This window comes from Mycobacterium farcinogenes (genome assembly GCF_019739075.1).
Lineage (GTDB): Bacteria > Actinomycetota > Actinomycetes > Mycobacteriales > Mycobacteriaceae > Mycobacterium > Mycobacterium senegalense.
This window is the reverse complement of sequence record NZ_CP081673.1, coordinates 5,603,675-5,658,000: the sequence shown is the minus strand read 5'-3', so window position 1 is coordinate 5,658,000 and position 54,326 is coordinate 5,603,675. Positions and strand designations below refer to the sequence as shown.

The window sequence follows — 54,326 nt, the reverse complement described above, 5'->3', positions numbered from 1 at the left end:
GCCGGCGAAGCCCGCCAAGAAGGCTCCCGCCAAAAAGGCTGCGGCGAAGAAGGCTCCGGCGAAGAAAGCTCCGGCGAAGAAGGCTGCGGCCGAGAAGACGCCCGCGACGAGAGCCGCCACGAAGCAGACGACGCAGAACAAGGCTGCTGCGAAGAAGGCGACGCCCAAGAAGACAACACCGAAGAAGGCGCCCACCAAGAAGAAAGCGGTTGCCCGGACGACGGCTCGGCGAAGGGCCCTCGCCAGCTAGGTGCCGACAGGTCCGGGCTCAGGCGTCAGCCAGGCGCTTCTTCTCGGCTTCGACATCGAAGTCCGGCGGTGGCCAGGACATGTTGAGACCTTTGAGTGCCTCGATGAGCAGTTCGGTGATGGCAAGCCGGCTGTACCACTTCTTGTCCGACGGCACGATGTGCCAGGGGGCGTAGTCGGTCGACGTCTTCTCCAGCATGGCCTGGTAGGCCTCCTGGTATTTGGGCCACAGCAGCCGCTCGTCGATGTCAGCGGGGTTGTATTTCCAGTACTTGTCGGGCCGCTCCAGGCGTTCGGCCAGGCGTTCTTTCTGCTCGGCGAGCGAGACGAACATGGCCACCTTCACCAGCGTGGTGCCGGCATCGACCAATTCGCGCTCGAAGGCGTTGATCTCGTCGTAGCGCGCACCCCAGACGTCCGGCGGCACCAGGTTGTGCACGCGCACGATCAGCACGTCCTCGTAGTGTGAGCGGTCGAACACGCCGATGTGCCCGGCCGGTGGCAGTGCGTTGCGGATCCGCCACAGGTAGTGGTGGGCGCGCTCCTCCTCGGTCGGTTTGCCGAAACTGGTGTACCGAATACCCTGCGGATTTGCTGCTCCCACCACGTGTTTGACTATCCCGCCTTTGCCCGCGGTGTCCATGCCCTGCAGGATCAGCAGCACCGAACGGTTGTCGTCACCACTCTTGCTGCGCGCGTAGAGCATTTCCTGCAGTGAGGCCAGCCGCAGGTTGCGTTCGGTTTGCAGAGTGGGCGCGTCGGCCTTGCTCCCGCGGAAGCCGGGCGTGCCGTTGGTGTCGATTCGCGCGACCTGGTCGCCCGGGCGGAAGGCCAGCTGGTCGTGTGGTTCGTGGGTCCACAGGGTAGGCAGATCTCTGTCGCTCACCCGCTCAGTCAAGCAGTTGCGGCGGCAGAACCGGTGACGGGTGCGGCAGTGAGTTGAACTTTTCCAGGGACCCGCCGACCTCGACGATGCCGCACAGCGCGTTCCAGGACAGCATGGTCAGGTAGTCGATCAGCTCGTCGGCCGTCATCCGGGGGTTCGACATCCAGGAGTGGGTGGCCAGCTGAACGCCGCCGACGGTGTGGAACGCCCACGGTTCGGCGCCCCGGGTGTCCATGCCGACCGAGGCCATCCGGCGGCGCAACATCACGGCCAGCATGCGGGCGATGATCTGCTCGGAATCGGCGACGGCCTTGCTCTTGCTGGCCGAGTTGTTGGCCATCACGAAGCGGTACGGTTCGGGCTCGGCCGCAACGGTTTCCACGTAGACCTTGATGATCTCGCGGGTCAGGTCGAATCCGTCGAGGTTCGAGGACAGGGCGGCAGCCATGTTCGGGATCAGGGTGGTTTGGGCGAACCGCATCATCACCGCGGTGGTGAGGTCGTTCTTGTCGACGAAGTAGCGGTAGAGCACGGTCTTGGATACGCCGATCTCTGCCGCGATCTCGTCCATGCTGACGTTGCTGCCCCGGCGCCGGATCGCTTCGAGGGTGCCGTCTACCAGTTCATTGCGCCGCTCCACCTTGTGCTGGTGCCAGCGCCGTTTGCGTCCATCGGTCTTCACCGCCACCGGCGGAGTCTGCTGTGCCACAGTCGCAGTAGTCCCATTCCCTAGTTCCACTCGATAGTACGGCGAATCTGCGCATACCGGTCCGTGGGTCAGGCCCTCTGTCGTGCTGATAGCGCAAGATGGAAACGTGGCACATCGATCCGACGAGGGAATCCGCGCGCATGCGGGTCCGCGGCCCAGTTTTGCCGAGACGCTGGCCGGGGCGGACAGCGCCGCGGACGCCGAACGCCTCCGGGGTTTGCGGAGGATGAAGCTCGTCGCGCTGAGCTTTCTCGTCGGCGCCACCGTGGTCTTTCTGTTCTGCACGTGGGCCCAGTCGCGGGGCGCGGCCGGCTGGGTCGGTTATGTGCGGGCCGCGGCCGAGGCCGGCATGGTCGGCGCGCTTGCCGACTGGTTTGCGGTGACGGCGCTGTTCAAGCATCCGCTCGGCCTGCCGATCCCGCACACGGCCATCATCAAGCGCAAGAAGGACCAGCTGGGCGAGGGCCTGGGCACGTTCGTCCGGGAGAACTTCATGTCTCCCGAGGTGATCGCCACAAAGCTGCACGACGCCCAGGTGGCGGGCCGGTTGGGTAAGTGGCTGAGTGACCGTCCGCATGCCGAGCGGGTGGCCGCCGAAGCGTCGACCGTGCTGCGGGTGGGCGTGGAGATGCTGCGCGACGACGACGTTCAGCACGTGTTGGACCGGATGATCGTCAAGCGCATCGCCGAACCGAAATGGGGCCCGCCGATCGGCCGGGTGCTGTCGACCCTGCTGCAGGAGGGGCGACAGGAGGCGCTGATCCAGCTGTTGTGCGACCGGGCGTTCCAGTGGTCGCTGAACTCCGGTGAGGTGATCGAGCGGGTCATCGAGCGGGATTCGCCGACCTGGTCGCCCCGCTGGGTGGACCACCTGGTCGGGGATCGGATCCACCGGGAGCTGATGGACTTCACCGACAAGGTGCGTCGCAACCCCGATCACGAGCTGCGGCGCTCGGCCACGCGGTTCCTGTTCGAGTTCGCCGACGACCTGCAGCACGACGAGGCCACGATTGCGCGGGCGGAGAACGTCAAGGACCAGATCATGGGCCGCGACGAGGTGGCCCGGGCGGCCGAGACCGCCTGGGCGGCGGCCAAGCGGATCATCCTGGAGTCGGTGGACGACCCGTCGTCGGCGTTGCGCACCCGGATCGCCGACTCGGTGATGCGCATAGGGGAGTCGTTGCGCGACGATGCCGAACTCCGCGACAAGGTCGACACTTGGATCATCCGGGGCGCGAAACACCTGGTCGCGGAGTATGGGACCGAGATCACAGCGATCATCACCGAGACCATCGAGCGCTGGGACGCGGACGAGGCGAGCCGCCGGATCGAGTTGCATGTGGGCCGTGACCTGCAGTTCATCCGGATCAACGGCACCGTGGTGGGCTCGCTGGCGGGGTTGATCATCTATTCGATAGCCCAACTACTCTTCTGACCTGCGCTAACTAGTGCTTGCAAAAGTTAGCACCCCGTCGTAGCGTGAATTTCGTCGTTAACGGATACCCGGGCTACGAGGGGAATGACATGGCGCAAGAAGAAAATCTCGCGGCTGTCGTCTCCAACGCTGCGCAGGACATCGGGAGCTTCATCCGGGCCCAGCGTGAGGCGGCACAGGTATCGGTACGGCAGTTGGCCGAGAAGGCCGGCGTCAGCAATCCCTACCTGAGTCAGATCGAACGGGGATTGCGGAAACCCTCCGCCGACGTGCTCAACCAGATCGCGAAGGCACTGCGGGTGTCTGCGGAAGTCCTCTATGTGCGTGCCGGGATCTTGGAGCCCAGCGAGCCCAGTGAGGTCCGCGACGCCATCGTCAACGACGTGGGTATCACCGAACGGCAGAAGCAGGTGCTGCTCGATATCTACACGTCGTTCCGTCAGCAGAACGAAGCCGATGCAGCCGCTGCAGGTGAGGAGTCGACAACTGACTGACATCTCACCAACTGCCTGACCACCACTCGAACCAAAGTCCAATCCTGAGAAAGGAATTCGCATGACCGAGAAGACTCAGCCCACGATCGAAGACCTCAAGGCCCCGCTGCTGGCCGCCGTCGGTGCTGCCGACCTGGCCCTGGCCACGGTCAACGAGATCGTCGCCAGCCTGCGTGAGCGTGCCGAGGGTGCCCGCACCGACGCCGAGGCCCGCGTCGAGGAAGGCCGCGCCCGCCTGACCAAGCTGCAGGAAGACCTGCCGGCCCAGTTCGACGAGCTGCGCGACAAGTTCACCTCCGAGGAGCTGCGCAAGGCCGCCGAGGGCTACGCCGACCAGGCCACCGCGACCTACAACAAGCTCGTCGAGCGCGGCGAGGCCGCGCTGGAGCGCCTGCGCAACCAGCCGGCCATCGAGGAGGCCGCCAGCCGGGTCGAGGGCTACACCGACCAGGTCACCGAGCTGACCCAGGATGCGCTGGGCACCGTCGCCTCGCAGACCCGTGCGGTCGGCGAGCGGGCCGCCAAGCTGGTGGGCGTCGAGCTGCCGAAGAAGGCCGAGAAGGCTGCCGAGCCGGCCGCCGCTCCCGCCAAGAAGGCACCCGCCAAGAAGGCTGCGCCGGCCACCGCCGCCAAGAAGACCACCCCGGCCGCCAAGAAGACCGCGGCCGCTCCGGCCAAGAAGGTCACCCAGAAGTAATTCCGGTATCGACCGGCGGGGCCGTGAGCCCCGCCGGTCGACGCTGACGATGACGCCCGCATAGGCTGGTGAGGTGCAACTTGCCAACCTTGCGGGCGTCATTATTTCCGTACTCGGCTACCTGGTCGTTCTGGTGGCGGCGTACGCCTTCATCCATGCGGCCCGGCAGCGCCCGGACGCCTACACGGCCACCGGTAAGCTCACCAAGCCCGTCTGGCTGGGCATCCTCGGTGTGAGCGCGGTGCTGACCTTGCTGGTGGGCGGAGTGTTCATCCCCGTCATCGCGGCGTGCGCCGCCGGTGTCTACCTCGTCGACGTGCGGCCCAAACTGCTCGAAATTCAGGGAAAGTCGCACTGATCCGATGCCGTCACGACCAGCCGCGTTCGGCGCGGCTTGCCTCGCGCTGGGCACGGCGCTGATCACTGCCCCCGGCGTCACCGCGGATCCCGGCGACCACACGTACGTCGATCACGTCGCATGGGCCAAGTGGGGCGACCTGTCGAGCCTGCGCGTGTACCCCACCGACACTGCCCGCGCCCTGACCCACCAGCCCGGCAGCACGGCGCAAGCGGACCAGGCCTGGGCAGAGGTCTTGACCCTGTCACCAGTGGCCGACTTGCCCGGGATGCGTGAGCAGTTCCTGTGCCACTGGACGTTCGCCGAACTCGCCGAGCCCGGCAAGAGCAGCTGGAACCTGGAGCCGTGGCGGCCCGAGGTCAGCCCCGAGGTGATGCTGGCCAGCGGATGCAATCCCGGCGGCAGCGAGGAGCCGTTCTGATGGGCGGCTACACGCGGGCCCAGGTGGCGGCACTGGTCGACCACACCCTGCTCAAACCCGAGGCCACCGGGGCCGACGTCGAGAAACTGGTGGCCGAGGCCGTCGATCTCGGCGTGTTCTCGGTGTGCGTGTCACCGTCGCTGGTGGCCACCGCCGCGGCAGCCGCCCCACAGGGCCTCGTGGTGGCTGCGGTGTCGGGCTTCCCGTCGGGCAAGCACCTGGCCGAGATCAAGGCCCGGGAGTCGCAGCTGGCCGTGACCGAAGGCGCCGCCGAGATCGACATGGTGATCGACGTCGGGCTGGCCGTGAGCGGCGATCTGACTGCCACGGCGGCCGAGGTGGCCGCCGTGCGCGCCGCCGTTCCCAGCGCCACCCTCAAGGTCATCGTGGAGTCCGCGGCGCTGTTGGAGTTCGCCGATGAGGCGCTGCTGCAGGACGTGTGCCGGGCCGCAGTCGACGCCGGAGCGGATTTCGTCAAAACCTCCACCGGCTTCCACCCCAGCGGCGGTGCCTCCACCCGGGCTGTGGAGTTGATGGCCCGTGCGGTGGGCGCCGGGGTCGGGGTGAAGGCCAGCGGCGGCATCCGTACCGCCGAGGCGGCCACGGCCATGCTCGACGCCGGAGCCACCCGGCTCGGCCTGTCGGGCACCCGGGCGGTGCTCGACGGCCTCGCCGGCTGACGCTTCGAGTTGAAGGATCAGAGCTTGCCGAAGCAGGGATCGTCGGCAGGCTTGGGCATCGACGCATTCGTGGTCGAGAACTTCGCGACGACGCCGTTCTCGGTGACCTGCACGCTGTCGGCGTGGATGCCCATCGGATAGTTCTCGGTGATCTGGGCGGTGAACTTGTCCAGGATCGGCTGCAGGGTCTCCCGCGGCCAGGACAGCCCGATCGCGCTCAGATCGATGATCTGCAGCGAGATGCCCTTGTTGACCACCGAAGGCTTGGCGGTGATGGTGCCGAGCAGGCCCTTGAGCTCGATCGTCCCGTTGGACGGGTTGGTGCGCACATCGGAGATGGCCGAGCCGATGAACGGCAGCTGCACCATGTCGGCCACGGTCTGGCGGATGCCGTCGGTGCTCCAGTCGATGTCGGCGACGAGTGAGCCCACCGTGCCGCTGGAGTCGGCCGTCTCTTTGAGCCGGACGTCCTTGATGCCGAGCTTGACCTTCATCCCCTTGGCCTCGCGGATCTGGTTGCCCGCGGTCTCGACGTTGATGTTGGTGTAATGCCCGCTCATGTGCTGCATCAAAAACGGCGGCAACGGATCGAACGAGGCCTTCGCGCCGTCGCCGACAACGCACTCCACCGTGGACGCGACGATCTGGTCGGCGCGGTTGCGGGCATAGAGCTCACCGCCGAGCACGCCGGCGGCCACCAGAGCCACCACGATCACCGCCACCAGCACCACCGACAGCGGGTCCGAGAACAGCTTCTTGACCTTCGCCAGCGGCGAGGAGTCCTGCGGCTGCGGCGCGGGTTGCTCGACCTGACCCGGCTGACCCGGCTGACCGGGGTGAACGGGCTGGTCAGGGGCCGGAGGTGGCGGAGGCAGCTCCGCTGAAGATGCTGGCGGGGACTGGTCGGTTGGGCGAGCCCAGGGATCGGTCACCCCAGCGATTGTGCCTTACCCGACTGAGCGAACTGTGAGCGGTTCTGTAGCACCGCGATGGTCTCGCGGGCCTGGTCGGCGGCATCGAGGTCGACGTCGAACACCAGCAACTGCTCATCGGCGCCGGCCGAAACCAGAACCTCGCCGGTGGGGGAGGACACCAGGCTGCCGCCGACGCCCGTCGGGCCGGCCTTGGCGATCTCATCGCCCGGGTAGGCCTGATCCACCGCGGCGACGAAGCCCGTGGTGTCCAGGGCGCGGGCCCGGGCCAGCAGGGTCCACTGGTCGAGCTTGCCGGGCCCCGATCCCCAGGAGGCGTGCACGGTGACCAGTTGGGCGCCGCGGCGGGCCAGTTCCACATACAGCTCGGGGAACCGGATGTCGTAGCAGGTGGTCAGGCCGACCGTCGCCCCTTCGACGGTGATTGTCACGGGTTCGAAACCCGGTGCCACAGTGCGCGATTCGGTGAATCCGAACGCGTCGTAGAGGTGGATCTTGTGGTAGTGCGCATCGACGCCGGGACCCGTCGCGAGCAGGGTGTTGGTCACCCGCCCGTCGGTACTGGGCACGAACATCCCGGCCACCACCACGACCCCGGCACGTGCGGCGATCTCGCGGACCGCCGTCGCCCACGGCCCGTTCAGGTCCTCGGCGACCGGGCCCAGTGCCACGCCGAACCGGCACATCGTGGCCTCGGGGAACAACACCAGCGCCGCGCCGTCGTCGGCGGCGCGGCGGGTGAACTCGTCGACCAGTGTCAGATTCGACGAGGGGTCGGTACCGGTGGCGATCTGCGCCAGGGCAATTCGCATGCAGACAGCCTAGCGGCGCCGCTGCTCCTGATCGGTGGCCGGCGCCACGGTCGCCCAGGGCACCGTCAGCACTCCGTCGCGTAGCCGGCGGCGCGGCGCGTCGACCGGAAAACCCTCTGCGCGCAGCAGTTCCACCATGGCTCGCCAGCGCACCCGGGGCCCGAACACAACGTGCCCGGCCGCGCTGGCCCAGGCCCGGTCGGCGGCGCCCAGCAGCGCGTGGATGGGCTGGCCTTCGACGTTGTGATGGATCAGCACCTTGGGCAGCCGCTCGGCCAGATCCGAGGGACGTTCGATGCTGAACGGGTCGCAGGCCAGGGTCAGGCTCACGGGACCGCTCTCGTCCAGCAACACCCAGCAGCAGCGGCGGCCCAGCTCGTCGCAGGTTCCGTCGACGATCAGACCGCCGGGCGCCAGCCGGCCCGACATCGTCGCCCAGGCCTCCGGCACCGACTCGACCGGGTACTGCCGCAACACGTTGAACGCTCGAACCAGCACCGGGCGTAGCCCGGCCAGCTCGAACCCGCCGAGTTCGAACCGCACGTCGGTGCCGCCGGCCACCGCGCGTGCGGTGGCCACCCGTTCGGGATGGATCTCCAGGCCCACGACCCGAACATCGGGGCGGATCACCCGCAGCCGCGTCGCCAACTCCAGGGTGGTCACCGGCAGTGCGCCGTACCCGAGGTCGACGACCAGCGGATCGGCCGCGGCCCGCAGCACGCTGCGCACGCGCGGCGAGTGCACCAGCCAGCGGTCGCTGCGGCGTAGCCGGTTGTACCCGGTGGTGCCCCGGGTGACCGCGCCGAGCGGCCTAGAGGTGTTCGGCAATCCAGTCAGCGGTGAACGCCTCCTCGACGGTGAACACGTCGTTGACCGTTTGCATCACCATGTCTTCGAGCTTGCCTCCGATCAGCGGCATGGCCACCTTGCAGGTGCTGTCGATCCGCAGCCGGCAGCCCGAGGGGCCACCGGTGAGCGCATAACGGCCGTCGAGCCGCCCCGGCGCATGCGAGATCGACGCCGCGTAGTGGCCGCTGGCGCCGCCACCGTCGAACGGGCCGAAACACTGCCTGCGGGTGATGGCCATGTCGAGCGGTATCACCGTCCGCAAGATCGCGGGCATCTCCGCGTGCGGCAGCACCTGCCGGAACGCGACCTCGATCCCCTCCGCGTCGGCCCTGAACTCCGTGATGTCGGATTTGCCGGGCGTGAGCTCGTCGTACCGGTCCATGAGGGTCTGCCAGTACTCGCCGCTGGCGTATACGGCGTAGAGCGTCTCGGCGGGGACGTCGAACGCCAGCGTGTACTCCAGCCGCCTGCTCACGGATAACGACGGTACCGGCTGCCCTCAGGTGTGCTCGGCGATCCACACCGAGGTGAAGCGCTGCTCGGCCTTGAGCAGATCGACCAGCTGGGTGCCGATGAAATTCTCGATCTTGCCGCCGACCAGTGGGACCCGCACCTCGACCGTGATGTGCACCGACAAGCGGGACCCGGTCTCGGTGGCGGTGAGCGTCGCGGCCCCCGACAGCGATACCGGTGCCCCGGAGATGGAGCCCTCGACCGTGCCGTGAGCCGAGCCGTCCCGGATCGGCTGCCAGTGCTCCTCGCGCCGGATTCTCAGATCGCCGCGGTGAAACTGCGACACCAGGCCGGGCAGCCGGTCTGCGCGCAGGATCTGCGTGGTGACCGCCTCGATGCCGCCGTCGCCGGTGACGTTCAGGGCGTCCAGCGAGGTGTCGTCGGCCCCGGAATCGGCCAGCCGGGCCCGCCAATACCGTTCGTCGGCGAATGCGCGATGGACCTGTTCGACGCTGCCCGGGTAGTCGCTGGCCATGTCGAATGATCGCGGCATAGCTGGTCAGGCTACCGTTACGGGCCGTGGTCAGTTCGTATGTTGCCGGTGTCGCAGTTGCCGAGGCGGTTGCGCTGGCCCCGCTGACCACACTGCGGGTCGGTCCGGTGGCACCGCGGGTGCTCACCTGTACCAGCACCGATCAGCTGATCGACGTGCTGCGCGCCGTGGCCGAGCCGATCCTGGTGCTGGCCGGTGGATCCAACGTGGTTCTGGCCGACGACTTGGCCGACACGATGCCCGACCTCACCGTGGTGCGGGTGGCCAACACGGCCGTCACCGTCGAGGGCAACCTGCTGCGGGCCGAGGCCGGCGCGGTGTTCGACGACGTCGTGGTCGCCTCGCTGCAGCACGGGTTGGGCGGGCTCGAATGTCTGTCCGGGATACCGGGATCGGTCGGGGCCACCCCGGTGCAGAACGTGGGCGCCTACGGGGCAGAGGTCGCCGACACCATCAGCCGGGTGCGGCTGCTCGACCGCCGTACCGGTGAAGTCCGTTGGGCGGCACCGGAAGAACTCAAGTTCGGCTACCGCGCCAGCATCCTCAAACACTCCGATGCGGTGATCGTGCTCGAAGTGGAGTTCGCCCTGGATGACACGGGCCGAAGCGCACCGCTGCGTTACCGCGAATTGGCCAACGTGCTGGGGGTCGAGCCGGGGGAGCGGGCCGACCCGCTGCGGGTTCGCCAGGCCGTGCTGCAGCTGCGTGCGGGCAAAGGCATGGTGCTCGACGAGCACGACCACGACACCTGGAGCGTCGGGTCGTTCTTCACCAACCCGGTGGTGTCGCAGGACGAGTTCGAGCGGGTGCAGGCCACGTTCCGGGCCGCCGCGGGACCGCAGGCTCCGCCGGTGCCGCACTACCCCGCGCCGGACGGGGTGAAGTTGGCCGCCGGCTGGCTCGTCGAGCACGCCGGTTTCGGCAAGGGTTACCCCGGGGACGGTGCCTCGGCGCGGCTTTCCACCAAGCATGCGCTGGCGTTGACCAATCGTGGCGAGGCGAACAGTGCCGATGTGATTGCCCTGGCCAGGGAGGTGCAGGCGGGTGTTTTGGACCGCTTCGGCATCGCTTTGCAGCCTGAGCCGATTCTGATTGGGTGCGATCTATCAGTACCCTAGATCCACGTGAGCCCTGCCGGTGATATGGAGGCCGACGCCCCGTTGTTCAGTCGGCGTCGTGCCTTGACGGTGTTGACCGTCGGAGTGGGAGCCGGGTTGTTGGCTGCCTGCTCGGGTGAGTCGCCCATCTCTGCACCTCAGGCCGAGGAGCCGGTAGCCCCGACGGTCACCTACGAGCCCGCTGCCGACTCCGAGGACGTATTGCCGACCGCACCGGTCGGGGTCAAGGTCGAGAACGGCTCGTTCCAGCGCGTCAGCCTGACCAACGCCAACGGCAAGGTGGTCGCCGGCAAATTCAACAGCGACCGCACCGCGTTCACTATCACCGAACCGCTGGGTTACGAATCCACCTATACGTGGGCCGGCTCGGTGGTGGGCAAGGACGGCAAGGCCCAGTCCGTGCAGGGCAAGTTCAGCACCGTCGCGCCGCAGAAACAGGTCAACGGCCAGTTCCAGCTCGCCGACGGCCAGGTCGTCGGTGTCGCGGCGCCGATCATCCTGCAGTTCGACGCCGCGATCGACGACAAGTACCGGGCGACGGTCGAAAAGGCCCTCCAGGTCACCACCACGCCGCCCGTCGAGGGCAGCTGGGCCTGGCTGCCCGACGAAGCCGGCGGCTCGCGCGTGCACTGGCGGTCCCGGGAGTACTTCCCGGCCGGAACGAAGGTCAGCGTCAAGGCGCCGCTGTACGGGGTCAGCTTCGGCGACGGCGCCTACGGTGCGGCCGATTCCACGCTCGACTTCGAGATCGGCCGGCGCCAGGTGGTCAAGGCCGAGGCGTCCAGCCACCGCATCCAGGTGCTCGACGGGTCCGGCGCGGTGATCATGGACTTCCCCTGCAGCTACGGCGAGGGCGATCTGGACCGCAACGTCACCCGCAGCGGCATCCACGTGGTCACCGAGAAGTACGAGGACTTCTGGATGACGAACCCGGCCGCGGGTTACAGCAATGTGCATGAACGCTTCGCGGTGCGGATCTCCAACAACGGCGAGTTCATCCACTGCAACCCGAACAGCATCAACTCGCAGGGCAATACGAACGTCACCAACGGCTGCATCAACCTGAACCTGGAGAACTCGCAGCAGTACTTCAACAGCGCGATGTACGGCGACCCGGTCGAGGTGACCGGTACCCGCATCGAGCTGTCCTACGCCGACGGCGACATCTGGGACTGGGCCGTGGACTGGAACGAGTGGAAGTCCATGTCGGCGCTGTCCTCGCAGGACTCTCCGTCGAACCTGCCCGCGAGTGCGCCGGCGACGCCGACGGATGCGCCCACGCTGTCGGGCACCCCGACGACCACCGCGCCGCCGCGTCCCGAGCCGGGCGGTTAGAACTCTTTGCACCGAAAGTGACGCAGGGGTCGTTTGGCATCGCGCCCGACGACCCCTGCGTCACTTTCGCGTACTCAAGTCCGGTTGAAGCGCCCGTGCGGTGCCTGATCGCGCGGGCGGATGACGATCTGGTCGAGGTTGACGTGTGAGGGCCGGGACGCGACGAAGCCGATCACCTCGGCCACATCCTCGGCCACCAGCGGGGTGATGCCCCGGTACACGTTGTCGGCGCGCTCCTGATCGCCGTCGAAACGCACGAGGGAGAACTCGGTCTCCACCGCCCCCGGCGCAATCTCGGTGAGCCGCACCGGTTTTCCGAGAAGTTCACCGCGCAGGGTGCGGTGCAGCGCACCCTGGGCATGTTTGGCCGAGGTGTAGCCCGCGCCGCCGTCATAGGTCTCGAACGCCGCGATCGAGGTGACGGTGACGATCAGGCCGTCGCCGGAGGAGATGAGCTTGGGCAGCAGGGCCCGGGAGACCCGCAGCGTGCCCAGCACGTTGGTCTCCCACATCCAGCGCCAATGCTCCAGGTCGGCGTCCAGGACGGGCTCCAGCCCACGGGCCCCGCCGGCGTTGTTCACCAGCACGTGCACCCGGTCCAACTGGGCCGCCAAAGCGTCGACGGCGGCCTGGTCAGTGACATCCGCCACAATCGCCGTCCCGCCGATCTCGTTGGCCAGGGCCTGGATCCGGTCCGCTCGGCGGGCCACGCAGATAACGTGAAAGCCCAGGGCGGCAAGGGATTTCGCGGTTGCGGCGCCGATCCCGGCGCTGGCGCCGGTCACCACTGCCACCTTTTTGTCTGCCTGAGATGTCGTCACCTGACCAACCCTAGATGGCGTGCTAAATTCGTCGGGTGTCCGGAAACCTCCAGTCCCGCTTCGCGCGGCGTGCGTGTTGTTGTTGCGCACCCCGCCGCGCCTGACTGAATCCGGACTTTTCTTCCCGTCCTGCTGAGTCGCCAGGTGTGGTCTCCACCCACCAGCCGACAACCAGTAAGGACCATTCACGTGACCACCGCCATCGCCGCTCCCCGCCGCACCTCCGCCCGCGCCGCCTCGTCGACCAACCTGAATCGGCAGTCCCGGCCACTGGCCACCGCCTCCCGTTTGCCGCAATCACGGCTGCTGCACATCGTCGCGCCGTCGCTCAAGGTGCCCGACGCCGCCGCGGCATCGGTGTTCAGCGCTGTGCGCACCCGCGGCCCCATCGCCCGCGACGCGGTCGCCCAGCTCACGCAGCTGAGCATCGCGACCGTCAACCGCCAGGTCACCGCACTGCTCGACGCCGGTGTCCTGCGTGAGCGCGCCGATCTCGCGGTCTCGGGGGCCATCGGCAGGCCCCGCGTGCCCGTTGAGGTCAACCACGAGCCCTATCTCACGCTCGGCATCCACATCGGTGCGCGCACCACCAGCATCGTGGCCACCGACCTGTTCGGTCGCACCCTCGACGTGGTCGAGACGCCGACCCCGTCTGGCTCCCAGTCCGCCGCGCTTGCCACGCTGGCCTCCAGCGCCCGCCGCTACCTGAGCCGCTGGCACCGCCGCCGCCCACTGTGGGTCGGCGTCGCCGTCGGTGGCGTCGTCGACAGTGCCACCGGGTATCTCGATCACCCCCGGCTCGGCTGGGTCGACGCGCCCGTCGGCCCGGTGCTCGCCGAAGCCCTCGGGCTGCCGGTGTCGGTCGCCTCGCACGTGGACGCGATGGCCGGCGCCGAATTGCTGCTGGGCGCACCGCGTTCCGCGCCGGAGGCCGCCGGCGCCCCGGCCCGGACGAGCCTGTACGTGTATGCCAGGGAGACCGTCGGCTACGCGCTGTCCATCGACGGCCGGGTGCATTCCCCGGCCAGCGGTCCCGGCACCATCGCCGGTCTGCCGGCCCAGTCCGAATTGCTCGGCGGCTCAGGGCAACTGGAATCCACCGTGAGCGACGAAGCGGTGCTCAACGCGGCCCGCAGACTGCGGATCATCCCCGCCGAGGGCCCGTCGTCCACCCTGGCGGCCGTACTGCGCGCGGCCCGTCAGGGCAACGACAAGGCGGAGGAGTTGCTGGCGGACCGGGCCCGGGTACTCGGCGAGGCCGTCGCGCTGCTTCGTGACCTGCTCAACCCGGACGATCTGGTACTCGGCGGGCAGGCCTTCACCGAATACCCCGAGGGGTTGCCGGTCGTGGAGGACGCCGTCGCACGACGGTCGGTGCTCGGGCACCGCGATATCCGGCTGACGGCCTTCGGCAACCGGGTCCAGGAAGCCAGCGCCGGCATCGTTTCGCTGGGCGGTCTGTACGCCGATCCGATCGGTGCCATGCGGCGCGCTCAAACCCGCCGATCCGCAGCGGTGTAGACATGTCTGTGTGCGTCTAGCCACGGACCTCGAGATTCCGCACCGCGTTGCGGTGTTATCCGTACACACTTCGCCGCTGGCACAGCCGGGCACCGGCGATGCGGGCGGGATGAATGTCTACGTGCTGCAGACGGCGCTGCAGCTGGCCCGTCGCGGTGTCGAGGTGGAGGTTTTCACCCGGGCCACCTCCTCGTCGGATGCCCCGGTGGTGCCGGTGGCGCCGGGGGTGCTGGTGCGCAACGTGGTGGCCGGACCGTTCGAGGGGCTGGACAAATATGACCTGCCCACCCAGCTGTGCGCGTTCACCGCGGGGGTGTTGCGGGCCGAGGCGACGCACGAGCCCGGCTACTACGACGTGGTGCACTCGCACTACTGGCTGTCGGGTCAGGTCGGCTGGCTGGCCTCCGACCGCTGGGCGGTGCCGCTGGTGCACACCGCGCACACCCTGGCGGCGGTGAAGAACGCTTCCCTGGCCGCGGGGGACTCGCCGGAGCCGCCGCTGCGCGCGGTGGGGGAGCAGCAGGTGGTCGACGAGGCCGACCGCCTCATCGTCAACACCGAACATGAAGCACAGCAACTGGTTTCACTGCACCATGCCGACCCGGAGCGTATCGACGTGGTGCATCCTGGGGTCGATCTGGATGCCTTCACCCCGGGGGACCGCGACGCGGCGCGGGCGGTGCTCGGGATTGCGCCCCGCGAACAGGTGGTCGCGTTCGTAGGCCGGATCCAGCCGCTCAAGGCACCCGACGTGCTGTTGCGTGCCGCCGCCAAACTGCCCGGGGTCCGGGTGCTGGTCGCCGGCGGGCCGTCCGGCAGCGGCCTGGCCGAGCCCGACACCCTGATTCGTCTGGCCGACGAACTGGGTATCACCGATCGTGTGACGTTCCTGCCTCCGCAATCTCGCGAACAACTGGTCAACGTGTACCGCGCCGCCGATCTGGTGGCAGTACCCAGCTACTCCGAATCCTTCGGCCTGGTCGCCATCGAGGCCCAGGCCTGCGGCACGCCGGTGGTGGCGGCGGCCGTCGGCGGGCTGCCGGTCGCGGTGGCCGACGGGGTGAGCGGGGCCTTGGTCGACGGGCATGACGTGGACGACTGGGCGGCCGCGATCGACGGCGTGCTGCAGCGCGATCCGGGTCCGCTGAGCTTGGCCGCCGCCGCTCACGCCGCACAGTTCTCCTGGGGCCACACCGTCGACGCCCTGCTCAACAGCTACGCCCATGCGATGAGCGATTACCGGTCCCGGCACCGCAGGCCCTCCGGTCGCCGGGCCGGGCGTCGGTTCGCGCTGCGCCGGGGGGTGCGGGCATGAACGACGTCGCCAAGACCATCACCGACACCCTCGACGAGCACGAGCTGGTCTACCAGCACCACAAAGGGGCCCACGGCGGGCTGCCCGGCATCGTCGTCGAGCTGCCCGGGGAACGGAAGCTCAAGACCAACACCATCCTGAGCATCGGCGAGCACTCGGTGCGGGTCGAGGCGTTCGTGTGCCGCAAGCCCGACGAGAACTTCGAAGGCGTCTACCGGTTCCTGCTCAAGCGCAACCGCAGGCTCTACGGGGTCGCCTACACCCTCGACAACGTCGGCGACATCTATCTGGTCGGCCGGATGGCGCTGCACTCGGTCACCGCCGACGAGATCGACCGCGTGCTGGGCCAGGTGCTCGAAGCCGTCGACTCCGACTTCAACACCCTGCTGGAACTGGGCTTCCGGTCCTCGATCCAGAAGGAGTGGGAGTGGCGGGTCTCCCGCGGTGAGTCGCTGAAGAACCTCGAAGCGTTCGAGCACCTCATCGACGACTGAGCGCCCGTGAGAAGATCACACGGCCCGCACGCGAGGAGGAAAACCAACAAATGCCGACGCTGATCCTGCTCCGCCACGGTGAGAGCGACTGGAACCAGAAAAACCTGTTCACCGGATGGGTCGACGTCGACCTCACCGAAAAGGGCCGCACCGAGGCGGTCCGCGGCGGCAAGCTGCTGGTCGAGAACGACGTGCTGCCCGACGTGGTGTACACGTCGCTGCTGCGCCGCGCGATCACCACCGCCAACCTCGCCCTGGACGCCGCCGACCGGCACTGGATCCCCGTGCACCGCGACTGGCGGCTCAACGAGCGGCACTACGGCGCGCTGCAGGGCCTGGACAAGGCTGCCACCAAGGAGAAGTACGGCGAAGAGCAGTTCATGGCGTGGCGGCGCTCCTACGACACCCCGCCGCCGCCCATCGAGAAGGGCAGCGAGTTCAGCCAGGACGCCGACCCGCGCTACGCCGACATCGGCGGCGGCCCGCTGACCGAATGCCTCAAGGACGTGGTGGAGCGCTTCGTGCCGTATTTCGAGGCCACGATCGTGCCCGATCTGCGGGCCGGCAAGACCGTGCTGATCGCCGCGCACGGCAACTCACTGCGCGCGCTGGTCAAATACCTCGATCAGATGTCCGACGAGGAGGTCGTCGGCCTGAACATCCCGACCGGCATCCCGCTGCGCTACGAGCTCGACGAGAACCTCAAGCCGCTGGTCGCCGGGGGTGAGTACCTCGACCCGGAGGCAGCCGCCGCCGGGGCTGCCGCGGTCGCCGCGCAGGGCGCCAAGAAATAGTTCGCTGAACACGCGGGCATGAGGGCAAACGGCAGGTTACCGGGGGTTAACGACAGCCGAACTCCTGTATTTGTCGGTGTGACTTGTCCCGTTTTGGCCGCACGCTGCTGGGATGACGTTCACCGGGTGCGTACGATTTTCGCGTGAGCTTGGTGTCGGCGTTACTGCTGACGGCGGTCGTGTCGTTGCTCGCGCTGATCGTCGGTGCGGGTGTGGCCGCCGCAGTCGTACCCCGCCTCATGGCCAGGCGGCAGCGTCGCGAAGCCGATGAGGCGGGCATGACGGTGTCGCAGATGCTGGCGCACATCGTCTCCGCATCACCCGACGGCATCGTCGTGGTCGACACGTTCAACGACGTGGTCTACGCCAATGACCGGGCCACCGAGCTCGGCGTGGTGCGCGACCGGCTTCTCGACGACAGGGCCTGGCGGGTCGCCGAGCAGGTGTTCGCCACCGGTCAGCCCGTCGATGTCGACCTGTCGCCGCGCAAGCTTCCGCACCCCGGACGCTCGGGTATCTCGGTGCGTGGCTGGGTGCGGCTGCTGTCCGACCAGGACCGCCGGTTCGTCGTCGTCTACGCCGACGACCAGTCCGAGCACGCCAGGATGGAAGCGACCCGGCGGGATTTCGTGGCCAACGTCAGCCACGAGCTCAAGACCCCGGTGGGTGCCATGCGGGTGCTGGCCGAAGCGTTGCAGGCCTCCGCCGACGACCCGGACATGGTGCGCCGCTTCTCCGACAAGATGGTCGCCGAATCGCTGAGGCTGGCCGACATGGTCGGTGAGCTGATCGAACTGTCCCGGCTGCAGGGCGCCGAGCGGCTGCCCGACCTCGGGGCCGTCGACGTCGACACCGTGGTGTCCGAGGCGCTGTCCCGGCACAAGGTGGCCGCCGACAAGGCCGACATCTCCATCACCACCGATGCGCCGACCGGCTACCGGGTGCTGGGTGACCAGACCCTGCTCGTGACCGCCGTCGCCAACCTGGTGTCAAACGCAATTGCCTACTCGCCCAACGGATCCGGCATATCCATCAGCCGCCGACGGCGGGGCGGCAGTGTCGAGATCGCGGTCACCGACCGCGGTATCGGAATCGCCAAGGCCGATCAGGAACGGGTCTTCGAGCGGTTCTTCCGGGTCGACAAGGCCCGGTCGCGCGCCACCGGCGGCACCGGGCTGGGCCTGGCGATCGTCAAACACGTGGCCGCGAACCACAACGGAACCATCCGGCTGTGGAGTCAGCCGGGCACCGGGTCGACGTTCACGTTGTCGATCCCGGCCTATCCCGAAACCGATGAGTCGAAAAGTGGCTCAGACGACCGAGAGGATTAGCGAGAACGATGACCAGCGTGTTGATCGTTGAGGACGAGGAGTCGCTGGCCGATCCCCTGGCATTCCTGCTCCGCAAGGAAGGCTTCGAGGCCACCGTGGTGGCCGATGGTCCCTCCGCACTGGCCGAGTTCGAGCGCTCCGGCGCCGATATCGTCCTGCTGGACCTGATGCTGCCGGGGATGAGCGGTACCGACGTCTGTAAGCAACTGCGGGCCCGCTCCAGCGTGCCGGTGATCATGGTTACTGCGCGCGACAGCGAGATCGACAAGGTCGTCGGCCTCGAGCTGGGTGCCGATGACTATGTCACCAAGCCGTATTCGGCCCGCGAGCTGATCGCGCGGATCCGGGCGGTGCTGCGCCGCGGCGCGGACACCGACGACACCGGTATCGGCGACGGCGTGCTGGAGGCCGGCCCGGTGCGGATGGACGTCGAACGGCATGTCGTCAGCGTCAACGGGGAGCAGATCACGTTGCCGCTCAAGGAGTTCGACCTGTTGGAGTACCTGATGCGCAACAGCGGCCGGGTGCTCACCCGTGGCCAGCTGATCGACCGCGTGTGGGGCGCGGACTATGTGGGCGACACCAAGACCCTCGACGTGCACGTCAAGCGGCTGCGCTCCAAGATCGAATCCGATCCGGCCAACCCGGTGCACCTGGTCACGGTGCGAGGCCTGGGGTACAAGCTGGAGGGCTGAATTGCCGGCTATTCGGCGGCGCGGGTGGCCGGATGCACCGCGACCAGACCCAGGGCGCTGCGGCGCCGGCACATCGCGGCCAACTCGGCGTAGGCCTTCTCGCCGAGCAGCTCGGTCAGCTCGGGGGCGTAGGACTCGAACACCGGCCGGGCGCCGACGTGTGCGCCGGGATCGCCGGTGCAGTACCAGTGCAGATCCGCGCCGCCCTCACCCCAGCCGCGCCGGTCGTATTCGGTGATGACGGTGCGCAGGATCTGGGTGTCGTCGGGGCGGGTGACCCATTCCTGGCTGCGCCGGATCGGCAACTGCCAGCACACGTCGGGCTTCATGGTCAGCGGCTCGACGCCGAGTTTCAGGGCCTTGCTGTGCAGCGCACATCCGATGCCGCCCGGGAAGCCCGGCCGGTTCAGGAAGATGCACGCCCCCTTGTACTTTCGGGTCCGCAGATTGGGCTTGCCGTCGTACTCGTCGTCTTCCAGGTAGCCCTTGCGGCCCAGGCCCTTGTCCCGGAACTGCCAGTCATCGTCGGTCAGTTGTTTGACCGCGTCGTCCAGCCGGGCCCGGTCGTCGTCGTCGGAAAGGAACGCGCCGTGCGAGCAGCAGCCGTCGTCGGGACGGCCCTCGACGGTGCCCTTGCAGGCCGGCGTGCCGAACACACACGTCCAGCGGGACAGCAGCCACGTCATGTCGGCCGCGATCAGATGTGTCGCGTCCTCCGGGTCATAGAACTCCACCCATTCACGGGCAAAGTCCAGTTCGACTTCGCCGGGATGCACATCTGCCACGGCGCAAACGGTACTCGCATATGGCGGAACACATTTCCCAACCGCGGCGCGACGCGCGGTGGGACATGCCACAGCCCGGGTCCGCCGCTGTCGCGCGTTCGCGGGAGGTCCGGCCACGAAGCGCTGGTCGGTTGCGGTTAGGTTGGTGCGGTGCGGTTAGGCGTGCTCGATGTCGGTAGTAACACGGTTCATCTTCTCGTGGTGGATGCACGCCGTGGCGGGCACCCGACCCCGATGAGCTCCACGAAGGCGGCCCTGCGGCTGGCCGAGGCGATCGACGGCTCGGGCAAGCTGACCCGCAAGGGGGCGGACAGCCTGGTGGCCACCGTTGACGAGTTCGCCAAAATCGCCACCAGCTCGGGATGCGCCGAGCTGATGGCGTTTGCCACCTCGGCCGTGCGTGACGCCACGAACTCTGAGGAAGTCCTGGCAAGAGTGCGGGCCGAGACCGGGGTGTCCCTCGGTGTGCTCAGCGGCGTCGACGAGTCCCGGCTGACCTTTCTGGCGGTGCGCCGCTGGTATGGCTGGAGTGCGGGCCGGATCATCAACATCGACATCGGCGGCGGCTCCCTGGAATTGTCGAGCGGGGTGGACGAGGAGCCCGAGGTGGCGCTGTCGCTGCCGCTGGGCGCAGGCCGACTGACCAGGGAATGGTTGGCCGAAGACCCACCTGGGCGGCGCCGGGTCGCGATGCTGCGGGACTGGTTGGCCACCGAACTCGCCGACGCCGGTGCGACGATGCGCCGCTCGGGCAATCCGGACCTGGCCGTCGCGACGTCGAAGACGTTCCGCTCTCTGGCCCGACTGACCGGGGCAGCGCCCTCGGGCGCCGGCCCGCGGGTCAAGCGGACCCTCACCGCGGCTGGATTAAGACAGCTCATAGCTTTCATCTCTAGGATGACAGCGGCTGACCGTGCCGAGCTGGAAGGGGTGAGTGCCGAGCGGGCACCACAGATCGTGGCCGGTGCTTTGGTAGCTGAAGCTAGTATGCGAGCACTGGAGATCGATTCCGTCGACATTTGCCCCTGGGCGTTGCGGGAAGGGTTGATTCTGCGGAAACTCGACAGCGAGGCCGACGGCACAGCCTTGGTAGAGACGTCGGCGCGGGACGCCGGACGTCAAGGAAAGCTAGCCCCAAAGGCAACATAGGTATGACAGGACCAGAGAACAACCCATCCGGCACCCGACCGATCTCGGTAGCGGAGTTGCTGGCGAAGAACGGGACGATCGGGGCACCTCCGGTCGGCGGTCGTCGTCGGCGTCGTCGCGGAAACAGCGACGCGGTGACGGTCGCCGAACTCACCGGCGAAATCCCGGTCATCACCGACGACATCGAGTTCGAGACCGACGAGCCGTCGGTTCCCGCCCCTGACCCCCTGGTCGACACCGCCGTCGTGGCACCGATCCTGGATGAGCCGCCGGCGCCGCGCGAACAGCGGCGCGAGGAGCCCCGGGGTCGCAACGGCGGCCCGCGGCCCGCTCGGGTCAAGCCGCCGGCCAGGCCGGCCGAGCCCGAGGAGGTGCGCACCGAGGCCGAGGACGACTACGACGCACATCTGGCGGCCCGCGACGCCGACCCGGAACCCGTCGAGTTCCGGCCCCGCCCGCGCCGCGCCCCGTACAAGCGGCCGGCCCGCGACTATCAGCCGTCGGGTACGGGCGCCGAGCGGATGAGCCCCGACCCGCTCTACGACCTCGACGAGGACGAGGCCGAGCCGGCCGACGCACTGGTCGAAGCCGACGTTCACGACCTCCACGAGGTGGACGCCGACGACGCCGCGTACGACGACTACGACGACGAGTACGGGGACCGCCCCTACGGCTCGATCGGGACGCTGTTCGGCGGCGACTCGGATGTCGACGACCGGCGCCGGCCCCGCGGCGGTGCCGACGAACTCGACGAGGACCTGTCCGAGGGCGTCCGCGACGCCGATGGCTTCGAGGACCACGACGAGCACGACGGGTACGACGAGGAAACCGAGCCCAGCTCCCCGCTGGTGCGGGCGTTGTGGATCGTCGGGCAGTGCGTGATCGCGGTGGCCTTCGGTGCCGGCCTGTTCATCGCCTTCGATCAGCTGTGGAAGTGGAACACCATCGTCGCGCTCGTGCTCGGCGTGCTGGTCATCCTCGGCCTGGCCGGAGGCGTGCGCGTGGTCCGCAAGACCGAGGACATCGGCAGCACACTGACCGCCGTCGCGGTCGGAGCGCTGGTGACCTTCGGCCCCTTGGCGCTGCTGCAGGCCAGTTAACGACCCAGTACACAATTAGGTCGTGCGCCCCGCCATCAAGATCGGCCTGTCCACCGCCTCGGTCTATCCGCTGAGGACGGAGGCTGCCTTCGAGTACGCCGCCCGGCTCGGCTACGACGGCGTGGAGCTCATGGTGTGGGCCGAGTCGGTCAGCCAGGACATCAAGGCGGTGCAGAAGCTGTCCGCCGACTACGGCGTGCCGGTGCTGTCGGTGCATGCACCCTGTCTGCTGATCTCGCAGCGGGTCTGGGGCGCCAATCCGATCCCGAAGCTGGAACGCAGCGTGCGCGCGGCCGAAGAGCTGGGTGCGCAGACCGTCGTCGTGCATCCTCCGTTCCGCTGGCAGCGCCGTTACGCCGAGGGATTCAGCGACCAGGTCGCGCAGTTGGAAGCCGACAGCGAGGTCCTGGTGGCGGTGGAGAACATGTTTCCCTTTCGTGCCGACCGGTTCTTCGGGGCGGGCGGCACGTCCATCGAGCGCATGCGGAAGCGCGGCGGGCGGCCCGGCCCGGGCATTTCCGCGTTCGCGCCGTCCTACGACCCGCTGGACGGCAATCACGCGCACTACACGCTGGACCTGAGCCACACCGCGACGGCAGGCACCGACGCCATCGACATGGCCCGGCGCATGGGTGACGGCCTGGTGCACCTGCACCTGGCCGACGGCAAGGGCGCGTCCACCGACGAGCATCTGGTTCCCGGCCGCGGCACCCAACCCGCCGCCGAGGTCTGCCAGATGCTGGCGGCGAGCGATTTCTCCGGCCATGTGGTCCTGGAGGTCACCACCTCGGCGGCCAAGACCGCCGCCGAACGCGAGGCGCTGCTGACCGAGTCGCTCCAGTTCGCCCGCAAGCACCTGTTGCGCTGAAACCCCGGCGCCATACCCACGAAGGACCGCACATGACCGGCTCCACCCTGTTCACCGATGCCATGGCGCTGACGCCGGCCGGTGACGGCGTCTATCACGGTGAGCTCAACGAGCACTGGACCATCGGGCCCAAGGTGCACGGCGGGGCCATGCTCGCGCTGTGTGCCAACGCGGCACGCACCGAGTTGGGTACGTCCGCGCAGCCGATCGCGATATCGGCGAACTACCTGTGGGCGCCGGATCCCGGTCCGATGCAGGTGGTCACCACGGTGCGCAAGCGGGGCCGGCGGATCGGCCTGGTGGACGTCGAGCTCCGGCAGGGCGAAAAGGTGGCGGTGACGGTGTCGGTGACCCTCGGCGAGCCCGAGCATCACGTGCCCCCGCTGTTGTCGTTCAACCCGGTGGTTCCGTTGATGACGCCCGAACCGCCACCGGGGCTGGAGCCGATCGGCCCCGGGCACCCGATGGAGCACGTCGTGCATCTGGCGCACGGCTGTGACATCCGGCCGGCGCTGCACACGATGGGCCCGCGCACCGACGGCGGGCCACCGGTTTTCGAGTACTGGGTGCGGCCGAAGGGAGTCGCTCCCGACGTGCTGTTCGCGCTCCTGTGCGGCGATGTGTCGGCTCCGGTCACCTTTGCCGTGGAGCGCATGGGTTGGGCGCCCACGGTCCAGCTGACGGCCTATCTGAGGGCCTTGCCGGCCGACGGCTGGCTGCGGGTGATGTGCACTTCGGTGCAGATCGGTCAGGACTGGTTCGACGAGGACCACATCGTGGTCGACTGCGAGGGCCGGATCATCGTGCAGACGCGTCAGTTGGCGATGGTGCCGGCGTCGTCCTGACGCCCGTCATGGGATGCTGTCGCCCATGTCGAGAATCGCGATAATCGGCGGCGGAAGCATGGGCGAGGCGCTGCTGTCGGGGCTGTTACGGGCTGGCAGGCAAGTCAAGGACATGGTGGTCGCGGAGAAGTTTCCGGACCGGGCCAAGTACCTGTCGGAGAAGTATTCGGTGCAGGTGGCCTCGGTCGCCGCTGCCGCCGAGAACGCCACCTATGTGGTCATCGCGGTGAAACCGAGTGACGTCGAGAAGGTGATCGACGAGATCGCCGAGGCGGCCGCACGCGCCGACAGCGACACCGCCGAGCAGGTGTTCGTGTCCATCGCCGCGGGCGTGGCCACCGCGTACTACGAGAACAAGCTGCCGGCCGGATCGCCGGTGATCCGGGTGATGCCCAATTCGCCGATCGTGGTCGGCGGCGGCGTGAGCGCCCTGGCGGCGGGCCGGTTCGCCACCGCGGAACAGCTCAAGGAGGTCTCGTCGATCTTCGACGCGGTCGGCGGGGTGATCACCGTCGCCGAGTCGCAGCTGGACGCGGTCACCGCGGTGTCGGGCTCGGGGCCGGCGTACTTCTTCCTGATGGTCGAGGCGCTCGTGGATGCGGCCGTGGAATCGGGCCTGTCGCGCGCGGTGGCGACCGATCTGGCCGTGCAGACGATGGCCGGCTCGGCAGCGATGCTGCTGGAACGTCTCGACGAGGTGAGTGCGTCCGGAGGCGCCGCGCTGGACACCACCCCGGCCCGACTGCGGGCGATGGTGACCTCGCCGGCCGGGACCACCGCCGCTGGGCTGCGGGAACTCGAGCGCGGGGGACTGCGGGCCGCGGTCTCCAACGCCGTTCAGGCCGCGAAAACGCGCTCTGAGCAGCTCGGAATTACATCTGAGTAATTAGATTAATTCCGACTGATTAGCCCACACCCGTCGCAGTAACCCCACCCGCCACGCTATTCTCCCTTTGTATGCGCGGGTCGGTGCCAGCGGTGGGGAAGCCGCTGGAACTGCCTGTGCCTGATTGATTGGGTTGCGATGACGTCTATGAACGGGCCATCGGCGCGGGATGCTGGCGACGGTCAGCCTCGAGCTCAATTTCTGACGGTCGCCGAGGTGGCGAGCTTGATGAGGGTCTCGAAGATGACGGTGTACCGGTTGGTGCACAACGGGGAACTGCCTGCGGTTCGAGTGGGCCGATCGTTCCGGGTCCACGCCAAGGCAGTCCACGATCTGCTGGAGTCTTCGTACTTCGACGCAGGCTAGGCCACGCGCCGCAGCGGTCGGGGTGCGCCTGAGCAGGCTGGCGTTTTCCGTTTCAGAGGTTGGCCCGGGTAAAGTAACCGGGTCAACCATCCAGCGTGAGTAGCGGAGACACCAGACTTTATGGGCTCAGTCATCAAGAAGCGGCGTAAGCGTATGTCGAAGAAGAAGCACCGCAAGCTGCTTCGCCGTACCCGGGTGCAGCGTAGAAAACTCGGCAAGTAGCCAACCGCTGCGGCCGCTAGGCTGGGCCGATGGATTCTGATGGTCGGTCGGGGGGACGCCCGACGGGAGTCCCCGGGTCGTCTGGTGCGGACTCTTCGGATAGAACGCAGTCCGCAAGCGCGGCGCCCGCTCCGAAGGTGGTTCTGGTCACGGGTGCGTGCCGGTTCCTCGGCGGTTATCTGACCGCCAGGCTGGCACAGAACCCGTCGATCGAGCATGTCATCGCCGTGGATGCGGTGGTGCCGAGCAAGGACCTCATGCGTCGGATGGGACGGGCCGAATTCGTCCGGGCCGACATCCGCAACCCGTTCATCGCCAAGGTGATCCGAAACGGGAACGTGGATACCGTCGTGCATGCCGCGGCGGCCTCCTACGCGCCGCGGTCCGGCGGCCGGGCCACGTTGAAGGAACTCAACGTGATGGGCGCGATCCAACTGTTCGCCGCCTGCCAGAAGGCTCCCTCGGTGCGCCGGGTGGTGCTCAAGTCGACCTCTGAGGTGTACGGCTCAAGCTCACGCGACCCGGTGATGTTCGGCGAGGAGAGCAGCGCGCGACGCCCGCCGGGCGACGGGTTCGCCCGCGACAGCATCGACATCGAGGGCTATGCCCGCGGGCTGGCCCGGCGTCGTCCGGATATCGACCTGACCATCCTTCGGCTGGCCAACATGATCGGGCCGGCGATGGACACCGCGCTGTCGCGGTATCTGGCCGGGCCGGTGGTGCCGTCGGTGGTGGGCCATGACGCCCGGTTGCAGTTGTTGCACGAACAGGACGCCCTCGGCGCCCTCGAGCGCGCGACGATGGCCGGCAAGGCGGGCACGTTCAACATCGGCGCGTCGGGCATCATCATGATGAGTCAAGCAATCCGGCGGTCCGGGCGGGTCCGGCTCCCCGTCCCGCGCGGGGCGCTGTCGGCGATCAATTCTCTCAGTCGCGCAACGAATTACACCGAACTCGACCGCGACCAGATGAACTACCTGAGCTACGGCCGGGTCATGGACACCACGCGAATGCACAGGGATCTGGGCTACAGTCCAAAGTGGACGACCGCCGAGGCATTCGACGACTACGTCCGCGGTCGCGGATTGACTCCGATACTCGATCCGCGATGGGTACGCTCAATGGAGAGTCGCGCCGTGGGGGTGGCGCAGCGTTTGGGATATTAGGGCTGGCTCTATCCGGGGTGGGAGAAGGTATCGACGTGGCGGGTGAATCCAAGGCGAAAGTTATTCCGCTACATGGGAACTCGAGCCGTTCCTCTGCTGCGCGCCGGGCTGCGGCCCGGTCTGACAGCGCCCGCAGGCATCCGTCTGTACTGGCCGATCCCGGTAGCCGCGCCTCGGCCGAGCAGATCGCCGCGGTGGTGCGCGAGATCGATCAGCGGCGTAGCAGCGCCTCGGGTCAGTCGGCGGCCGAGGAAGGCCCCAGCGAACTCGTCAAGGGCATCGCGGCAGTCTCGGAGTTCATCCGCACCCGCATGACCGGTGCCTACTCGGTGGACGAGTTCGGGTTCGACCCGCACATCACCAACGCAATCTTCTTGCCTTTGCTGCGAACGTTTTTCCGGTCCTGGTTCCGGGTCGAGGTGTCCGGTATCGAGAACCTGCCCGCCGACGGCGCGGCGCTCGTGGTGGCCAACCACGCCGGGGTGTTGCCCTTCGACGGGCTGATGACCCAGGTGGCCGTGCACGATCACCACCCCGGCAACCGGGATCTGCGGCTGCTGGCCGCCGATCTGGTTTTCGACCTGCCGATGGTCGGCCAGGCCGCCCGCAAGGCCGGCCACACCATGGCCTGCACCACCGACGCGCACCGGTTGCTCGCCAACGGCGAGCTCACCGCGGTATTCCCCGAAGGCTTCAAGGGGCTGGGCAAGAACTTCAAGGACCGCTACAAACTGCAGCGGTTCGGCCGGGGCGGTTTCGTTTCCGCGGCGCTGCGGGCGCAGGCACCCATCGTGCCGTGCTCGATCGTCGGGTCGGAGGAGATCTACCCGATGATGGCCGACGTCAAGCTGCTGGCCCGGCTGCTCGGCCTGCCGTACTTCCCGGTCACCCCGCTCTTCCCGTTGGCGGGCCCGCTCGGGTTGGTGCCGCTGCCCTCGAAGTGGCACATCCAGTTCGGCGAGCCGATCGAGACCACCGATTACGACGAGAGCGCCGCCGACGACCCGATGATCACCTTCGAGTTGACCGACCAGGTCCGCGAGACCATCCAGCACACGCTCTATCAGCTGCTGGCGGGACGCCGAAACATGTTCTTCGGCTGAGTTTTTCCAGCGCGTCTGCTCGCGCAGACAAAAGTCAGGCGCCGGACTTTTGCCCGGCAACCATCTTGGCGATCGCGGCGTCGCGTGCTGCGGCGATCTGCGAACTGATCTCGTCGGCCTCGTCGATGGCCGCCTCGCCCAGCATGGTCACGATGCTCGTGGCAACCGGATTGCCGTCGTCATCGGAGACCTCCGCCCGCACCTCGGCGATCACGGTGCCGTGCGACTCGATGACCGAATCGAGGTATGAGTCGAACCACAGCTTGTCGCCGACCATGATCGGCCGGTGGAAGATCAGCTTCTGGTCGCGGTGCAGCACGCGCTCCAGGTTGATCGGAATGTCGAACTTGTCGAACAGCTCCAGCTGGACCCGGCGTCCGGCCACCGCCAGGAACGTCACCGACGCCACGACCGAGTCATGGCCGTACTCCTTGGCGGCCTCGGCGTCATAGAGCGCCGGATGCTCGTCCTTGACCGCGCGGGCGAACTCGCGGACCTTCTCCCGGCCGACCTCGAAGTAATCGGGGTAGCGGTAGTGAGTTCCGATGATGTTTGCGGCGATGCTCATATTCCCTGCGCTGTTCGGTATGCGGTGCGCGGTGCGCACGAAACGGGCATGCTGTGGGGCCCGCGTAGTGCGACCCGAGGCGGAATCTTATAACGCGCCCGGCAACCTCAGCGAATGTCGTGGCGGCGCGACGCGACAGCCGCCAGCGCACCGCCGAGTGCGCCGAGCGCCAACGCGGACGGGACACCGATCCGCGCGGCCTTGCGTGCGGTGCGGAAATCGCGGATCTCCCAGCCTCGCTCCCTGGCCACATCCCGCAGGGCGGCGTCGGGGTTGATCGCCACCGCGGTACCGACCAGCGACAGCATCGGCACGTCGTTGAAGCTGTCCGAGTAGGCGGTGCACCGGCGCAGGTTGAGGCCTTCGCGGATGGCCAGCGACCGTACCGCGTGGGCTTTCCCGGTGCCGTGCAGGATGTCGCCGACCAGCCGGCCGGTGAACACCCCGTCGACCGACTCTGCGACGGTGCCCAGCGCGCCGGTCAGGCCGAGGCGCCGGGCGATGGTGGCGGCCAGCTCATACGGGGTCGCGGTGACCAGCCACACCTGCTGCCCGGCGTCGAGATGCATCTGGGCCAGCGCCCGGGTTCCGGCCCAGATCTTGTCGGCGATGATCTCGTCGTAGATCTCCTCACCGAGTTCGACGAGTTCGGCGGTGGAGCGGCCCTCGATGAAAGCCAGGGCTTTCTGCTTACCCTCGGCGACGTCGTCGCTGTTCTCCTTGCCGGTGAACTGGAACTTGGCCTGCGCGTAGACGATGCCCAGGATGTCGCGGTAGGTGAAATATTTGCGGGCGGCCAGGCCGCGGGCGAAGTGCACCAGTGACGATCCGTGTACCAGGGTGTTGTCGACGTCGAAGAACGCCGCGGCCGTCAGATCCGGCGGCGGCGCGGGGGTCCCGACGGGGTCGATGTCGGACTCGAGCTCGGTGACTGCGAGTTCGGCGCTGGCTTCCCCGCCGAGCTCCTGTTCGAGCGCATCGGCACTACCGGATTCGGGCACGTTTTCACCCTAAGTCACGCCGCCGGGATACTGGCGGTGTGGAGCGCGAGCAGACGGGTGGCGGCGGGGGGAACACTGTGACGTTGCTGACCCGGGCGGGTTGCAGCATGTGCGAGCGGGCGGCCGGCCAGTTGGCCGGGTTGCGCGAGGAACTCGATTTCGACCTGGTGAACACCGACGTGGACGAGGCTGCCGCCGCCGGTGACGCCTCCCTGCGGGCCCGGTACGGCGACCTGTTGCCGGTGATTTTGCTGAACGGGACCCAGCACAGTTACTGGGAAGTCGACGAGCAGGGGCTTCGGGCTGACCTTCCGCCCAGGTGAAATTTGGTGGGCGGGCGGGAAACGATTACCTTGGTGACGTGGTGATGAAGCCGTGAGTGTGCTGCTATTCGGGGTTTCGCACCGCAGCGCGCCGGTGTCCGTTCTCGAGCAGTTGAGCACTGACGAGTCGGACCAGACCAAGATCATCGACGAGGTGCTCCGCTCCTCGCTGGTCACCGAGGCCATGGTCTTGTCCACCTGCAACCGCGTCGAGATCTATGCCGTGGTAGAAGCGTTCCACGGCGGTCTGTCGATCATCGGGCAGGTGCTCTCCGAGCATTCCGGCATGTCGCTCAACGACCTCACCAAATATGCCTATGTGCGCTACGCCGAGGCCGCCGTCGAGCACCTGTTCGCGGTGACCAGCGGCTTGGATTCGGCCGTCATCGGCGAGGCCCAGGTGTTGGGGCAGGTGCGTCGCGCCTACGCCTCGGCCGAGGAACACCAGACGGTCGGGCGCACCTTGCACGAGCTGGCCCAGCGGGCGCTCAACGTCGGTAAGCGGGTGCATTCCGAGACCGGGATCGACGCCGCAGGCGCATCCGTCGTCTCGGTGGCCCTCGGCATGGCCGAGACCAAACTCAGCGGCGGGCTCGCCGGGCGCACCGCGGCCGTGATCGGCGCGGGCTCGATGGGTGCCCTGGCCGGTGCGCACCTGGTCCGGGCCGGGATCGAGCGGGTGCACGTGGTGAACCGGTCGCTGCCGCGGGCGGAGCGCCTGGCCGAGAACCTCACCGAGCAGGGCGTGCAGGCCCAAGCCTGGTCCCTGGACCATCTGGATGAGGCCCTGGCCGATGCCGATGTCGTGGTCAGTAGCACCGGGGCGGTACGCCCCGTGGTGTCCCTGGCCGACGTGCACCATGCGCTGGCTCAGCGCAACGCCGCCGGCGGTGAGCGGCAACTGGTGATCTGTGATCTCGGCATGCCACGTGACGTGGATCCGGCGGTGTCCGGGCTGCCCGGGGTCTGGGTCGTCGACATGGACCGGATCCAGCGCGAGCCGTCGGCACGGGCCGCGGCCACCGACGCCGACGCGGCCCGCACGATCGTCGCTACCGAGGTTGCCAACTACCTGGCCGGCCAGCGGATGGCCGAGGTCACCCCGACCGTCACCGCGTTGCGCCAGCGCGCCGCCGACGTGGTCGAGGCCGAGCTGCTGCGCCTGGACAACCGGCTGCCGGGGCTGGACGCGACGCACCGCGACGAGGTGGCCAAGACGGTCCGCCGCGTCGTCGACAAGCTTTTGCACGCACCCACGGTGCGGGTGAAACAACTCGCCAGCGCGCCTGGCGGGGACAGCTACGCAGAGGCCCTGCGTGAGCTGTTCGAACTCGATCCGCAGGCCGTCGAAGCTGTGGCGGCCAGCGAATTGCCCTTCATGACAACAGATCTCGATAAGTCTGAGTAGAGCTTGGTAGACACGCGCGATACGGTAATCCGGATCGGCACCCGGGGTAGCCTGCTGGCGACCACGCAGGCCGGCACCATCAGGGACGCTTTGTCGGCGGCCGGTCACCCCTGTGAGCTGGTGATCATCTCGACCGAGGGCGACCGCAACCAGGGGCCCATCGCCGAGATCGGGGTCGGTGTCTTCACCGCCGCGCTGCGGGAGGCGATCCACGACGGCCGGGTCGACATGGCGGTGCACTCGTACAAAGATTTGCCCACCGCGCGTGACGATCGGTTCGTGATCGCCGCCATCCCGCCCCGTGAGGACCCCCGTGACGCGCTGGTGGCGCGTGACGGACTGGTGCTCGGTGAGTTGCCGGCGGGGTCTGTGATCGGCACGTCGAGTGCGCGACGGGCCGCGCAGCTTAGAGCACTGGGTCTCGGTTTGGAAATCCGCCCCCTACGAGGCAACCTAGATACCAGGTTGAACAGGGTTACGAGCGGTGAACTCGACGCCATCGTGGTCGCCCGTGCGGGTCTTGCCCGTATCGGACGGCTCGATCGGGTCACCGAGTCGCTCGAGCCGGTGCAGATGTTGCCAGCTCCGGCTCAGGGCGCGCTCGCGGTGGAATGCCGCTCCGGCGACACCGAGCTGATTTCGGTGCTGTCGGAATTGGATGACGCCGATACGCGCGCCGCGGTCACCGCCGAACGGATCCTGCTCGCCGAACTGGAGGCGGGCTGTTCCGCACCGGTAGGCGCGATCGCAGAAGTGGTCGAGTCGATCGATGAGGACGGCAATGTCTTCGAGGAGCTGTCGTTGCGCGGCTGCGTAGCGACGCTGGACGGATCCGACGTGATCCGTGCGTCCGGCATCGGAACTCCCGATCGGGCCGCCGACTTGGGTGTCTCGGTGGCCGCGGAGCTTTTCGAGCTGGGTGCACGCGAGCTGTTGGTAGAGCGCGGGAGTGAAGAATGACCATGCGAGGTCGCAAGGCGAAGCCCGGCCGCATCACATTTGTGGGCTCGGGCCCGGGAGATCCGGGGCTGCTGACGGCACGGGCGCAAGCCGTGTTGGCGCACGCCGAGTTGGTGTTCACCGATCCCGACGTCCCGGAAGCCGTGCTGGCACTGATCGGCACCGAGTTGCCGCCCGCGTCAGGCCCGGCCCCGGCGGCACCGGCCAAGGCCGACGCCGCCACCGCTGACGCATCCGCCGCTGATCCGGCCGGAAGCCCTGACGCGGCGGCCGCCGTCATCTCCGGCGGCCCCGAGGTCCGTCCCGCGCTCGGCGATCCGGCCGAGGTGGCCAAGACGCTGGTCGCCGAGGCACGCCACGGCTACGACGTGGTGCGCCTGGTCGCCGGTGACCCGCTGTCGGTCGACGCCGTCATCACCGAGATCGGCGCGCTGGCCAAGTCCCACGTGAACTTCGAGATCGTCCCCGGGTTGCCGGCCACCAGCGCGGTGCCCACCTACGCGGGCCTGCCGCTGGGTTCGGCGCACACCGTGGCCGATGTCCGCGGCGATGTGGATTGGGCCGCGCTGGCCGCCGCGCCCGGGCCGCTGATCCTGCACGCGACGGCCTCGCACCTGCCGGATGCCGCCCGCACGCTGATCGAGCAGGGGCTGGTGGACAGCACCCCGGCGGTGGTGACCGCGAGCGGCACCACCTGCCAGCAGCGGTCGGTGGAGACCACGCTGGGCGGGCTGACCGACAAGGCTGTGCTGGAAAAGCCGGCCGGTAGCGAGCTGGCCGGTCCGCTGACCGGTCCGCTGGTGGTCACCATCGGCAAGACCGTGGCCAACCGGGCCAAGCTGAACTGGTGGGAGAGCCGCGCCCTGTACGGCTGGACCGTGCTGGTGCCGCGCACCAAGGATCAGGCCGGCGAGATGAGCGAGAAGCTGGTGGGCCACGGTGCCCTGCCGATCGAGGTGCCGACCATCGCCGTCGAGCCGCCGCGCAGCCCCGCGCAGATGGAGCGCGCGGTCAAGGGTCTGGTCGACGGCCGGTTCCAGTGGGTGGTGTTCACCTCGACCAACGCCGTGCGTGCGGTGTGGGAGAAGTTCAACGAGTTCGGCCTGGACGCGCGGGCGTTCTCCGGGGTGAAGATCGCCTGCGTCGGACAGGCCACCGCCGACAAGGTGCGCGCGTTCGGCATCAACCCCGAGCTGGTGCCGTCGGGGGAGCAGTCCTCGCTGGGCCTGCTCGAGGAGTTCCCGCCGTTCGACGAGGTTTTCGATCCGGTGAACCGGGTGCTGCTGCCCCGTGCCGACATCGCCACCGAGACGCTGGCCGAGGGCCTGCGTGAGCGGGGCTGGGAGATCGAGGACGTCACGGCGTACCGCACCGTGCGCGCGGCCCCGCCGCCGGCGCAGACGCGCGAGATGATCAAGACCGGTGGGTTCGATGCGGTCTGCTTCACCTCGAGCTCGACGGTGCGCAACCTGGTCGGTATCGCCGGCAAGCCGCACGCCCGGACCATCGTGGCCTGCATCGGCCCCAAGACCGCCGAAACCGCAGCGGAATTCGGCCTGCGGGTGGATGTTCAGCCCGAGTCGGCCGCGGTGGGCCCGTTGGTGGACGCCCTGGCCGAGCACGCGGCCCGGCTCCGTGCCGAGGGCGCGTTGCCTCCGCCGCGGAAGAAGAGCCGCCGGCGCTAGTTTCGCCGAAACCGCATTCGGCAGGGCCTCACTCGAGCTTTTCCTGCTGGAACGCCGTTTGGAGGAGGGATAGCTGTGGCCTTTCCGAGGCATCGTCCACGCCGGCTGCGGTCCACGCCGGCGATGCGCCGACTGGTGGCCCAAACCTCTTTGGAGCCGCGCCATCTGGTGCTGCCGATGTTCGTGGCCGACGGCATCGATGAGCCGCGAGCCATCAGCTCCATGCCCGGCGTGGTGCAGCACACCAGGGATTCCTTGCGCCGAGCGGCCGCCGACGCGGTGGCCGCGGGGGTGGGCGGCCTGATGCTCTTCGGGGTACCGCGTGACGAGGACAAGGATCCCACCGGTGCCGTGGGCATCGACCCGGACGGCATCCTCAACGTCGCTCTGCGCGATCTGGCCAAGGACCTCGGTGATGCGACGGTGCTGATGGCCGACACCTGCCTCGACGAGTTCACCGACCACGGTCACTGTGGTGTGCTGGACCGGGCCGGCCGGGTCGATAACGACATGACCAATGTGCGCTATGTGGAACTCGCTGTGGCACAAGCGGAAGCGGGTGCGCACATGGTCGGCCCCAGCGGAATGATGGACGGCCAGGTGGCCGCCATCCGGGACGGGCTCGACGCGGCAGGGCATGCCGATGTCGCGATCCTGGCCTACGCCGCCAAGTTCGCCTCGGCGTTCTACGGACCGTTCCGTGAAGCGGTGTCCTCCAGCCTGCAAGGTGATCGTCGTACCTACCAGCAGGATCCGGGCAACATCCGCGAAGCGGTGCACGAGATCGAGCTCGACATCGACGAGGGTGCCGACATGGTGATGGTCAAGCCCGCGATGAGTTACCTAGACGTGGTGCGCGCCGCGGCCGACATTTCACCGGTTCCTGTTGCGGCATACCAGATTTCGGGTGAGTACTCGATGATCTGTGCAGCCGCGGCCAACGGCTGGATCGACCTGCAGGCGGCGGCCTTGGAGTCCTTGACCGGAATTCGGCGGGCCGGAGCCGACATCGTGCTGACCTATTGGGCGGCCGATGTCGCCGGTTGGCTCGCGTGACGGCGCCGGTGACCGAACCGCAGCGGAGCCCGAACGGCCGTCCCGAGGACGTCGACACCGGGTTCTGGTTGTGGGCTGCCGCGCTGGTGCTCATGGCGGTGGGTTTCCTGATCGACGCGTTCACCGGTTCCGGCACCGGCGTGCAGCGGTCGATGACCGCCGTCTTCTCGGTGATGTTCCTGGTGGCGCTGTCATCGATCGTGGTGGCGTTCCTGTGGTTGATGCGCCAGGGGTACCGCTGGGCCCGCACCCTGCTGACCAGCGGTGGGATCGTCTCGGTGTTGCATGCCATCAGCAGCCTGCTGACCGGTGACCGCCAGGATGCGGCCGCGGTGGGCTACGCGGTCACCGCGATCGTCGGATCGGTGTTGATCGCCGGCGGGCTGTACCTGCTGCACCGCAAGGACGCCGACGGGTTCTTCACCCGCTAGTTCGCTACGCTTTGCCGACCATGCCTTCATCACCAGCGTCGCGCCGTACGACGATCGTGTTCAGTTGCTGGCTGGTCGGCGCGGTGTTGTTGATCGCCGGCGGGATGCTGGCCGTCTCGGCGAGCCCACCCGGGGTCAACACGATGCTGTACCGCGGGATCGGAGTGCTCGTCGTGCTCGCCGGCCTCGGGATGGCCTTTCTGGCGGGTCGCAGCCGGACAGACGATCCGCGCTATCGCCGCGCGGCGATGGCGTTGTCGCTGGCTATCGTGGTCCTGGTGGTGTTCACCGGTCTCAATATTCTCGTGCTGGTCGCACTGCTCCCGCTGCTCGTGGGTACCGGCCTGAACGCGCTGCCACTGCGGAAGGGTGACGATGGAGAGTGAACCGGTGAACAAGGTCGGCTCCGAGGTGCTGTATTACGAGCAGGGCGCCAGCTGGGCGTGGCTGTTGTTGGGCCCGTTCGCGGGGGTCGGCATGGCGATCCTGCAGATGACCGGTGGCTACGGCCACGACCTGTGGATCCCGATCGTGTTCCTGGTGCTGGTGTCGGTGTTCGTGGCCATCCAGATCAAGGCCGCGCGGATCCACACTTCCGTCGAGCTGACCGCCGAAACCCTGCGCCAGGGCGCCGAGACGCTGCGGGTCGACGAGATCGTGCTGATCTACCCCGAGGCGTCGGGCTCGGAAGTGCCCAAATGGCAATCTGCCCGCGCGCTCGGTGAGCTGACCGGGGTGCCGAAAGGCCGGACCGGTATCGGGCTGAAATTGACCGGCGCGCGTACCGCCCAGGCGTGGGCCCGCAAGCACCGCAAGCTACGCGAAGCGCTCACGCCTCTGGTCGAGGAGCGCATGCCGTGAAACGGCGTGCCGTGCTGGAGTTCGTGGTGGCCGCCGTTGCGGCGGTGGGTTGTGTGCTGAGCTGGGTCGCGGCGTCGACGACGATCGAGGTGGCCCCCGTGCTCGAGGGTGAGCCGCCGACCACTGCGATCAGTTATTCGGCTCCGCTGCTGGTGCTGGCCATGGCGTTGGCCGGGCTGGCCGGCGTGCTGATCGTGTTGGGTGTCGCCCGGCTGCGTCGCTGAGCCATGACGGCGTGGCTGCCTGTCACCGGCGGTGAATCCGGCGCTTCGGTGTTTCGCAGTGCCGACGGTTCCCGCTACGCGAAGGTCGTGGATGCCGCCGGGGTGGCCGATCTGGCCGCCGAGCGGGACCGAGTGGCAAGGGCGGGTGAGCAGGGCCTTCCCGTGCCCGCGGTGATCGACTGGCATACCACCGCCGACGGTGGGGCCCGGCTGATCACGAGTGCTGTCGCCGGCGTCGCCGCTGATTCGCTCCCGGAAGCGGCACTGCGGGCGGCCTGGCCGGGGATCGTGGCGGCGCTCGCCGCGCTGCACGGCCTGGCGCCGACGAACTGTCCGTTCAGTCGCGAGCTGGACGTCATGCTGTCCCGGGCCCGCGCGGTCGTCGCTGCGGACGCGGTGAACCGGGAGTTCCTGAGCGACGACGATCGCGGGGTAGCGGCCACTGAGTTGCTCGCCCGCATCGAACGTGAGGCAGAACTGCGTCGTCGGCAGGAGCCCGCCGATCGGGTGGCGTGCCATGGCGACCTGTGTCTGCCGAACATCATGGTCGATCCCGAGGGGTGCACGGTCGAGGGCTTCATCGATCTGGGCCGCCTCGGTGTCGCGGATCGCCATGCGGACCTGGCGTTGCTGCTGGCGAACACCGCCGACACCTTCCCCGGATTCGCCGCCGATGCCGCCGCTGGTGTGGCCGCGGGTTATCCGGCGGAGGTGGATGAGCAGCGTCTGCGGTTCTACCTCGCGCTGGACCCGTTGACCTGGGGGTGAACGCCTATGGCGCGCTCAGGAACCCAGCCAGGCCAGCTCATCGGATAGGTGCGCGCGCCAGAAGCCCTCATCGTGGCCGCCGGGATAGAAGCCGACGGCGGGTGGCCTGGGCAGTTGATTGACGAACATGCTGGTGGCGGCGTAGAAGCGGTCGCCGGTGCCGCAGTCGATGCGCAGTGGAATCGACCCCAGTGCCGGCAGCAGCCTCAGCGCTGAGTTCTGCCGCCAGTCGTCGAGGCTGTCGAAGGCGTCGGGCGGTGCGCCCCAATACGTCATGTACAGCGCCGGGCTGATGGCGCAGACCGCCGCGGTGCGCGCGGCGCCCAGCCTGGCGCCGAGCAACATGGCGCCGTAGCCGCCCATCGACCAGCCCATGAAGGCCACTCGGGAGGTGTCGATGCCCTTGGTGGCCAGCATCGGGATCAGCTCGTTGAGCACCATCGCCCCGGAGTCCTGCCCGGAAGCTCGCCGGCGCCAGAACGAGTTGCCTCCGTCGACGCTGACCACCGCGAACGGTTTCTTGCCCGCCGCCCTCAGCTGCGCCAGCGCCTCGGGGATGCCCAGGTTCATCACTCCGGCGGCGTCGTTGTCCATCCCGTGCAGGGCGATCACGGGACGCAATGTGCCGTGCTGGCCTGGCGGACGCGCGATGATCCAATTGGTCTCGACGCCGCCGCGGGCCGCCGAGGCGAACGACCCCGATTCACGGGTCGGTAACGCGCCGGTGGAGGCCGCTTGGTCGGGGCTGGGAGCGGCGCGGGGTGTCGGCGGATCGAGCAGGCTGCCCAGCGCCATCAGGCCTGCGGCACCCGCTCCGGAGATGCCCAAACGCAGCGCATCTCGGCGGGTCAGCGGGGGCACCTGCGCATCATTCCAACCACGGGTCTCAGCCCGCGACACGTTCCGGCAACGGCCCGATAACGGCGCCCACCTTCCGTGGTGACCCCGCTCACACCCATGTTGGTACAAAGTGCGAAATCTGTAACACTGTGTCCATGACCGAATTGGCCGAACAGCCGCAGCAGACCGACGCTCTGCCATTGGGCCCGCAATCGCTGGTCTGGAAGTACTTCGGCGACAACCGGATGTATCTCATCGGGCCGCGACCGGCCGTTCTCCAGAACATGCTGGCCGAGCTCGGACAGGGCGTGCTGGACCACTCGACGTTCTTCTCCGATACCGCCGAACGGCTCAAGCGCACCATCCCGCCGATCTTCCGCACGGTGTACGGGACCGAGGACGACAACGCCGGGACCCAGGTGCGCGACTTCCACCATCACGTCAAAGGCGACATGCCGGACGGCGGGCGCTACCACGCGCTGGATCCCGACACCTACTTCTGGGCGCACGCGACCTTCGTCGAGCAGGTCCTCTACTTCGCCGACACCTTCGTCAAACGGCTCAGTGACGCCGAGAAGGAACAGATCTACCTGGAGTCCAAGACCTGGTACCGGCGCTACGGGGTCAGCGACCGGCCGATGCCGGCCACCTATGCCGAGTTCGAGCAGTACTGGGACCGGATGATGAACGAGGTGGCGGTCCCGCACAAGTCCGCCCGCTACGGCGTCGGCTATGTCACCAAGGGCTTTCCCTGCCCCAAGGCCGTGCACCCGGCCGTATGGCGCGTGGTCGCCGCGGTGTTCAACCCCGTCGCGGCCTTCCTGACCGCGGGCGGCCTGCCACCGCGCGCCCGCGACCTGCTCGACCTGCCGTGGAGTGACCGCCAGGAACGCAACTATCAGCGGTTCGCCGCGTTCTGGCGCTCGGCCCCGGTGAACTGGGTGTGGGATCATCTACCGATGAGCGTGCGCTACAACAAGTTCGCGCAAAAGGGCTATGCCCAAAGCTGATCCGGTGACAGGGATCCTGGACGCGGCCCTGGTCGAGTTCGAGCGGCACGGCTTGCGCCGGGTCGCGCTGGACGACGTCGCACGCCGCGCCGGGGTCAGTCGCACCACGATTTACCGGCGGTTCGCCAACCGCGACGAGCTTGTCGCGGCGGTGATCGAGCGAGAAAATGTGGCGCTGTTCGCCGATATCGCGAACGAGTTGAAAGATGCTGGGCCGCAATCGAATTACTACGTCGAGGCGTTCACCTTGTCGATCCTGCGGTTCCGTCGCCACCATGTGCTCAACCAGTTGATCGCCGATGAGCCGGCCCTGGTGATGGAGATGCTCCACACTCACTACGGCGCGGCGATCGAGCGGATGGCCGCTGCGCTCAAAGTGATCTTCCCGGCCGGGTTCGCCGATCGGATCGGCGAGCAGGCCGTCAACGACTTGGCAGACACCATCCTGCGCTATGCGGGCATGGTCCTGTTGCTGCCCAGTGTCGAGCCGCTCGATACCGCAGAGGACATCCGGGCGTTCGCCACCCGGCATTTCCTGCCCAGCCTGCCGGTGTCGCTGCGGGCCGTCTCGGCCTGACCGGCGGGGCCGGGAAGCCGGCCAAAAAGCGTTTGGCGAGGCGGGTTTCCGGGCAGCCCGAGGTATGGCCACAGAAGAACCGCCGCCAGTCAGCGAAGAGCATCGCAAAGAAGCCGAGCGCATCATGGAGTCGTACGACGACTCGCGCCCCACCGTCACCCTGCCGGGCAGCCATGGCACCGTGTCCGGCACCGCCGTCAACGACTGGGTCGATGACGACGGCAACCCGATCTACGGCGAGCCCGACAGCCAGAAGTAACCCCGTGGCAGGGCGGTCCTTGCCTACTGTGGCTGGTGTGACTGCGACCCCGCTCGACCGAATTGCCCCTGCTTTCGTGACGATGGCCCACGAGATCGTCTGGGCCTCGGTGGCCACCGTCGACGCCGACGGCCACCCTCGCAGCCGGATTCTGCACCCCATCTGGGAGTGGGACGGCACCGATCTGTTCGGCTGGATCGCCACGGTGCCCAGCCCGATCAAACGCGCGCATCTGGCGGTCCACCCGCATGTCTCGGTCAGCTACTGGACCACCAACCACGACACGTGCGCGGCCGATTGCCTCGTGGAGTGGTACACCGACGACGAAACCTGCACGCAGGTGTGGGACCGGTTCGCCAACGGCCCCGCGCCGGTCGGGTACGACCCCCGCATCATTCCGCAATGGAGTGGCGGGCCGACCTCGGACCAGTTCGCCGCCCTGCGGTTGACGCCTTACCGGCTGCGGGTGATGCCGGGAACGGTCATGACGGCCGGATACGGAGAAGTGTTGAACTGGCGGGCGTGACACCCGCCAGTTCAAATTTATTGCCGAAAATTTGGCGCCCGTAATGTCCCCTAATGGGATGCGGCGGACCGAGAACTCTCGAAATGAAACGGCGCCACATTTCGAATTTCGGCGGCGCAAAGAATGGTGCAGAATTGACCTTGTCAGTGCCGCGGGCGAAAAGTGAGTAAGGTGCGGGAACTGGAAACCGGCTGTCCAGCGGGCTAACCGCGGTCCGGACGCTTCCGGCGGGGAATCGTCTCCCCAGCCTCGGCGGCCTTGTCGCGTTTCGCTGCCCGCCGCTCCTTGATGGTCATCGTCGGTTTTTTGGGGGACCGCCCCTGGGATTTGTCAGCCATCGTTGCTCCTTTTCTCGCAAACAATCACTGAGCCCGACCATACATCAGAAAAAAATAAAAGCCAGCCGGCCGTTTTTCGGCGGCCCGCCGGCTTTTCGGCCGGTTATGCGGGCCGCGCTTTCGGCGCGGGATTGTCATGGCCCAGATGCAGTCCCGGCGCCAGCATCCCCACTCGGTGCCGGTAGTCGCGGTACTGGTCTCCGAGGTCGTCCACCAGGTCGCGCTCTTCGAGTTGGATCGCCACCAGGATGTAGGCGGTGCTGACGGCCGCGAACAGCAGATGCCCTGCCGTCATGGTCGGGATGGCCCAGAACGCCACGATGAACCCGGCCATGATCGGGTGCCGGATCACCCGGTAGAGCAGCACCGCCTGGAACCCCAATTCGCGGTACGGCTGCCCGCGCCAGTTCAGCCACACCTGCCGCAAGCCGAACAGGTCGAAGTGGTTGATCATGAACGTCGAGGCGAACACCGTGGCCCAGCCCAGCCAGAACAGCACCCACAGAACGGCGCGTCCGGCAACGGATTCCACGTCCCAGACGACCGTGGGCATGGTGCGCCACTGCCAGTACAGCAGCAACAGCGCCAGGCTGGACAGCAACACGTACGTGCTGCGTTCGATCGCCTGCGGGACAACCCGCGTCCACCGTTTCTTGAACCATGGCCGGGCCATCACGCTGTGCTGGATCGCGAAGACCCCGAGCAGCAGCAGGTTCACGAGTACCGCCTCGGCGGTCGGTGCGGCGATACCGGAATCGACAGTGCGCGGCACCAGGAAACCGCCGACGAAGCCGATCGCATAGAGGAAGGAGACGACGAACAGCAGATAGCTCGCGATCCCGTAACCGACGATGAGTAGGCGCTTCATGGTGACCTCCTGCCACCGATGGGACAGATGCCGCGCCGTGGGCGCCGAGGCGCAGTAGCGACCTACCTACGGTAGACCTCGAATACCCAGGTGAACAGGGGTTCAGGTCCGTCGCAGCAACACCGCCTGTTCGAAGGGCAGGCGCGCGAAGGCCTTTTGTATCCGGCCCTTGACGTGCTCGGCCGCTTCGGCCTTGGACACCACCCTCGGGTCGGCGACCTCGATGGTCTTGCCGTGGCGGCGGATCCTGGCGTGACCCGCCGAGGTGATGTTCTTGAGCCAGTCCCGGTCGGGGCCGTAGGTCAGCATGATGGCCACGCCGTCGTCGGTGCTGAAAATGCTCAACGGGGTCCGGTAGGTCTTCCCGGACTTCCTGCCGACATGCTCCAGGATGCCGAACGTCGGCGCCCAGCCTGCCCACAGGCGTTGGATCGGGTTCGTCACATGGCGGTTGAACCGGGCCAGCGATTGCGGAAGTTGCATGCCCGATTCAATCGCAGTCGTGACAGCGGTCACAACCTACTGTGGTCGGATTTCGGGTGTCCTGGCGCTGCATCTTGCCGCGCCGGGCCGGATGAGCTGAGACTAAGCCATGGCCTATCTCAAACCGCCGTGGTTCGTCCGCAACGTGTTCAACCGGATCGCGATGGCCACCGGCATCGGCCATAGCCAGACGCTGACCGTCACCACGCGAGTCAGCAAACAGCCGCAGCAGATCCCCGTCGTGGTGCCGGAGGTCGACGGGGTCAAGTACCTGGTCTCCACCCGTGGCGAATCGGCCTGGGTGCGCAATATCCGGGCTAACCCGCGCGTCACGCTGGGCACGTCCAGCTACCTCGCCACGGAGGTCCCGGTGGAGCAGCGGGCGCCGATCATCGCCGCGTACCGGCCGCTGGCCGGCAAGGTGGTCGAGGGCTACTTCCGTGAACTGCCCGACGACGCCGATCACCCGGTGTTCGCGTTGACGCCTGCTCGGTGACCGCGACCACTACACCCTGTAGTTGACGCATTTGCACCGGCTGGGACACTGGTGGCCATGCGTGTTCCTCAACCGCAGACTCAGCGATCGGCCGAACTGTTCGCCGACGCCTGCGCAGTCATCCCCGGTGGAGTGAACTCCCCGGTCCGCGCTTTCAACTCTGTGGGCGGTACCCCGCGGTTCATCACCTCGGCCAAGGGCTACTGGCTGACCGATGCCGATGACAACCGCTACGTCGACCTGGTGTGTTCGTGGGGCCCGGCGCTGCTCGGCCACGCCCACCCGGCGGTGGTGGAAGCGGTGCAGAAGGTGGCGGTCGACGGGCTGAGCTTCGGTGCCCCGACGCCGTCGGAGACCGAGCTGGCCACCGAGATCATCGACCGGGTGGCCCCGGTCGAGCGACTGCGGCTGGTCAACTCCGGTACCGAGGCCACCATGAGCGCCATCCGGCTGGCCCGTGGCTACACGGGCCGCGCCAAGATCGTCAAGTTCTCCGGTTGCTACCACGGGCACAGCGACGCGTTGTTGGCCGACGCCGGCTCGGGGGTGGCCACCCTGGGGTTGCCGTCCTCGCCTGGTGTCACCGGTGCGGCGGCGGCCGACACCATCGTGCTGCCGTACAACAACGCCGAAGCGGTGGAAGAGGTCTTCGGCCGCTTCGGTGACGAGATCGCCTGTGTCATAACCGAAGCCAGCCCGGGCAACATGGGCACGGTGCCGCCGCTGCCCGGATTCAACGCGGCGCTGCGCCGGGTCACGTCGGCTCACGGTGCGCTGTTGATCCTCGACGAGGTGATGACGGGCTTCCGGGTGAGCCGGGCCGGTTGGTACGGCGTTGATCCTGTCGACGCCGACATCTTCACCTTCGGCAAGGTGATGAGCGGTGGCCTGCCGGCCGCGGCGTTCGGCGGCAGTGCCGAGGTGATGGGACGCCTGGCCCCGCTGGGGCCCGTCTACCAGGCCGGCACCCTGTCCGGTAACCCGGTGGCGATGGCGGCCGGGCTGGCCACATTGCGCAACGCCGACGACGCGGCCTACGCCCGGGTGGACGCCAACGCCGACCGCTTGGCGGGCCTGCTGACCGGCGCCCTGACCGATGCCGGGGTGGCCCACCGCGTGCAGCGCGCGGGCAACATGCTCAGCGTGTTCTTCACCGACCAGCCGGTCAACGACTTCGCCGCGGCCAAGGCCACCGAAACCTGGCGTTTCCCGCCCTTCTTCCACGCCCTCCTGGAGGCGGGTGTCTACCCGCCCTGCAGCGCCTTCGAAACCTGGTTCGTGTCAAGTGTTTTGGATGACGAGGCGTTCTCCCGGATCGCCGACGCGCTGCCCGGTGCGGCCCGTGCTGCCGCGGAGGCTCGTCCGTGACCGTCAGGACGACCGTGCACGTGATGCGGCACGGCGAGGTGCACAACCCGGAAAAGGTGCTCTACGGCCGGCTGCCCGGCTACCACCTGTCGGAGCGTGGCCAGGCCCAGGCGCGTGCCGCGGCGGACTGGCTGGCCGAGCGGGACGTCATCTATGTCGTCGCCTCACCGTTGGAGCGCGCCCAGGAGACGGCGGCGCCGATCGCCGGACGGCACGGTCTGCCCATCGCCACCGATGAAGAACTGATCGAGTCGTGGAACATGTTCGAGGGGGAGCGGGTGGCGCCCGGCGACGGCGCCCTGCGGGACCCGAGGAACTGGCCGCGGCTGCGCAATCCCGCCAAGCCGTCGTGGGGCGAGCCCTATGACGAGGTCGCCGCGCGGATGACGGCGGCCATGCACCGGGCCCGGGAGAAGGCGGCCGGGCACGAGGCGGTGTGTGTCAGCCATCAGCTTCCGGTCGAGACGCTGCGCCGGGCGATGACGGGGCGCAAGCTCGCCCATCTGCCGTTGCCGCACAGCCGGTTGTGCAATCTTTCCTCGATCACGTCGTTCACGTTCGACGACGACAAACTGATCCGATGGGGCTACACGGAGCCCTGGGGAATCTGAATGAGGTCGTCTCTCGCCCGGGTGAGTGCGGCGGTGCTGGCAGGGCTGGTGCTGCTCACCGCGTGCTCGACGGGTGACGACGCGGTCGCCCAGGGCGGCACCTTCGAGTTCGTCGCACCCGGCGGCAAGACCGACATCTTCTACGATCCGCCCGAAAACCGCAGCACCCCAGGCAAACTGAGTGGGCCGGAGCTCACCGACCCGAACAAGACGATCTCGCTGGAGGATTTCGCCGGCCAGGTCGTGGTGATCAACGTGTGGGGCCAGTGGTGTGGGCCGTGCCGGGCCGAGATCGGCGAGTTGCAGAAGGTATACGAAGCGACGCGCCGCGACGGCGTTCAGTTCCTGGGCATCGATGTGCGCGACAACAACCGTGACGCGGCAATCGATTTCGTCACCGACCGCAAGGTCACCTTCCCGTCCATCTACGACCCGGCGATGCGGACCATGATCGCGTTCGGCGGCAAGTACCCGACCACGGTGATCCCGTCCACGGTGGTGCTGGATCGTCAGCACCGGGTGGCCGCGGTGTTCCTGCGTGAGCTGCTGGCCGAGGATCTGCAGCCGGTGGTGGAGCGGCTGGCGGCCGAAGGGCAGCAGCCGTGACCGGGTTCTCCGAGATCGCCGCTGCCGGGCCGGTGCTGCTGGCGCTGGGAGTCAGCGTGTTGGCCGGGCTGGTGTCGTTCGCCTCACCGTGCGTGGTGCCGCTCGTGCCCGGGTACCTGTCGTATCTGGCTGCGGTGGTCGGGGTCGACGAGTCCGACGCGGTCTCCGGGGCGATCGGCGTCAAGACCGCGCGCCTGCGGGTGGCCGGCGCGGCTGCGTTGTTCGTCGCCGGCTTCACCGTGGTGTTTCTGCTCGGCGCGGTGGCGGTGCTGGGCATGACCACCACGCTGATCGCCAATCAGGTTCTGCTGCAACGCATCGGCGGCGTGGTCACGATCGTGATGGGCCTGGTGTTCGTCGGCTTCATCCCGGCGCTGCAACGCCAGGCCCGGTTCGCGCCGCGCCAGTGGTCCACGATGGCCGGCGCGCCGCTGCTGGGTGGCGTGTTCGCCCTGGGCTGGACTCCGTGCCTGGGCCCGACGCTGACCGGGGTGATCGCGGTGGCCTCGGCCACCGACGGCGCCACCGTGGCGCGCGGTGTGGTGCTGGTGCTGGCGTACTGCTTCGGTCTCGGCATCCCGTTCGTGTTGCTGGCCCTGGGGTCGGCGCGGGCGGTGACGGGCCTGGGCTGGCTGCGCAGGCACACCCGGACCATCCAGATCTTCGGCGGGGTGCTGCTGATCCTGGTGGGTGCCGCACTCGTCACCGGGCTGTGGAACGACTTCGTGTCGTGGGTGCGCGACGCGTTCGTCAGTGATGTGAGGCTCCCGATCTGATGGTCACCTCCGACTCGCGAGCAGACGCGAAACTGCCCGAAAAACCGCGTTTTGGGGCGGTTTCGCGTCTGCTCGCGCTGGTTCGCAACACCTGGCGGACCTTGACTTCGATGGGCACCGCGCTGGTGCTGCTGTTCCTGCTGGCGCTCGGCGCGATTCCGGGCGCGTTGTTGCCGCAGCGCAGCCTCAACGAGTCGAAGGTCGACGAGTATCTGGCCGCCCACCCCACGCTGGGACCGTGGCTGGACCGGCTGCAGGCCTTCGACGTGTTCTCCAGCTTCTGGTTCACCGCGATCTACGTGTTGCTGTTCATCTCGCTGGTGGGCTGCCTGACACCCCGGATGATCGAGCATTTCCGCAGCCTGCGGGCGGTACCGGTGCCGGCACCACGCAACCTCGGGCGGCTGCCCAAACATCACGCCGAGCGGGTGAGCGCCGACGCCGACGAGGTCGCGCAGACCGTGACACGGCGGCTGAAGGGCTGGCGCACGGTCACCAGGCAGACCGACGCCGGCACCGAGATCTCAGCGGAAAAGGGCTATCTGCGGGAGTTCGGCAACATCGTCTTCCACTTCTCGTTGCTGGGACTGCTCGCGGCGGTGGCCGCGGGCAAGCTGTTCGGCTACGAGGGCAACGTCATCGTGATCGCCGACGGCGGCCCCGGGTTCTGTACCGCCTCACCGGCCGCCTTCGACTCCTTCCGAGCCGGCAATACCGTCGACGGGACCTCGCTGAGCCCGATCTGTCTGCGAGTCAACGATTTCGATGCCCACTACCTGCCCACCGGGCAGGCGCTGTCCTTCGCGGCCGATATCGACTACCAGTCGGGCCACGATCTGGCCGCCGACACCTGGCGGTCCTACCGGCTGGAGGTCAACCACCCGCTGCGCATCGGCGGGGACCGGGTGTACCTGCAAGGACACGGTTACGCGCCGTCGTTCACGGTGACCTTCCCCGACGGCCAGCAGCGCAGCCAGACCATCCAGTGGCGCCCGGAAGAACAGATGACGCTGCTGTCCTCGGGTGTGGTGCGCATCGACCCACCGGCGGGTACCTATCCCGACGCCGACGAACGTCGCAAGCACCAGATCGCGATCCAGGGCCTGTTCGCGCCGACGAAGGAACTCGAGGGCACGCTGCTGTCGTCGAGCTTTCCCGCTCTCAACGATCCGGCGGTGGCCGTCGACATCTACCGCGGTGACACGGGCCTGGACACCGGCCGGCCCCAGTCGTTGTTCTCGCTCGACCCCCGCTTGATCGACCGCAAGCAGCTGAACAAGGTGGCCCGGGTGAACCTGGTGAAAGGCCAGGACACGCGGCTGGACGACGGCACGAAGGTTCGGTTCGACGGTGCGGTGCCGTTCGTCAACCTGCAGGTCTCGCATGACCCGGCCCAGGTGTGGGTGCTGGCGTTCGCGATGTCGATGATGGGCGGGTTGCTGGTGTCGCTGGTGGTGCGCCGGCGCCGGATCTGGGTTCGGATCCAGCCCGCCGCTGCAGGTACGGTGAACGTCGAGCTGGGCGGGCTGGCCCGTACCGACAACTCCGGTTGGGGCGACGAGTTCGAGAAGCTGACCGCGCGGGTGTTGGAGGGTTACGACGACGCGCCGGCGGTAGAAGAGAAGGCGGAGCAGTGAATACCGAGCACATCGACATCGGGCTGGCCAGGTACTCCGACTGGGCGTTCACGTCGTCGGTGGTCGTCCTGGTCGGCGCGCTGATCCTGCTCGCCGTCGAGCTGGCTACCAGCCGTGGCCGCCGCGTCGAAAGCCGTGAACTGGTCGGCGCCACCGTCGGCGCGGACAGCGCCACCCCCGGCGTCGTCGCCGAGGAACCCCGGCGGTCGTTCGACGAGCGCGTCGGCAAGACCGGCCTGGCCCTGACCTATGTCGGCATCGGCATGCTGTTCATCTGCATCGTGCTGCGCGGCCTGGCCACCTCACGGGTTCCGTGGGGCAACATGTACGAGTTCATCAACCTGACCAGCTTCTGCGGCCTGGTCGCGGCCGCGGTCGTGCTGCGCAAGCCGCAGTACCGCGCGCTGTGGGTGTTCGTCCTGGTTCCGGTGCTGATCCTGCTGACGGTGTCGGGTCGCTGGCTGTACTCGAACGCCGCGCCGGTGATGCCCGCACTGCAGTCCTACTGGCTGCCCATCCACGTGTCCGTGGTGAGCCTCGGCTCCGGGGTGTTCCTGGTGGCCGGCGTCGCGAGCATCTTGTTCCTGCTCAAGATGTCGCCGCTCGCCGAGCGCGACAACGGGCTCGGGCGCGTCATCGGCCGCCTGCCCGATGCGCAGACGCTCGACCGGATCGCCTACCGCACCACGATCTTCGCGTTCCCGATCTTCGGTTTCGGCGTCATCTTCGGTGCCATCTGGGCCGAAGAGGCCTGGGGCCGCTACTGGGGTTGGGACCCCAAGGAGACGGTGTCCTTCATCGCGTGGGTCGTGTACGCGGCATACCTGCATGCGCGCTCGACCGCGGGGTGGCGGGACCGCAAGTCGGCCTGGATCAACGTCGTGGGTTTCGTCGCGATGGTCTTCAACTTGTTCTTCATCAACCTGGTGACCGTTGGCCTGCATTCGTACGCGGGGGTTGGCTAGACACCGCCGGCTTGGTGAGATGACCGCGCGACGCGAGGTGGCGCCGCGGTGGTCGGGTCAGGAGTGTGTGGGAAAGAGGGGAATTCGTGTCCGAGCCAGTGTCTGAGCCGTCAGAAACGCAGGAGCCCGCCTCGCCGGACAGTGGTGAGCCGTCGACGGACGCTCCAACCGAAGAACCGACCGCGACCCACGAAGCTGCACCACCTGCGCCGGACCCGGCGCCCGCAGTTTCACCCGTATCACCGCCCGCGTCCCCACCCGTGGTCGACCTGCCGCCCGTGCCTTCGGTGTTCGCCCCGGTCCCCGGGTTCCGCAGCCAGCAGCGGTTCAGCAATCCCGCCGAGCCGGGCGTCTCCACACCGCTGCCCGCGGAATGGACCGCCCCGACGCCGCCGCAGGGCGTCCCGGTGATCACCGCGCCGCCGATGCCGGGGAACTTCCCGGCGCCCGGCATACCGAACTTCGCGGGCCGGCCCCCGGCATCCTTCGCCCCGCCCACTCCCGCGGTGCACGCCGATGCCTACCGGGATCTGTCCACCGACGCGCTGCTCGGCCAACGGAAGAACCCGCCCACCTCGGGCTGGCGCAAGGCGCTTTATGTCGCGTCGTTCAAGCAGATCAACGTGGGCGAGAGCCCCAAGACCACGCACCGCAACAACTTGATCGCAGAAGTCAGCCAGCCGTTGCAGGGCTGCTACCGGATCGCGGTGATGTCGCTCAAGGGCGGCGTGGGCAAGACCACGATCACCGCGACGCTGGGGGCCACGTTCGCCTCGATCCGCGGTGACCGGGTGGTCGCGGTGGACGCCAACCCGGACCGGGGCACGCTGAGCCAGAAGGTGCCGCTGGAGACGGCTGCGACGGTGCGGCACCTGCTGCGCGACGCCGAAGGCATCGAGCGGTACAGCGACGTGCGGGCCTACACCTCCCAGGGGCCGAGCCGGCTGGAGGTGCTGGCTTCCGAGAGCGATCCGGCGGTGTCGGAGGCGTTCAGCTCGGACGACTATCTGCGCGCGCTGGAGGTGCTGGAGCGGTTCTACAGCCTGGTCCTCACCGATTGCGGGACCGGGCTGATGCACTCGGCGATGTCGGCGGTGCTGTCCAAGGCCGACGTGCTGGTCGTGATCAGCTCGGGTTCGGTGGACGGAGCGCGCAGCGCGTCGGCGACGTTGGACTGGCTCGATGCGCACGGGCATCAGGATCTGGTGCGCAACTCCATCGCGGTGATCAACGCGGTGCGGCCACGGTCGGGCAAGGTCGATCTGTCCAAAGTGGTGGATCACTTCTCGCGGCGTTGCCGGGCGGTGCGGCTGGTGCCCTTCGATCCGCATCTGGAGGAGGGCGCCGAGATCAGCCTGGATCGCCTCAAGCCGGGTACCCGCGAGGCGCTGATCGAGTTGGCCGCAGTAGTGGCGTCAGACTTCGCCGGGGCGCGGCGGTCTACCGACGCGCGCGCTTGACTGCGGCTCAGCCGCGAGGGTTGTCGCCGTGCCCGAGCCGACGCAGAAATTCCGGATCGTCGTCGGGGCCGATCACCCGGGTCTTGGGTCGACTGCCAGAGACCCGCGCCAGCCGCCAGCCCAGGTACACCAGGCTTGCCGCGGCAATGAGCAGGAGTAGATACGCCACTCGAAACCTCCTTGATCCGAATATACGCGCCGTCGGTAGGCTCGGAGCGTGTCAGGAAGTGGTTCGACCTCCCGCATGGTCACCGACGTCGTGGTTTATCTCATCGCCCGGCTGGTGCTGGTCGCTGTGCTGACCGCAGCTATCTACGGTGTCGGGAGTCTGGTCGTGGCGGATTTCCCGGTCGTGGTGGCGCTGTTGTTCGCCATCGTGATCGCGCTGCCGTTGGGCATCTGGTTGTTCCGTCCGTTGCGTGAGCGGGCGACGGCCTCGATCGCCGTGGTCGACGAGCGGCGGCGCAAAGACCGCGAGCAACTGCAGGCGCGGTTGCGTGGTGACGAACCTCCGGCTGAGGACTGAGCGGAACGCCGCTCGGCCGCAGTGGCGTTCGCGATCGCACTACCGGACGAAGGCTGAGCCCTTCTCCTGATCCAGGTAGGTTTCGGCCTTGTTCTTGAGGAAGACCAGGTACACCAAGAGCGACAGCGCGATGCACACCGTGACATAGACGATGAACCACGGCACCAGATCGCGGTCTTTGAGTGCCTGGTAGATCACCGGCGCGGTGCCGCCGAACATCGAATTGGCCAGGGCGTAGCCGATACCCACGCCGAGGGCGCGGACGTGCGAGGGGAACAGTTCGGACTTCACCAGGGCGTTGATCGAGGTGTAGCCGGTCAGGATCACGTAGGCGACGGCGACCAGCAGGAACGACACGATCGGTGAATGTGTCTGGGGCAGATAGGTGAACAGGACATAGGTGTAGATCACCCCGCCGATGCCGAAGAACACCAGTAGCGGTTTGCGGCCCACCTTGTCACTGATCATTCCGCCGACAGGCTGGATGCACATGAGGAAGATCAGCCCGATCAGGTTGACCCAGGTGGCCGTCATCGCCTGGTCTTTGTAGGTGGTCTTGACGATGGCCGGGGCGTTGACGCTGTAGGCGTAGAACGCCAGGGTGCCGCCCATGGTGATCAGGAAGCACAGCAGCAGCGGTTTCCAGTAGCGGGTGAGCAGTTCGCTCAACGACCCCGAGCTCTTGTCCTTGCCTTGCTTGATCGCTTCGAGCTGTTCGGGGGACAACGATTCGTCCATGGTGCGACGCAGCCAGAACACCACGATCGCGGCCACGCCGCCGATGGCGAAGCCGATGCGCCAACCGAATTCGTGCACCTGGTCGGTACTGAACGCGGTGAGGATGATCAACAGGGTGAACTGCGCGAGCACGTGACCACCGACCAGCGTCACGTACTGGAATGAGGAGAAGAAGCCGCGTCGTTCCCGGGTGGCGGCCTCGGACATGTAGGTGGCCGAGGTGCCGTATTCGCCGCCGGTCGCGAAGCCCTGCACCAGTCGGCACAGGATGAGGATGATCGGCGCTGCGACACCGATGGTTTCGCGCGAGGGCACCAATGCGATCACCAGTGAGCACGCCGCCATGAGGGAGACACTGACGGTCAGTGCGGCCCGGCGGCCGCGCCGGTCGGCGAAGCGGCCGAAGAACCACGACCCGAGTGGGCGGGTGAGGAACGTGACCGCGAAGATCGCATACACGTAGACGGTGGCGTTCTTGTCGGCCTTGTCGAAGAACTGCGCTTCGAAGTAGGTGGCGAACACCGTGTAGACGTAGACGTCGTACCACTCGACGAGGTTGCCCGACGACCCTCGGATGGTGTTCCAGATGGCCCGGCGGGTTTCGGCGCGGCCCGACGGTGCGGGCTGATGCGCCTCGGTCGAAGTGGTCATACGCATCCCCCACGTGATCGGCGTTGCAGGCCGACGGCCACGTTAGTGCAATACCTCGCGTACCGGGGGCGGGATGGCAGGCGGCGGGTGTCCGCCGCAGGTGTCAAGTTTCCTTGACAGCTCTCTGCTGTCAACCTACCTTGACAGCATGAGTGATCTCGATGAGCTGATCGCCGACGGCGTCAGCAGCTCGGATCCAGCCGTCGGGCTGCGCGCGGTGCGCGCACTGCAGCGGTTGCAGGAGCGGTTGGAGGCGATTCACGTGGCCAATGCGCGGGAGCAGGGCTGGAGTTGGCAGGCGATCGCCGATGCGCTCGAGGTCAGCCGTCAGGCCGTGCATCAGAAGCACAATCGAAGGGGATGAGATGTTCGAACGGTTCAGCCGTCACGCGCGCGTCGCGGTGGTTCTGGCCCAGGAGGAGGCCCGGGAGCTGGCGGCCAACGACATTCGTCCGGAACACATTCTGGTCGGGGTGTTGCAGAGTTCCGGCCGCGAATTGTCGGCCCTGCTGGCCGGTTTCGGCCTGACCTCGGACGCGGTCCGTGCCGAGTTGGTGTCTGCCGACGCGCCCGCGGACGAAGCGTTCGACGGCGATGCCGAGGCGTTGCGGTCGATCGGAATCGACCTGACGGCCGTGCGGGCCAACATCGACCGCACCTTCGGCGCCGGTGCGTTCGACAACGCGCTGCGCAGCACCGGCCGTCGCCGCAGGCGCCGCGGGCATCTCCCGTTCACCAAGCCCGCCAAGAAGGTCTTGGAGCTGGCACTGCGGGAGTCGTTGGCGCACAAGGACGGTTACATCGGATGCGAGCACATCCTGCTCGGAATCCTGCGCGGGGGAGACGACCGGGCCGTCGGCTTGATCACCGAGCACGTGGGCGCGGACGAATTGCGCACCGGCATCGTTGGACTGTTGGACGCCGCGGCGTAGCTGCGGGAGGCCGCCCGCGGGAGAAGGCTCGGCTCAGCCCAGGAACAGGGCCGCCGACACCGCGATCGCCCACACCAGCATGGTCAGCCCGGTATCGCGCAGTACCGGGATCAGCTGGGCGCCGGTGCTGCCGTTGCGGATCGGCCGCAGTCCCCGCACCGCAGGCGCCAGCGCCAGTAGACCGAAAGCACTCCACGGCGTCGCGAGCATCAGCACCAGGGGCAGCACCAGGGCCACGCCGACCAGCAGCTGATAGAGCAGCCGGGTGCGGGCATCGCCGAGGCGGACGGCCAGCGTGATCTTGCCCGACTGGCTGTCGGTGGGGATGTCGCGCAGATTGTTGGCCACCAGCACGGCCGACGACAGGGATCCCATGGCCACCGCGGCGACGAGCCCGACCCAGTCGATACGCAGTGCCTGGGTGTACTGGGTGCCCAGCACCGCGACCAGGCCGAAGAAGACGAACACCGCCACCTCACCCAGGCCGAGATAGCCGTAGGGCTTCTTCCCGCCGGTGTACAGCCACGCCCCGGCGATGCACACGGCTCCGACCGCGATCAGCCACGGTGCACTGACCGCGGCCAGCGCCAGTCCGGCCACCGCGCCGACCGCCAGGCTGGCCACCGCGGCGGTCAGCACAGCCCGCGGCGAGGCCAGCTTGGAACCCACCAGGCGTAACGGTCCGGACCGCACGTCGTCGGTGCCGCGGATGCCGTCGGAGTAGTCGTTGGCGTAGTTCACCCCGATGATCAACGCGAGCGATACGGCCAGCGCCAGCAACGCTTTCCACCACACCGCCGACCCCAACCAGGCGGCGGCGCCGGTGCCGGCGAGCACCGGGGCGACGGCGTTGGGCAGGGTGCGGGGACGGGCGCCTTCGATCCATTGCGCGAAACTGGCCACGACGGCCATCGTATGAGCTGACCCGGTGCCATCCCGCGCGGACTCTTACACTGAGCCTCATGAAGGAGCAGCTCAGCAAGACCGAGATCGGCAAGGACGTGCTGCAGGAATCCGTCGAGGCCGTGGCCTCCACGGTCGGGCAGGTCACCTCGATCATCACCACGGCCGTCAAGGACGTCGCGACCGCCCTCGGGGGCCTGGCCACCGATGTCTTCGAGATCGCCGACGGTGCCCGCAAGGCGAACGAGGATTTCGACGACTTCGACGATGATCTCGACGTAGACGCCGACGAGGCACCGGCGGATCCCGTCAAGACCGACGAGGCCGAATAGCGCTGCATGCTCGGCGTCATCGGCGGTAGTGGTTTCTATTCGTTCTTCGGGCCCGACGCCCGCACCGTCACCGTGGACACTCCGTACGGTGCGCCGAGCGCGCCGGTCACGGTGGGAACAGTGGGCGGGCACGAGGTGGCCTTCCTGCCCCGGCACGGGGCGAGCCATGAGTACTCGCCGCACACCGTGCCGTATCGGGCCAACATGTGGGCGCTGCGCACGCTGGGGGTCCGACGGATCTTCGCCCCCTGTGCGGTGGGCAGCCTGACCACCGACCTGGGCCCGGGGTCGGTCGTGGTGCCGGATCAGCTGGTGGACCGCACCCGCGGCCGCGCCGACACGTACTTCGATTCCGGCGGCATCCACGTCAGCTTCGCCGACCCGTACTGTCCGGCGCTGCGGGCCGTCGCTGCCGCGCTGCCCGGTGTGGTCGACGGGGCCACCATGGTGGTGATCCAGGGGCCGCGGTTTTCCACCCGCGCGGAGAGCCGATGGTTCGCAGACCAGGGGTTCACCCTGGTAAACATGACCGGATACCCCGAGGCTGTGCTGGCCCGAGAACTTGAGATGTGTTATGCGGCAATAGCTTTGGTGACCGACCTGGATGCGGGGATCGAGGCCGGTTCCGGGGTGACGACGGTGGACGTCTTCGCCGAATTCGAGCGCAACATGGTGCCGTTCAAAAAGCTCGTGCACG

68 protein-coding genes (1 of these 68 cut by a window edge) are annotated in these 54,326 nt (G+C 67.8%); 50 read left to right on the top strand and 18 right to left on the bottom strand.

Annotated elements, in window-relative coordinates; genetic code table 11:
• Positions 1-268 precede the first annotated feature (268 nt).
• The gene (locus tag K6L26_RS27020; protein ID WP_019345138.1) at positions 269-1,135 is read right to left on the bottom strand and encodes a polyphosphate kinase 2 family protein; all 867 of its coding nucleotides are present in this window, start codon (positions 1,133-1,135) and stop codon (positions 269-271) included.
• Between the two features lie 4 nt (positions 1,136-1,139).
• Positions 1,140-1,844, bottom strand: a complete 705-nt coding sequence (locus K6L26_RS27015; protein WP_019345137.1) for a TetR/AcrR family transcriptional regulator — start codon at positions 1,842-1,844, stop codon at positions 1,140-1,142.
• Between the two features lie 106 nt (positions 1,845-1,950).
• On the opposite strand from K6L26_RS27015, the gene K6L26_RS27010 reads away from it, so the two are divergent.
• The 6 genes from K6L26_RS27010 (at position 1,951) to deoC (ending at position 5,929) form a co-directional block, all read left to right on the top strand.
• Positions 1,951-3,279: a DUF445 domain-containing protein gene (locus tag K6L26_RS27010; RefSeq protein WP_043368343.1), complete on the top strand. Its 1,329-nt coding sequence runs from the start codon at positions 1,951-1,953 to the stop codon at positions 3,277-3,279.
• 89 nt (positions 3,280-3,368) lie between these two features.
• Positions 3,369-3,773 carry a helix-turn-helix domain-containing protein gene (locus K6L26_RS27005; RefSeq protein ID WP_019345135.1) on the top strand — a complete coding sequence of 135 codons (405 nt, stop codon included), beginning with the start codon at positions 3,369-3,371 and terminating at the stop codon, positions 3,771-3,773.
• Positions 3,774-3,834: 61 nt separating this feature from the next.
• Complete coding sequence (locus K6L26_RS27000) at positions 3,835-4,470, top strand: hypothetical protein (RefSeq protein ID WP_019345134.1); 636 nt, start codon at positions 3,835-3,837, stop codon at positions 4,468-4,470.
• Between the two features lie 73 nt (positions 4,471-4,543).
• A complete protein-coding gene (locus tag K6L26_RS26995) occupies positions 4,544-4,828 on the top strand; it encodes a DUF2516 family protein (RefSeq protein ID WP_036389335.1) in 285 nt (94 codons plus the stop codon).
• A gap of 4 nt (positions 4,829-4,832) precedes the next feature.
• The gene (locus K6L26_RS26990) at positions 4,833-5,249 is read left to right on the top strand and encodes a DUF2599 domain-containing protein (protein WP_064895774.1); all 417 of its coding nucleotides are present in this window, start codon (positions 4,833-4,835) and stop codon (positions 5,247-5,249) included.
• Complete coding sequence (gene deoC / locus K6L26_RS26985; RefSeq protein WP_064895772.1) at positions 5,249-5,929, top strand: deoxyribose-phosphate aldolase; 681 nt, start codon at positions 5,249-5,251, stop codon at positions 5,927-5,929. Before K6L26_RS26990 ends, deoC begins: the two co-directional genes overlap by 1 nt.
• Before the next feature lie 17 nt (positions 5,930-5,946).
• Here deoC and K6L26_RS26980 read toward each other — a convergent pair whose 3' ends face one another.
• From K6L26_RS26980 to K6L26_RS26960, 5 genes are read right to left on the bottom strand one after another with little or no spacing between them, the layout of a single operon-like run.
• Positions 5,947-6,861, bottom strand: a complete 915-nt coding sequence (locus K6L26_RS26980; RefSeq protein WP_019348302.1) for an LmeA family phospholipid-binding protein — start codon at positions 6,859-6,861, stop codon at positions 5,947-5,949.
• Entirely contained in the window at positions 6,858-7,673 is an 816-nt protein-coding gene (locus K6L26_RS26975; RefSeq protein WP_019348303.1) for a carbon-nitrogen hydrolase family protein, read from the bottom strand. The genes K6L26_RS26980 and K6L26_RS26975 overlap by 4 nt, the downstream gene beginning before the upstream one ends.
• Positions 7,674-7,682: 9 nt before the next feature.
• Positions 7,683-8,510 (bottom strand): class I SAM-dependent methyltransferase, encoded by an 828-nt coding sequence (locus tag K6L26_RS26970; protein WP_221853481.1) that lies wholly within the window; start codon positions 8,508-8,510, stop codon positions 7,683-7,685.
• Entirely contained in the window at positions 8,485-8,997 is a 513-nt protein-coding gene (locus K6L26_RS26965) for a DUF2505 domain-containing protein (protein ID WP_221852118.1), read from the bottom strand. The genes K6L26_RS26970 and K6L26_RS26965 overlap by 26 nt, the downstream gene beginning before the upstream one ends.
• A gap of 24 nt (positions 8,998-9,021) precedes the next feature.
• Complete coding sequence (locus tag K6L26_RS26960; protein WP_076215951.1) at positions 9,022-9,528, bottom strand: DUF2505 domain-containing protein; 507 nt, start codon at positions 9,526-9,528, stop codon at positions 9,022-9,024.
• A 26-nt stretch (positions 9,529-9,554) separates the two neighbouring features.
• On the opposite strand from K6L26_RS26960, the gene K6L26_RS26955 reads away from it, so the two are divergent.
• Both K6L26_RS26955 and K6L26_RS26950 read left to right on the top strand, forming a co-directional pair.
• Positions 9,555-10,646 carry a UDP-N-acetylmuramate dehydrogenase gene (locus tag K6L26_RS26955; RefSeq protein ID WP_221852116.1) on the top strand — a complete coding sequence of 364 codons (1,092 nt, stop codon included), beginning with the start codon at positions 9,555-9,557 and terminating at the stop codon, positions 10,644-10,646.
• A gap of 6 nt (positions 10,647-10,652) precedes the next feature.
• Positions 10,653-11,981: a L,D-transpeptidase gene (locus tag K6L26_RS26950; RefSeq protein ID WP_036389327.1), complete on the top strand. Its 1,329-nt coding sequence runs from the start codon at positions 10,653-10,655 to the stop codon at positions 11,979-11,981.
• Positions 11,982-12,055: 74 nt separating this feature from the next.
• Here the strand turns inward: K6L26_RS26950 and K6L26_RS26945 are convergent, their stop codons facing one another.
• Positions 12,056-12,802 (bottom strand): SDR family NAD(P)-dependent oxidoreductase, encoded by a 747-nt coding sequence (locus tag K6L26_RS26945; protein ID WP_064898331.1) that lies wholly within the window; start codon positions 12,800-12,802, stop codon positions 12,056-12,058.
• 189 nt (positions 12,803-12,991) lie between these two features.
• On the opposite strand from K6L26_RS26945, the gene K6L26_RS26940 reads away from it, so the two are divergent.
• The 6 genes from K6L26_RS26940 to regX all read left to right on the top strand — a co-directional run bounded on the left by K6L26_RS26940 (position 12,992) and on the right by regX (position 18,952).
• On the top strand, positions 12,992-14,323 hold the full coding sequence (locus K6L26_RS26940) for an ROK family protein (protein WP_065062033.1): 1,332 nt from the start codon (positions 12,992-12,994) through the stop codon (positions 14,321-14,323).
• 10 nt (positions 14,324-14,333) lie between these two features.
• Positions 14,334-15,638: a D-inositol-3-phosphate glycosyltransferase gene (gene mshA / locus K6L26_RS26935; protein ID WP_064898327.1), complete on the top strand. Its 1,305-nt coding sequence runs from the start codon at positions 14,334-14,336 to the stop codon at positions 15,636-15,638.
• On the top strand, positions 15,635-16,132 hold the full coding sequence (locus K6L26_RS26930) for a type III secretion system chaperone family protein (RefSeq protein ID WP_019348312.1): 498 nt from the start codon (positions 15,635-15,637) through the stop codon (positions 16,130-16,132). The genes mshA and K6L26_RS26930 overlap by 4 nt, the downstream gene beginning before the upstream one ends.
• 50 nt (positions 16,133-16,182) lie before the next feature.
• Entirely contained in the window at positions 16,183-16,926 is a 744-nt protein-coding gene (locus K6L26_RS26925; RefSeq protein ID WP_019348313.1) for a phosphoglyceromutase, read from the top strand.
• 143 nt (positions 16,927-17,069) lie between these two features.
• A complete protein-coding gene (locus K6L26_RS26920) occupies positions 17,070-18,257 on the top strand; it encodes a sensor histidine kinase (RefSeq protein WP_036389322.1) in 1,188 nt (395 codons plus the stop codon).
• Between the two features lie 8 nt (positions 18,258-18,265).
• Positions 18,266-18,952 (top strand): two-component sensory transduction protein RegX, encoded by a 687-nt coding sequence (gene regX / locus K6L26_RS26915; protein WP_019348315.1) that lies wholly within the window; start codon positions 18,266-18,268, stop codon positions 18,950-18,952.
• 8 nt (positions 18,953-18,960) lie between these two features.
• Here regX and K6L26_RS26910 read toward each other — a convergent pair whose 3' ends face one another.
• A complete protein-coding gene (locus K6L26_RS26910; protein ID WP_221852115.1) occupies positions 18,961-19,737 on the bottom strand; it encodes a DUF3109 family protein in 777 nt (258 codons plus the stop codon).
• Between the two features lie 150 nt (positions 19,738-19,887).
• On the opposite strand from K6L26_RS26910, the gene K6L26_RS26905 reads away from it, so the two are divergent.
• The 9 genes from K6L26_RS26905 to K6L26_RS26865 all read left to right on the top strand — a co-directional run bounded on the left by K6L26_RS26905 (position 19,888) and on the right by K6L26_RS26865 (position 27,442).
• Positions 19,888-20,886, top strand: coding sequence for a Ppx/GppA family phosphatase (locus K6L26_RS26905; protein WP_221852113.1), 999 nt, complete (start codon positions 19,888-19,890; stop codon positions 20,884-20,886).
• Positions 20,887-20,888: 2 nt separating this feature from the next.
• Positions 20,889-21,986, top strand: a complete 1,098-nt coding sequence (locus K6L26_RS26900; protein ID WP_221852111.1) for an Rv0497 family membrane protein — start codon at positions 20,889-20,891, stop codon at positions 21,984-21,986.
• Between the two features lie 22 nt (positions 21,987-22,008).
• Complete coding sequence (locus K6L26_RS26895) at positions 22,009-22,854, top strand: sugar phosphate isomerase/epimerase family protein (RefSeq protein ID WP_019343976.1); 846 nt, start codon at positions 22,009-22,011, stop codon at positions 22,852-22,854.
• A gap of 32 nt (positions 22,855-22,886) precedes the next feature.
• Complete coding sequence (locus K6L26_RS26890; protein WP_019343975.1) at positions 22,887-23,699, top strand: thioesterase family protein; 813 nt, start codon at positions 22,887-22,889, stop codon at positions 23,697-23,699.
• Positions 23,700-23,724: 25 nt separating this feature from the next.
• The gene (proC, locus tag K6L26_RS26885) at positions 23,725-24,585 is read left to right on the top strand and encodes a pyrroline-5-carboxylate reductase (RefSeq protein WP_109531057.1); all 861 of its coding nucleotides are present in this window, start codon (positions 23,725-23,727) and stop codon (positions 24,583-24,585) included.
• Positions 24,586-24,723: 138 nt separating this feature from the next.
• Positions 24,724-24,951, top strand: coding sequence for a cell division/environmental response transcriptional regulator (locus tag K6L26_RS26880; protein ID WP_003882954.1), 228 nt, complete (start codon positions 24,724-24,726; stop codon positions 24,949-24,951).
• Positions 24,952-25,071: 120 nt separating this feature from the next.
• On the top strand, positions 25,072-25,173 hold the full coding sequence (locus K6L26_RS26875) for a 30S ribosomal protein bS22 (protein WP_003402602.1): 102 nt from the start codon (positions 25,072-25,074) through the stop codon (positions 25,171-25,173).
• A gap of 29 nt (positions 25,174-25,202) precedes the next feature.
• A complete protein-coding gene (locus K6L26_RS26870) occupies positions 25,203-26,339 on the top strand; it encodes an SDR family oxidoreductase (protein ID WP_036389301.1) in 1,137 nt (378 codons plus the stop codon).
• A gap of 35 nt (positions 26,340-26,374) precedes the next feature.
• Positions 26,375-27,442 carry a lysophospholipid acyltransferase family protein gene (locus K6L26_RS26865; protein ID WP_036389300.1) on the top strand — a complete coding sequence of 356 codons (1,068 nt, stop codon included), beginning with the start codon at positions 26,375-26,377 and terminating at the stop codon, positions 27,440-27,442.
• A gap of 34 nt (positions 27,443-27,476) precedes the next feature.
• Here K6L26_RS26865 and K6L26_RS26860 read toward each other — a convergent pair whose 3' ends face one another.
• Positions 27,477-28,010 (bottom strand): FAS1-like dehydratase domain-containing protein, encoded by a 534-nt coding sequence (locus K6L26_RS26860; protein ID WP_019343970.1) that lies wholly within the window; start codon positions 28,008-28,010, stop codon positions 27,477-27,479.
• A 107-nt stretch (positions 28,011-28,117) separates the two neighbouring features.
• Positions 28,118-29,011, bottom strand: a complete 894-nt coding sequence (locus K6L26_RS26855; RefSeq protein WP_036389299.1) for an HAD family hydrolase — start codon at positions 29,009-29,011, stop codon at positions 28,118-28,120.
• 77 nt (positions 29,012-29,088) lie between these two features.
• On the opposite strand from K6L26_RS26855, the gene K6L26_RS26850 reads away from it, so the two are divergent.
• The 10 genes from K6L26_RS26850 to K6L26_RS26805 all read left to right on the top strand — a co-directional run bounded on the left by K6L26_RS26850 (position 29,089) and on the right by K6L26_RS26805 (position 36,727).
• Positions 29,089-29,334 (top strand): glutaredoxin family protein, encoded by a 246-nt coding sequence (locus K6L26_RS26850; protein WP_043369960.1) that lies wholly within the window; start codon positions 29,089-29,091, stop codon positions 29,332-29,334.
• 52 nt (positions 29,335-29,386) lie between these two features.
• Complete coding sequence (locus K6L26_RS26845) at positions 29,387-30,742, top strand: glutamyl-tRNA reductase (RefSeq protein WP_036389297.1); 1,356 nt, start codon at positions 29,387-29,389, stop codon at positions 30,740-30,742.
• A gap of 3 nt (positions 30,743-30,745) precedes the next feature.
• Positions 30,746-31,702 carry a hydroxymethylbilane synthase gene (hemC, locus tag K6L26_RS26840; protein ID WP_019347246.1) on the top strand — a complete coding sequence of 319 codons (957 nt, stop codon included), beginning with the start codon at positions 30,746-30,748 and terminating at the stop codon, positions 31,700-31,702.
• Positions 31,699-33,387 carry a bifunctional uroporphyrinogen-III C-methyltransferase/uroporphyrinogen-III synthase gene (locus tag K6L26_RS26835; RefSeq protein WP_047037501.1) on the top strand — a complete coding sequence of 563 codons (1,689 nt, stop codon included), beginning with the start codon at positions 31,699-31,701 and terminating at the stop codon, positions 33,385-33,387. Before hemC ends, K6L26_RS26835 begins: the two co-directional genes overlap by 4 nt.
• Before the next feature lie 123 nt (positions 33,388-33,510).
• On the top strand, positions 33,511-34,443 hold the full coding sequence (hemB, locus tag K6L26_RS26830) for a porphobilinogen synthase (RefSeq protein ID WP_019347599.1): 933 nt from the start codon (positions 33,511-33,513) through the stop codon (positions 34,441-34,443).
• On the top strand, positions 34,440-34,874 hold the full coding sequence (locus tag K6L26_RS26825) for a hypothetical protein (protein WP_019347600.1): 435 nt from the start codon (positions 34,440-34,442) through the stop codon (positions 34,872-34,874). The genes hemB and K6L26_RS26825 overlap by 4 nt, the downstream gene beginning before the upstream one ends.
• Before the next feature lie 20 nt (positions 34,875-34,894).
• Complete coding sequence (locus tag K6L26_RS26820) at positions 34,895-35,260, top strand: hypothetical protein (protein WP_019347601.1); 366 nt, start codon at positions 34,895-34,897, stop codon at positions 35,258-35,260.
• Positions 35,250-35,735, top strand: coding sequence for a transport-regulating membrane protein Mce1N (locus tag K6L26_RS26815; RefSeq protein WP_019347602.1), 486 nt, complete (start codon positions 35,250-35,252; stop codon positions 35,733-35,735). The genes K6L26_RS26820 and K6L26_RS26815 overlap by 11 nt, the downstream gene beginning before the upstream one ends.
• Positions 35,732-35,959: a hypothetical protein gene (locus tag K6L26_RS26810; protein WP_019347603.1), complete on the top strand. Its 228-nt coding sequence runs from the start codon at positions 35,732-35,734 to the stop codon at positions 35,957-35,959. Before K6L26_RS26815 ends, K6L26_RS26810 begins: the two co-directional genes overlap by 4 nt.
• Before the next feature lie 3 nt (positions 35,960-35,962).
• A complete protein-coding gene (locus tag K6L26_RS26805) occupies positions 35,963-36,727 on the top strand; it encodes an APH(3'') family aminoglycoside O-phosphotransferase (RefSeq protein ID WP_221852109.1) in 765 nt (254 codons plus the stop codon).
• A gap of 15 nt (positions 36,728-36,742) precedes the next feature.
• On the opposite strand, the gene K6L26_RS26800 is transcribed toward K6L26_RS26805, so the two are convergent.
• Positions 36,743-37,588, bottom strand: coding sequence for an alpha/beta hydrolase (locus K6L26_RS26800; protein ID WP_245008650.1), 846 nt, complete (start codon positions 37,586-37,588; stop codon positions 36,743-36,745).
• Positions 37,589-37,722: 134 nt separating this feature from the next.
• On the opposite strand from K6L26_RS26800, the gene K6L26_RS26795 reads away from it, so the two are divergent.
• The 4 genes from K6L26_RS26795 (at position 37,723) to K6L26_RS26780 (ending at position 39,939) form a co-directional block, all read left to right on the top strand.
• Entirely contained in the window at positions 37,723-38,577 is an 855-nt protein-coding gene (locus K6L26_RS26795) for an oxygenase MpaB family protein (RefSeq protein ID WP_019347606.1), read from the top strand.
• Positions 38,564-39,154, top strand: coding sequence for a TetR/AcrR family transcriptional regulator (locus tag K6L26_RS26790; protein ID WP_036389284.1), 591 nt, complete (start codon positions 38,564-38,566; stop codon positions 39,152-39,154). The genes K6L26_RS26795 and K6L26_RS26790 overlap by 14 nt, the downstream gene beginning before the upstream one ends.
• Positions 39,155-39,218: 64 nt before the next feature.
• Positions 39,219-39,413 (top strand): hypothetical protein, encoded by a 195-nt coding sequence (locus K6L26_RS26785; RefSeq protein ID WP_221852106.1) that lies wholly within the window; start codon positions 39,219-39,221, stop codon positions 39,411-39,413.
• Positions 39,414-39,495: 82 nt separating this feature from the next.
• A complete protein-coding gene (locus K6L26_RS26780) occupies positions 39,496-39,939 on the top strand; it encodes a pyridoxamine 5'-phosphate oxidase family protein (RefSeq protein WP_221853480.1) in 444 nt (147 codons plus the stop codon).
• Positions 39,940-40,142: 203 nt separating this feature from the next.
• On the opposite strand, the gene K6L26_RS31915 is transcribed toward K6L26_RS26780, so the two are convergent.
• The 3 genes from K6L26_RS31915 to K6L26_RS26770 all read right to left on the bottom strand — a co-directional run bounded on the left by K6L26_RS31915 (position 40,143) and on the right by K6L26_RS26770 (position 41,628).
• On the bottom strand, positions 40,143-40,277 hold the full coding sequence (locus tag K6L26_RS31915) for a hypothetical protein (RefSeq protein ID WP_085980485.1): 135 nt from the start codon (positions 40,275-40,277) through the stop codon (positions 40,143-40,145).
• A gap of 103 nt (positions 40,278-40,380) precedes the next feature.
• Positions 40,381-41,145 carry a methanethiol S-methyltransferase gene (gene mddA, locus K6L26_RS26775; protein WP_221852104.1) on the bottom strand — a complete coding sequence of 255 codons (765 nt, stop codon included), beginning with the start codon at positions 41,143-41,145 and terminating at the stop codon, positions 40,381-40,383.
• 102 nt (positions 41,146-41,247) lie between these two features.
• The gene (locus K6L26_RS26770; RefSeq protein ID WP_221852102.1) at positions 41,248-41,628 is read right to left on the bottom strand and encodes a nitroreductase family deazaflavin-dependent oxidoreductase; all 381 of its coding nucleotides are present in this window, start codon (positions 41,626-41,628) and stop codon (positions 41,248-41,250) included.
• Between the two features lie 109 nt (positions 41,629-41,737).
• Here K6L26_RS26770 and K6L26_RS26765 point away from each other — a divergent pair, with 109 nt between their 5' ends.
• The 8 genes from K6L26_RS26765 (at position 41,738) to K6L26_RS26730 (ending at position 49,547) form a co-directional block, all read left to right on the top strand.
• Positions 41,738-42,124, top strand: coding sequence for a nitroreductase/quinone reductase family protein (locus tag K6L26_RS26765; RefSeq protein ID WP_036389280.1), 387 nt, complete (start codon positions 41,738-41,740; stop codon positions 42,122-42,124).
• A gap of 57 nt (positions 42,125-42,181) precedes the next feature.
• Positions 42,182-43,492, top strand: coding sequence for a glutamate-1-semialdehyde 2,1-aminomutase (gene hemL, locus K6L26_RS26760; protein ID WP_036389279.1), 1,311 nt, complete (start codon positions 42,182-42,184; stop codon positions 43,490-43,492).
• A gap of 23 nt (positions 43,493-43,515) precedes the next feature.
• Positions 43,516-44,103 carry a histidine phosphatase family protein gene (locus K6L26_RS26755; protein WP_221853479.1) on the top strand — a complete coding sequence of 196 codons (588 nt, stop codon included), beginning with the start codon at positions 43,516-43,518 and terminating at the stop codon, positions 44,101-44,103.
• The gene (locus tag K6L26_RS26750) at positions 44,104-44,709 is read left to right on the top strand and encodes a TlpA disulfide reductase family protein (RefSeq protein ID WP_221852101.1); all 606 of its coding nucleotides are present in this window, start codon (positions 44,104-44,106) and stop codon (positions 44,707-44,709) included.
• Positions 44,706-45,485 (top strand): cytochrome c biogenesis CcdA family protein, encoded by a 780-nt coding sequence (locus K6L26_RS26745; protein WP_036389277.1) that lies wholly within the window; start codon positions 44,706-44,708, stop codon positions 45,483-45,485. The genes K6L26_RS26750 and K6L26_RS26745 overlap by 4 nt, the downstream gene beginning before the upstream one ends.
• On the top strand, positions 45,485-47,122 hold the full coding sequence (gene resB, locus K6L26_RS26740; protein WP_019346412.1) for a cytochrome c biogenesis protein ResB: 1,638 nt from the start codon (positions 45,485-45,487) through the stop codon (positions 47,120-47,122). The genes K6L26_RS26745 and resB overlap by 1 nt, the downstream gene beginning before the upstream one ends.
• Positions 47,119-48,087 carry a c-type cytochrome biogenesis protein CcsB gene (ccsB, locus tag K6L26_RS26735; RefSeq protein ID WP_036389276.1) on the top strand — a complete coding sequence of 323 codons (969 nt, stop codon included), beginning with the start codon at positions 47,119-47,121 and terminating at the stop codon, positions 48,085-48,087. Before resB ends, ccsB begins: the two co-directional genes overlap by 4 nt.
• Positions 48,088-48,347: 260 nt before the next feature.
• On the top strand, positions 48,348-49,547 hold the full coding sequence (locus tag K6L26_RS26730; RefSeq protein ID WP_081281770.1) for a MinD/ParA family ATP-binding protein: 1,200 nt from the start codon (positions 48,348-48,350) through the stop codon (positions 49,545-49,547).
• A gap of 7 nt (positions 49,548-49,554) precedes the next feature.
• Here the strand turns inward: K6L26_RS26730 and K6L26_RS26725 are convergent, their stop codons facing one another.
• Positions 49,555-49,716: a hypothetical protein gene (locus K6L26_RS26725; RefSeq protein ID WP_019346409.1), complete on the bottom strand. Its 162-nt coding sequence runs from the start codon at positions 49,714-49,716 to the stop codon at positions 49,555-49,557.
• Positions 49,717-49,791: 75 nt separating this feature from the next.
• Here K6L26_RS26725 and K6L26_RS26720 point away from each other — a divergent pair, with 75 nt between their 5' ends.
• Positions 49,792-50,073 (top strand): DUF4229 domain-containing protein, encoded by a 282-nt coding sequence (locus K6L26_RS26720; RefSeq protein ID WP_019346408.1) that lies wholly within the window; start codon positions 49,792-49,794, stop codon positions 50,071-50,073.
• Positions 50,074-50,112: 39 nt separating this feature from the next.
• Here K6L26_RS26720 and K6L26_RS26715 read toward each other — a convergent pair whose 3' ends face one another.
• Positions 50,113-51,462: an MFS transporter gene (locus tag K6L26_RS26715; RefSeq protein ID WP_019346407.1), complete on the bottom strand. Its 1,350-nt coding sequence runs from the start codon at positions 51,460-51,462 to the stop codon at positions 50,113-50,115.
• A 148-nt stretch (positions 51,463-51,610) separates the two neighbouring features.
• On the opposite strand from K6L26_RS26715, the gene K6L26_RS26710 reads away from it, so the two are divergent.
• Both K6L26_RS26710 and K6L26_RS26705 read left to right on the top strand, forming a co-directional pair.
• A complete protein-coding gene (locus tag K6L26_RS26710; RefSeq protein ID WP_019346406.1) occupies positions 51,611-51,826 on the top strand; it encodes a helix-turn-helix domain-containing protein in 216 nt (71 codons plus the stop codon).
• Between the two features lies 1 nt (position 51,827).
• Complete coding sequence (locus K6L26_RS26705; protein ID WP_019346405.1) at positions 51,828-52,394, top strand: Clp protease N-terminal domain-containing protein; 567 nt, start codon at positions 51,828-51,830, stop codon at positions 52,392-52,394.
• A gap of 33 nt (positions 52,395-52,427) precedes the next feature.
• Here K6L26_RS26705 and K6L26_RS26700 read toward each other — a convergent pair whose 3' ends face one another.
• Entirely contained in the window at positions 52,428-53,297 is an 870-nt protein-coding gene (locus K6L26_RS26700) for a 1,4-dihydroxy-2-naphthoate polyprenyltransferase (RefSeq protein WP_048895650.1), read from the bottom strand.
• A 59-nt stretch (positions 53,298-53,356) separates the two neighbouring features.
• Between K6L26_RS26700 and K6L26_RS26695 the strand changes: the two genes are divergently transcribed.
• Positions 53,357-53,629, top strand: a complete 273-nt coding sequence (locus K6L26_RS26695) for a hypothetical protein (RefSeq protein WP_019348974.1) — start codon at positions 53,357-53,359, stop codon at positions 53,627-53,629.
• Positions 53,630-53,635: 6 nt separating this feature from the next.
• Positions 53,636-54,326, top strand: the 5' portion of a protein-coding gene (locus tag K6L26_RS26690) for an S-methyl-5'-thioadenosine phosphorylase (protein ID WP_036389271.1). 86 nt of this gene lie beyond the right edge of the window; 691 of the gene's 777 nt are visible here — the first part of the coding sequence; it begins with the start codon at positions 53,636-53,638; the stop codon falls past the right edge of the window.

Coding starts and splice junctions, on each gene's coding strand:
- K6L26_RS27005 (WP_019345135.1), top strand. CDS start 3,369: ATGGCGCAAGAAGAAAATCTCGCGGCTGTCGTCTCCAACGCTGCGCAG.
- K6L26_RS27000 (WP_019345134.1), top strand. CDS start 3,835: ATGACCGAGAAGACTCAGCCCACGATCGAAGACCTCAAGGCCCCGCTG.
- K6L26_RS26990 (WP_064895774.1), top strand. CDS start 4,833: ATGCCGTCACGACCAGCCGCGTTCGGCGCGGCTTGCCTCGCGCTGGGC.
- deoC (WP_064895772.1), top strand. CDS start 5,249: ATGGGCGGCTACACGCGGGCCCAGGTGGCGGCACTGGTCGACCACACC.
- K6L26_RS26975 (WP_019348303.1), bottom strand. CDS start 7,673: ATGCGAATTGCCCTGGCGCAGATCGCCACCGGTACCGACCCCTCGTCG.
- K6L26_RS26960 (WP_076215951.1), bottom strand. CDS start 9,528: ATGCCGCGATCATTCGACATGGCCAGCGACTACCCGGGCAGCGTCGAA.
- K6L26_RS26930 (WP_019348312.1), top strand. CDS start 15,635: ATGAACGACGTCGCCAAGACCATCACCGACACCCTCGACGAGCACGAG.
- K6L26_RS26925 (WP_019348313.1), top strand. CDS start 16,183: ATGCCGACGCTGATCCTGCTCCGCCACGGTGAGAGCGACTGGAACCAG.
- regX (WP_019348315.1), top strand. CDS start 18,266: ATGACCAGCGTGTTGATCGTTGAGGACGAGGAGTCGCTGGCCGATCCC.
- K6L26_RS26900 (WP_221852111.1), top strand. CDS start 20,889: ATGACAGGACCAGAGAACAACCCATCCGGCACCCGACCGATCTCGGTA.
- K6L26_RS26890 (WP_019343975.1), top strand. CDS start 22,887: ATGACCGGCTCCACCCTGTTCACCGATGCCATGGCGCTGACGCCGGCC.
- proC (WP_109531057.1), top strand. CDS start 23,725: ATGTCGAGAATCGCGATAATCGGCGGCGGAAGCATGGGCGAGGCGCTG.
- K6L26_RS26880 (WP_003882954.1), top strand. CDS start 24,724: ATGACGTCTATGAACGGGCCATCGGCGCGGGATGCTGGCGACGGTCAG.
- K6L26_RS26875 (WP_003402602.1), top strand. CDS start 25,072: ATGGGCTCAGTCATCAAGAAGCGGCGTAAGCGTATGTCGAAGAAGAAG.
- K6L26_RS26870 (WP_036389301.1), top strand. CDS start 25,203: ATGGATTCTGATGGTCGGTCGGGGGGACGCCCGACGGGAGTCCCCGGG.
- K6L26_RS26860 (WP_019343970.1), bottom strand. CDS start 28,010: ATGAGCATCGCCGCAAACATCATCGGAACTCACTACCGCTACCCCGAT.
- K6L26_RS26835 (WP_047037501.1), top strand. CDS start 31,699: ATGACCATGCGAGGTCGCAAGGCGAAGCCCGGCCGCATCACATTTGTG.
- hemB (WP_019347599.1), top strand. CDS start 33,511: ATGCGCCGACTGGTGGCCCAAACCTCTTTGGAGCCGCGCCATCTGGTG.
- K6L26_RS26820 (WP_019347601.1), top strand. CDS start 34,895: ATGCCTTCATCACCAGCGTCGCGCCGTACGACGATCGTGTTCAGTTGC.
- K6L26_RS26815 (WP_019347602.1), top strand. CDS start 35,250: ATGGAGAGTGAACCGGTGAACAAGGTCGGCTCCGAGGTGCTGTATTAC.
- K6L26_RS26805 (WP_221852109.1), top strand. CDS start 35,963: ATGACGGCGTGGCTGCCTGTCACCGGCGGTGAATCCGGCGCTTCGGTG.
- K6L26_RS26795 (WP_019347606.1), top strand. CDS start 37,723: ATGACCGAATTGGCCGAACAGCCGCAGCAGACCGACGCTCTGCCATTG.
- K6L26_RS26790 (WP_036389284.1), top strand. CDS start 38,564: ATGCCCAAAGCTGATCCGGTGACAGGGATCCTGGACGCGGCCCTGGTC.
- K6L26_RS26785 (WP_221852106.1), top strand. CDS start 39,219: ATGGCCACAGAAGAACCGCCGCCAGTCAGCGAAGAGCATCGCAAAGAA.
- K6L26_RS26780 (WP_221853480.1), top strand. CDS start 39,496: ATGGCCCACGAGATCGTCTGGGCCTCGGTGGCCACCGTCGACGCCGAC.
- K6L26_RS31915 (WP_085980485.1), bottom strand. CDS start 40,277: ATGGCTGACAAATCCCAGGGGCGGTCCCCCAAAAAACCGACGATGACC.
- mddA (WP_221852104.1), bottom strand. CDS start 41,145: ATGAAGCGCCTACTCATCGTCGGTTACGGGATCGCGAGCTATCTGCTG.
- K6L26_RS26770 (WP_221852102.1), bottom strand. CDS start 41,628: ATGCAACTTCCGCAATCGCTGGCCCGGTTCAACCGCCATGTGACGAAC.
- K6L26_RS26765 (WP_036389280.1), top strand. CDS start 41,738: ATGGCCTATCTCAAACCGCCGTGGTTCGTCCGCAACGTGTTCAACCGG.
- hemL (WP_036389279.1), top strand. CDS start 42,182: ATGCGTGTTCCTCAACCGCAGACTCAGCGATCGGCCGAACTGTTCGCC.
- K6L26_RS26755 (WP_221853479.1), top strand. CDS start 43,516: ATGCGGCACGGCGAGGTGCACAACCCGGAAAAGGTGCTCTACGGCCGG.
- K6L26_RS26750 (WP_221852101.1), top strand. CDS start 44,104: ATGAGGTCGTCTCTCGCCCGGGTGAGTGCGGCGGTGCTGGCAGGGCTG.
- resB (WP_019346412.1), top strand. CDS start 45,485: ATGGTCACCTCCGACTCGCGAGCAGACGCGAAACTGCCCGAAAAACCG.
- K6L26_RS26720 (WP_019346408.1), top strand. CDS start 49,792: ATGGTCACCGACGTCGTGGTTTATCTCATCGCCCGGCTGGTGCTGGTC.
- K6L26_RS26715 (WP_019346407.1), bottom strand. CDS start 51,462: ATGACCACTTCGACCGAGGCGCATCAGCCCGCACCGTCGGGCCGCGCC.
- K6L26_RS26710 (WP_019346406.1), top strand. CDS start 51,611: ATGAGTGATCTCGATGAGCTGATCGCCGACGGCGTCAGCAGCTCGGAT.
- K6L26_RS26705 (WP_019346405.1), top strand. CDS start 51,828: ATGTTCGAACGGTTCAGCCGTCACGCGCGCGTCGCGGTGGTTCTGGCC.
- K6L26_RS26695 (WP_019348974.1), top strand. CDS start 53,357: ATGAAGGAGCAGCTCAGCAAGACCGAGATCGGCAAGGACGTGCTGCAG.